The sequence below is a fragment of the Paenibacillus sp. LS1 genome (assembly GCF_026013365.1).
Taxonomy (GTDB): domain Bacteria; phylum Bacillota; class Bacilli; order Paenibacillales; family Paenibacillaceae; genus Paenibacillus.
On the sequence record NZ_JAPDOE010000005.1, the window covers coordinates 1 to 57,671 of the forward strand.

At 39.4% G+C, this 57,671-nt stretch carries 55 protein-coding genes and 2 pseudogenes (1 of these 57 running past the window's edge); 51 read left to right on the top strand and 6 right to left on the bottom strand.

The genetic code is table 11. The annotated features are described in order from the left end of the window. Both OM416_RS19045 and OM416_RS19050 read left to right on the top strand, forming a co-directional pair. Positions 1–743, top strand: a pseudogene (locus OM416_RS19045) (hypothetical protein); the annotation flags it as partial. A gap of 19 nt (positions 744–762) precedes the next feature. Next, complete coding sequence (locus OM416_RS19050) at positions 763–930, top strand: hypothetical protein (protein WP_264932123.1); 168 nt, start codon at positions 763–765, stop codon at positions 928–930. Between the two features lie 247 nt (positions 931–1,177). On the opposite strand, the gene OM416_RS19055 is transcribed toward OM416_RS19050, so the two are convergent. From OM416_RS19055 to OM416_RS19070, 4 genes are all read right to left on the bottom strand, one after another. Next, positions 1,178–2,194 carry a patatin-like phospholipase family protein gene (locus tag OM416_RS19055; RefSeq protein ID WP_264932125.1) on the bottom strand — a complete coding sequence of 339 codons (1,017 nt, stop codon included), beginning with the start codon at positions 2,192–2,194 and terminating at the stop codon, positions 1,178–1,180. A 164-nt stretch (positions 2,195–2,358) separates the two neighbouring features. After that, a complete protein-coding gene (locus tag OM416_RS19060) occupies positions 2,359–2,499 on the bottom strand; it encodes a hypothetical protein (RefSeq protein ID WP_264932127.1) in 141 nt (46 codons plus the stop codon). A 111-nt stretch (positions 2,500–2,610) separates the two neighbouring features. Next, positions 2,611–2,811 carry a hypothetical protein gene (locus tag OM416_RS19065; protein ID WP_264932129.1) on the bottom strand — a complete coding sequence of 67 codons (201 nt, stop codon included), beginning with the start codon at positions 2,809–2,811 and terminating at the stop codon, positions 2,611–2,613. A 521-nt stretch (positions 2,812–3,332) separates the two neighbouring features. Continuing rightward, complete coding sequence (locus tag OM416_RS19070) at positions 3,333–4,367, bottom strand: hypothetical protein (protein WP_264932131.1); 1,035 nt, start codon at positions 4,365–4,367, stop codon at positions 3,333–3,335. 254 nt (positions 4,368–4,621) lie between these two features. On the opposite strand from OM416_RS19070, the gene OM416_RS19075 reads away from it, so the two are divergent. From OM416_RS19075 to OM416_RS19250, 36 genes are all read left to right on the top strand, one after another. Continuing rightward, on the top strand, positions 4,622–5,956 hold the full coding sequence (locus OM416_RS19075) for a 5'-3' exonuclease (protein ID WP_264932133.1): 1,335 nt from the start codon (positions 4,622–4,624) through the stop codon (positions 5,954–5,956). A 1,048-nt stretch (positions 5,957–7,004) separates the two neighbouring features. Continuing rightward, the gene (locus tag OM416_RS19080; RefSeq protein WP_264932135.1) at positions 7,005–7,133 is read left to right on the top strand and encodes a hypothetical protein; all 129 of its coding nucleotides are present in this window, start codon (positions 7,005–7,007) and stop codon (positions 7,131–7,133) included. Between the two features lie 84 nt (positions 7,134–7,217). Further along, positions 7,218–7,808 carry a hypothetical protein gene (locus OM416_RS19085; protein ID WP_264932137.1) on the top strand — a complete coding sequence of 197 codons (591 nt, stop codon included), beginning with the start codon at positions 7,218–7,220 and terminating at the stop codon, positions 7,806–7,808. 96 nt (positions 7,809–7,904) lie between these two features. Then, positions 7,905–9,290: a DNA cytosine methyltransferase gene (locus OM416_RS19090; RefSeq protein ID WP_264932139.1), complete on the top strand. Its 1,386-nt coding sequence runs from the start codon at positions 7,905–7,907 to the stop codon at positions 9,288–9,290. Between the two features lie 770 nt (positions 9,291–10,060). Continuing rightward, on the top strand, positions 10,061–10,486 hold the full coding sequence (locus OM416_RS19095) for a hypothetical protein (protein WP_264932142.1): 426 nt from the start codon (positions 10,061–10,063) through the stop codon (positions 10,484–10,486). Between the two features lie 252 nt (positions 10,487–10,738). After that, positions 10,739–12,295 (top strand): DNA cytosine methyltransferase, encoded by a 1,557-nt coding sequence (locus OM416_RS19100; RefSeq protein WP_264932144.1) that lies wholly within the window; start codon positions 10,739–10,741, stop codon positions 12,293–12,295. Between the two features lie 15 nt (positions 12,296–12,310). Continuing rightward, positions 12,311–12,808: a hypothetical protein gene (locus OM416_RS19105; protein WP_264932146.1), complete on the top strand. Its 498-nt coding sequence runs from the start codon at positions 12,311–12,313 to the stop codon at positions 12,806–12,808. A 74-nt stretch (positions 12,809–12,882) separates the two neighbouring features. Further along, entirely contained in the window at positions 12,883–13,158 is a 276-nt protein-coding gene (locus OM416_RS19110; RefSeq protein ID WP_264932148.1) for a hypothetical protein, read from the top strand. Then, a complete protein-coding gene (locus OM416_RS19115; RefSeq protein WP_264932150.1) occupies positions 13,158–15,371 on the top strand; it encodes a hypothetical protein in 2,214 nt (737 codons plus the stop codon). The genes OM416_RS19110 and OM416_RS19115 overlap by 1 nt, the downstream gene beginning before the upstream one ends. 187 nt (positions 15,372–15,558) lie before the next feature. After that, entirely contained in the window at positions 15,559–16,722 is a 1,164-nt protein-coding gene (locus OM416_RS19120; protein ID WP_264932152.1) for a DNA polymerase III subunit beta, read from the top strand. Between the two features lie 191 nt (positions 16,723–16,913). After that, on the top strand, positions 16,914–17,168 hold the full coding sequence (locus tag OM416_RS19125; protein WP_264932155.1) for a hypothetical protein: 255 nt from the start codon (positions 16,914–16,916) through the stop codon (positions 17,166–17,168). A 12-nt stretch (positions 17,169–17,180) separates the two neighbouring features. Further along, positions 17,181–18,155 (top strand): hypothetical protein, encoded by a 975-nt coding sequence (locus tag OM416_RS19130; protein ID WP_264932158.1) that lies wholly within the window; start codon positions 17,181–17,183, stop codon positions 18,153–18,155. Positions 18,156–18,416: 261 nt separating this feature from the next. Continuing rightward, positions 18,417–18,815 carry a hypothetical protein gene (locus OM416_RS19135; RefSeq protein ID WP_264932160.1) on the top strand — a complete coding sequence of 133 codons (399 nt, stop codon included), beginning with the start codon at positions 18,417–18,419 and terminating at the stop codon, positions 18,813–18,815. 208 nt (positions 18,816–19,023) lie between these two features. Further along, the gene (locus OM416_RS19140; protein WP_264932162.1) at positions 19,024–19,407 is read left to right on the top strand and encodes a TrbC/VirB2 family protein; all 384 of its coding nucleotides are present in this window, start codon (positions 19,024–19,026) and stop codon (positions 19,405–19,407) included. A 64-nt stretch (positions 19,408–19,471) separates the two neighbouring features. Continuing rightward, positions 19,472–19,783: a PrgI family mobile element protein gene (locus OM416_RS19145; RefSeq protein ID WP_264932164.1), complete on the top strand. Its 312-nt coding sequence runs from the start codon at positions 19,472–19,474 to the stop codon at positions 19,781–19,783. Between the two features lie 21 nt (positions 19,784–19,804). Further along, positions 19,805–20,686 carry a hypothetical protein gene (locus OM416_RS19150; RefSeq protein WP_264932166.1) on the top strand — a complete coding sequence of 294 codons (882 nt, stop codon included), beginning with the start codon at positions 19,805–19,807 and terminating at the stop codon, positions 20,684–20,686. Beyond that, a complete protein-coding gene (locus OM416_RS19155) occupies positions 20,667–22,745 on the top strand; it encodes a VirB4 family type IV secretion system protein (protein ID WP_264932168.1) in 2,079 nt (692 codons plus the stop codon). Before OM416_RS19150 ends, OM416_RS19155 begins: the two co-directional genes overlap by 20 nt. Beyond that, positions 22,746–25,007, top strand: a complete 2,262-nt coding sequence (locus tag OM416_RS19160; protein WP_264932170.1) for a hypothetical protein — start codon at positions 22,746–22,748, stop codon at positions 25,005–25,007. Positions 25,008–25,069: 62 nt separating this feature from the next. Beyond that, a complete protein-coding gene (locus OM416_RS19165) occupies positions 25,070–26,923 on the top strand; it encodes a bifunctional lytic transglycosylase/C40 family peptidase (RefSeq protein ID WP_264932172.1) in 1,854 nt (617 codons plus the stop codon). A 20-nt stretch (positions 26,924–26,943) separates the two neighbouring features. Continuing rightward, positions 26,944–27,477, top strand: a complete 534-nt coding sequence (locus OM416_RS19170) for a C40 family peptidase (RefSeq protein ID WP_264932174.1) — start codon at positions 26,944–26,946, stop codon at positions 27,475–27,477. A gap of 4 nt (positions 27,478–27,481) precedes the next feature. Then, positions 27,482–27,973: a hypothetical protein gene (locus OM416_RS19175; protein ID WP_264932176.1), complete on the top strand. Its 492-nt coding sequence runs from the start codon at positions 27,482–27,484 to the stop codon at positions 27,971–27,973. Positions 27,974–27,998: 25 nt separating this feature from the next. Further along, positions 27,999–28,490 carry a hypothetical protein gene (locus OM416_RS19180; RefSeq protein ID WP_264932178.1) on the top strand — a complete coding sequence of 164 codons (492 nt, stop codon included), beginning with the start codon at positions 27,999–28,001 and terminating at the stop codon, positions 28,488–28,490. A 125-nt stretch (positions 28,491–28,615) separates the two neighbouring features. Beyond that, a complete protein-coding gene (locus OM416_RS19185) occupies positions 28,616–29,260 on the top strand; it encodes a hypothetical protein (RefSeq protein ID WP_264932181.1) in 645 nt (214 codons plus the stop codon). A 78-nt stretch (positions 29,261–29,338) separates the two neighbouring features. Next, positions 29,339–29,572, top strand: coding sequence for a hypothetical protein (locus tag OM416_RS19190; protein ID WP_264932183.1), 234 nt, complete (start codon positions 29,339–29,341; stop codon positions 29,570–29,572). A gap of 3 nt (positions 29,573–29,575) precedes the next feature. Then, on the top strand, positions 29,576–30,223 hold the full coding sequence (locus OM416_RS19195; RefSeq protein WP_264932185.1) for a hypothetical protein: 648 nt from the start codon (positions 29,576–29,578) through the stop codon (positions 30,221–30,223). Between the two features lie 205 nt (positions 30,224–30,428). Beyond that, on the top strand, positions 30,429–31,145 hold the full coding sequence (locus tag OM416_RS19200; protein ID WP_264932187.1) for a DsbA family protein: 717 nt from the start codon (positions 30,429–30,431) through the stop codon (positions 31,143–31,145). Next, positions 31,145–31,582 (top strand): disulfide oxidoreductase, encoded by a 438-nt coding sequence (locus OM416_RS19205; protein ID WP_264932189.1) that lies wholly within the window; start codon positions 31,145–31,147, stop codon positions 31,580–31,582. Before OM416_RS19200 ends, OM416_RS19205 begins: the two co-directional genes overlap by 1 nt. 262 nt (positions 31,583–31,844) lie before the next feature. After that, entirely contained in the window at positions 31,845–32,150 is a 306-nt protein-coding gene (locus OM416_RS19210; protein ID WP_264932191.1) for a hypothetical protein, read from the top strand. 48 nt (positions 32,151–32,198) lie between these two features. Further along, positions 32,199–32,645, top strand: a complete 447-nt coding sequence (locus OM416_RS19215; RefSeq protein WP_264932193.1) for a hypothetical protein — start codon at positions 32,199–32,201, stop codon at positions 32,643–32,645. A gap of 93 nt (positions 32,646–32,738) precedes the next feature. Beyond that, a complete protein-coding gene (locus OM416_RS19220) occupies positions 32,739–32,957 on the top strand; it encodes a hypothetical protein (protein WP_264932195.1) in 219 nt (72 codons plus the stop codon). After that, a complete protein-coding gene (locus OM416_RS19225) occupies positions 32,938–33,444 on the top strand; it encodes a hypothetical protein (protein ID WP_264932197.1) in 507 nt (168 codons plus the stop codon). The genes OM416_RS19220 and OM416_RS19225 overlap by 20 nt, the downstream gene beginning before the upstream one ends. 876 nt (positions 33,445–34,320) lie before the next feature. Beyond that, entirely contained in the window at positions 34,321–36,192 is a 1,872-nt protein-coding gene (ltrA, locus tag OM416_RS19230; RefSeq protein WP_264932199.1) for a group II intron reverse transcriptase/maturase, read from the top strand. A gap of 255 nt (positions 36,193–36,447) precedes the next feature. After that, the gene (locus tag OM416_RS19235) at positions 36,448–37,416 is read left to right on the top strand and encodes a DNA cytosine methyltransferase (protein ID WP_264932201.1); all 969 of its coding nucleotides are present in this window, start codon (positions 36,448–36,450) and stop codon (positions 37,414–37,416) included. Positions 37,417–37,712: 296 nt separating this feature from the next. Further along, on the top strand, positions 37,713–38,843 hold the full coding sequence (locus tag OM416_RS19240) for a hypothetical protein (protein WP_264932203.1): 1,131 nt from the start codon (positions 37,713–37,715) through the stop codon (positions 38,841–38,843). A 233-nt stretch (positions 38,844–39,076) separates the two neighbouring features. Further along, the gene (locus OM416_RS19245) at positions 39,077–39,964 is read left to right on the top strand and encodes a DNA ligase (RefSeq protein ID WP_264932205.1); all 888 of its coding nucleotides are present in this window, start codon (positions 39,077–39,079) and stop codon (positions 39,962–39,964) included. A 346-nt stretch (positions 39,965–40,310) separates the two neighbouring features. Continuing rightward, positions 40,311–40,898, top strand: coding sequence for a hypothetical protein (locus OM416_RS19250; protein WP_264932207.1), 588 nt, complete (start codon positions 40,311–40,313; stop codon positions 40,896–40,898). A 170-nt stretch (positions 40,899–41,068) separates the two neighbouring features. Here OM416_RS19250 and OM416_RS19255 read toward each other — a convergent pair whose 3' ends face one another. Further along, positions 41,069–41,626 (bottom strand): hypothetical protein, encoded by a 558-nt coding sequence (locus tag OM416_RS19255; protein ID WP_264932209.1) that lies wholly within the window; start codon positions 41,624–41,626, stop codon positions 41,069–41,071. 95 nt (positions 41,627–41,721) lie between these two features. Between OM416_RS19255 and OM416_RS31930 the strand changes: the two are divergent. From OM416_RS31930 to OM416_RS19310, 13 genes and pseudogenes are all read left to right on the top strand, one after another. Further along, positions 41,722–41,856, top strand: a pseudogene (locus tag OM416_RS31930) (AbrB/MazE/SpoVT family DNA-binding domain-containing protein); the annotation flags it as partial. A gap of 60 nt (positions 41,857–41,916) precedes the next feature. Continuing rightward, positions 41,917–42,345 (top strand): winged helix-turn-helix transcriptional regulator, encoded by a 429-nt coding sequence (locus OM416_RS19260; protein ID WP_264932212.1) that lies wholly within the window; start codon positions 41,917–41,919, stop codon positions 42,343–42,345. Positions 42,346–42,494: 149 nt separating this feature from the next. After that, positions 42,495–43,043, top strand: a complete 549-nt coding sequence (locus tag OM416_RS19265; protein WP_264932214.1) for a hypothetical protein — start codon at positions 42,495–42,497, stop codon at positions 43,041–43,043. A 67-nt stretch (positions 43,044–43,110) separates the two neighbouring features. Further along, positions 43,111–43,458: a hypothetical protein gene (locus OM416_RS19270; RefSeq protein WP_264932217.1), complete on the top strand. Its 348-nt coding sequence runs from the start codon at positions 43,111–43,113 to the stop codon at positions 43,456–43,458. A 581-nt stretch (positions 43,459–44,039) separates the two neighbouring features. Then, complete coding sequence (locus OM416_RS19275; RefSeq protein ID WP_264932219.1) at positions 44,040–45,410, top strand: XRE family transcriptional regulator; 1,371 nt, start codon at positions 44,040–44,042, stop codon at positions 45,408–45,410. Positions 45,411–45,412: 2 nt separating this feature from the next. Further along, complete coding sequence (locus tag OM416_RS19280; protein ID WP_264932221.1) at positions 45,413–45,556, top strand: hypothetical protein; 144 nt, start codon at positions 45,413–45,415, stop codon at positions 45,554–45,556. 122 nt (positions 45,557–45,678) lie between these two features. Beyond that, a complete protein-coding gene (locus tag OM416_RS19285; protein ID WP_264932222.1) occupies positions 45,679–45,879 on the top strand; it encodes an aspartyl-phosphate phosphatase Spo0E family protein in 201 nt (66 codons plus the stop codon). A gap of 106 nt (positions 45,880–45,985) precedes the next feature. After that, positions 45,986–46,426: a hypothetical protein gene (locus OM416_RS19290; RefSeq protein WP_264932224.1), complete on the top strand. Its 441-nt coding sequence runs from the start codon at positions 45,986–45,988 to the stop codon at positions 46,424–46,426. A 613-nt stretch (positions 46,427–47,039) separates the two neighbouring features. Further along, a complete protein-coding gene (locus tag OM416_RS31935) occupies positions 47,040–47,237 on the top strand; it encodes an S-layer homology domain-containing protein (RefSeq protein WP_413775808.1) in 198 nt (65 codons plus the stop codon). A 152-nt stretch (positions 47,238–47,389) separates the two neighbouring features. Next, positions 47,390–48,202, top strand: a complete 813-nt coding sequence (locus OM416_RS19295) for a hypothetical protein (protein ID WP_264932226.1) — start codon at positions 47,390–47,392, stop codon at positions 48,200–48,202. A gap of 684 nt (positions 48,203–48,886) precedes the next feature. After that, a complete protein-coding gene (locus OM416_RS19300; RefSeq protein ID WP_264932228.1) occupies positions 48,887–54,172 on the top strand; it encodes an S-layer homology domain-containing protein in 5,286 nt (1,761 codons plus the stop codon). Positions 54,173–54,277: 105 nt separating this feature from the next. Continuing rightward, positions 54,278–56,593 (top strand): ATP-binding protein, encoded by a 2,316-nt coding sequence (locus OM416_RS19305; RefSeq protein ID WP_264932230.1) that lies wholly within the window; start codon positions 54,278–54,280, stop codon positions 56,591–56,593. A gap of 81 nt (positions 56,594–56,674) precedes the next feature. Beyond that, positions 56,675–57,058, top strand: a complete 384-nt coding sequence (locus OM416_RS19310; RefSeq protein ID WP_264932232.1) for a hypothetical protein — start codon at positions 56,675–56,677, stop codon at positions 57,056–57,058. Between the two features lie 97 nt (positions 57,059–57,155). On the opposite strand, the gene OM416_RS19315 is transcribed toward OM416_RS19310, so the two are convergent. Continuing rightward, positions 57,156–57,671 carry the 3' end of a hypothetical protein gene (locus tag OM416_RS19315; protein WP_264932235.1) on the bottom strand. Its footprint extends 1,590 nt past the window's final position, so the window shows 516 of its 2,106 coding nt (coding positions 1,591–2,106); its start codon lies off the right edge, out of view; its stop codon occupies positions 57,156–57,158.

A 57,671-nucleotide genomic window follows, 5' to 3' on the forward strand; every position in this document is an offset into this window, starting at 1 on the left:
ATATGAAAGTGTTATTAGACTCTGGGGAGTATACATTTCACCGGCTGCGAAAGAAATTAGAAGCCACACGAAAGAGTATTTCATCTCTCACAGCTGGGTCAGTGAGTTGGCATAATGCGTATGAGTTAATTCAAAAGATCGAAACAAAGCTGAAGAGTCCAATACGCGTCCAGGAATACGCCAAGTTTATAAAAAGACATCAAAGCATTTTATATGATGTCTTTAACCTGGATCGTACCGGTGACCCTGATGAAAGCATGCATAATCTAAACTTCCTTCATCGCCAAGGAATTAAGGCGATACCCATTTGGCACCCTCAATCACCAGAAGAGAGCCTTGAAGAGTTGGTAAAGGACCCGAGAAATTTTGAAGTGATTGGAATCGGAGGATTATTGAGTTTAGGTGAAGCTGATAGAGTGAAGGTTATACACTCCCTCTTGGAGAGATATGGAGACCACCAGAGCTTTCATTTGCTTGGGTGTAGTAACACTCAGATATTCAAAGGAAATGTCTTTCAGTGTGACTCTACTGGACCGTTAATGGGACGTAGGTATCAAACAATAATTACGGATCAAGGCCATATCAAAATGGATAAGGCCTATCCAGAACTTAATTGGAGTAAAGAGGAATGCTTTGCCTATAATATTCGGCAGTTAGCCGCGTTAGAGGAGTACAAACCGATTGAACAAACAGAGTTGCTGCTTCCAATGGGCCTCAGTTATGAGAGTAAACCAATTTTCTAATTCGAGGAGTGTATTTTTAATGGAGACCATTATTCAGTTTATTCTAAGTAATCAGTTTTATCTGTTGCTGTTTGTAGGTAGTATTTTCGCTTTGATGTTTGTGAGAGCATTTCTGAAGAAAATAGTGGGTACAATATTCAGTGTGATTACAATCTTCAAGTTGCTCGTTTATTTAGGACTCATTTAGTTTTATATTATAATGTCGGTAGTTTTATAGTGTTTTGTCGGTAATTTATAGTATTGTGTCGGTTTTAAACATATAGCTTAGCTATTGGTATTGTTACTTTTATATTCGCAGCATGTTCCTTCCACGGAACATGCTGTTTAGTATGAATTCTTATAAATCCTCCTAAAAATCGCTAAGGACCCACACCGGATGAGTGGGTGAGCCATAACTTTACATTAAAGTGTAACGGCTGAAGAATCCTCATAGATCAACGAGGCCGATTAGACATGAATATCTCAGGATTTTCAAAATTATTGAAATAGGTCTTTGTCGAGTCGCGGCCAGACTGAATTAAGGTATCCTTTTCCGTAGGAGTGATATCAAAGTTAATCGCTGAAGTCTCATTCGTGTTAATTACATAGACCGTCCGATCTGAATCTAGATCATGTAAACTAATATTCTGTTGGAAGTCTAATACTGTTCCAATTAAGTTTTTCGTAAACTGATATACATTTTTAATTTCGCGTCTTTCCGGAGGTTGTCCGATCAGGATATTCCGCTGCCTGTTACTTTCAATTCGAAATCCTAAGGTTTCCGTGTTACAAACGAAAGGATTCTCAGCACTTTCTAATTGATATTCTGCATAGGCTTTAGTTACGATCCCATTTTTGTCATTCTCAAGATAGCTTTTTCTATCGAACAGTTTAATGGGAAAATTCATTAGAACACCGCCATCCACATAAGTATCGTTCTCGAATTCAACGGCCTCAAAAAATAAAGGTATGGACATCGAAATGCGAATAGCATCTGCAATACGCATAGCACTGTGTGTCTCATGAGAGAAGACAGTCGAGAAGTGGGTATTGGTGTTAGTACCAATAATGTAAAGGTCTTTAAACGATTTTTGTTCCTTATCGATCTGCATCTGGCCAAACGTTGTTTCAGGGCTACCGGTCTTTCTACTTACGATGTCTTCCAGCCACTCTAACATGGCTTTGCCCTTATGCCATCCAAATTTATGAAAGAATCTAGTCGTATCCCGTAAGAGCCCCCAGTCGTCATCGGCAAATTTCTTTAGATCCAGCTCTTTGAGCTCCTTCATTATTTCTGTAGAAGAATAATTGAGACTGATTAATAAAGCCACAATGGAGCCAGCTGACGTGCCGCCTACCCTTGTAATGTTTGGTAAGATACTTTGTTTATCCAGTACCTCCACGACCCCTACATAAGCGCATCCTAATACGCCGCCACCTTCAAACACCAGGTTCTTAAATTGATACGTCACAAAACTTTCCTCCATTCGATAGATGAACTGAATACAAAGGTCAACAGAGAGTCTCCAATGTCCATTCGGTTTGGCTGTACGACTGAGCATCTGGAAGCGTCAAACTCATTACACCGCGCCAGGAGATGCACACGGTGCGAAAAACGGCAGACAAACGCTAGCTACTATTCCTCAGATTCACTCATTCGCTCCAGCAGCATCTCCTGTGAACTAAACGCTTTTATTAATGGAGCAATGGCCTCAGCCCATTTTTTGAACTCATCGGGATTGACTGTATTAATGGGGGTATAGGTATGATGAATCATGTAGCCTTCTATTTTGTCTATTTTGTCTGAGGGTATTTGATCGTCCCATCTCAGATCTTTTCTGTTGTGATCACGGCCGGTTGCCGTACCACTAACGCCCCATGTCTGTGGCTATGATGCGAATAATATATTTCCCTCATTATCCGTGATAAAAACAACAACACTTCCATGAAAACCGACCCATTTTTTACTAGTCCAGATATCGGTCAGACCATCAAGTCTCCCACTGGCAGATATCGTAATATCAGTGTTCATTCTACGGTAATCACCAAGTTCAGTATGCTTTGATCCCTTCAAAGGAAAATCGGGCATGGAATAACCTCCTAATTTTTTGTTCGTCCTTTAGGGTTTCCGTGAGGTGAAATTTCATACATCTACTAAACTTCTGCATATACGAAAAAACGTCTTTCCATTAGGAAAGACGTTTTCTTTATGTACTTTGCGCTCCGGTCACAACCCCTTGATTCCGGTTAAGCTGCGTAATCGATGCATGATTACTACTTCATCATAAATCATCTCGGTAGGTAATCCAATTTTTGAAGACTTTTTCTTTGTGAAAATAGGTGGCCATATTTGCTACGTGTCTATGGAGGACAAAATCATCCTTATTAAGATGAAGAATAATGAAGCATAAGATAAAATAAAAGTAATTTATTCACTCTGCTCTCAGATGCAGGATTTAACCAGAATAAACGAAAGAGCACCTCTCCAGGGAAAGGTGCTCTCTTATGAATCTTTTGCGCTTCGGTCACAACCCATTGTTTCCGTTACGACAGCAATCAATGCAGGATTGCTATTACATACTCTTATCATAAAACACTGAGCAGAAAACGTCAATTATTTCTTAGTTTATATTCGTTCAAAGATACAACATTCGTTTTGCTATTCACAACCCATTCCACCTGATTATGTTTTGCGAAGTATTCGCATTTTTTCTGGTGATATATCTTATCAGCATGAGATACCCATTCAGGTATGTCATTCTCATAAGGTTTTGACGCAAGGCTAGGACAATCAAATTCAGTGTGGTTTTCTCCTCTTCTTAGAAGGTGGTTGTAGAGGTTTTGCCTGGATAGACATTCATCTTTCCAAACCTTCATTATCGTTCTTCCGAGATGTTTATCTGCTGAAAGGTCAGACCATTTAATTTTTGGTTCTGGATCACCATAGTTATCTTCAAAGAACTTATCGATTGATAACATGTCGTATCTAAAATTGAGGTATGCAAAAAGAAATGTGAAGACTCTTCTTGCTACATAAACAAGTGCTGGAGTGAACCATAGTACGTACTGACTGTCACCGTTATACAGGTAGATCATGAGCGTAAGAGTGAGGAGCAAGATGAAAATATACCTGAAGACTTTTTTCAAACTGGTGCTGAAAAGTTTATGTAATGTACCTCGTGCTGCTGGAGAAAATTTTGTGTAATTTACATTGTTATAGATTCTGTATCTAAAGTAGTCTACCGTGTAACGATAACTGAAATCATTTATTCGTTTCTGCAGAGTTCTTTCAAATGATTTGGGAAAGAACAGATTGTACAGGTGAGCTGGTGCAATGTACGGTGTTTCGTTCCATCGAAGAACTTCAGTATCCAGATGGTTTCTTCTAAGTTCAGTTCTTAATTTCGAATATAAAGTTCTGCTACTAGCCAGATAATAAGCTAGGAATGACACTACTATCAGAAAAATATAATCGGATATGGAATCCCAAACCATGGCACGAAGAACCTGATATTTTTCATAATAGTAGTTGCCAGGTAATAAGAAATTCACACATAGCATGATGGGGTATGAAGCCATTATCATCAATAGCCCCTTTAAAATGAGCTTTTTTAATTTCGCCCAACTGTTCTCTAATCGATTCATGAAGATCACCTCTAATTTAGTATATGTCTTATGGAATATTCATACAAAATTATGGGGAAATAGTTTGCTTTACGTGTCGATTATGGTACAGTCAGAATAACTTACAAATTATATAATTTTCTCAGCGTCAAGCGACAATCTGAGTTTTAAGGGATCTTTTAATGCATGTGCTTAGTTTATGACTACGTCATTTCTATGTACATCTTTAGAAGGTCCCTTTTTTGTCGCATAAATTAATAAGGAGGACGATGTTCATGGAATTTAAAGTTTCCCTACCCGTCAATGGAACTGCATTAGCAATGGGCTGCAGTTTGGATAGCCTAATCAAACAGTGGAAATCATCACCTGAAGGAGCAATAAGACGAGGGTATATTCATCAGCGAAAACTAGTAATTGAGATCGGAAAGTATTTTGAAATTGGTGAAGAAGGCTACCGTGGTCTGAGTACCCAAGAACTAAGCCAGCGGGGAAATACATACTCTATAGATCTGGTAGGAACTACATTTGAAAAGATATCTGATTTGTTTAGGAAGATCCAAAAAAAGATACAAGAATTGAGCAAGCATAAATTAATGGAGTTTGAAATAGTTGAAGGTGAAGGATTTCAATTTCGCATTGTTGAATCAGTGTGGCAACAGCAAGTATCTAGTGAACAACCTTCCCAGCAGCGTCCAGCCGTAAATAGCTTGCCGGCCAATGAGAAGAAAGGTAAGGATGTATTACTATTGATTGACGGGATGAATTTAATTAATCGATCCTATCATGGATCGGCTTACAAAAAAGAAGAAAGTGAGCTGTTACGGTCCTCTAAAGGCGTCTTTACGAATGGGGTAAAAACGTTTGTGATCAAGTTATTGAATGTACTACGCACGTTTGATCCGACTCATGTTGCAGTACTATGGGACCCAGAAGGGGGAAGAAACACGCTCTGGAGAAGGCAAGTTGCAGCATATTACAAAGCTAATCGTGATGAAACTGTACAACCAGTTCCACTTAAGGAACAAATTATAACTTGTAAGGACGTATTGTCTGCAATGTGTATACCACAATACGAGGTTCCAACCATGGAAGCAGATGATTTGATTGGCAGCTTGGCAAAGCGTTGGTCAAACGAAGGCATGGGAACATGTTATATGTGGAGCAATGATAACGATTATTTCCAGCTGCTTGATGATAACATTATTCAATTACTTAAGGATAAACCTTTCACAGTTGATGATTTCAAAGACGAATACGATGGCATTGACCCGCAGTTATTCATTGACTATAAAGGCTACACCGGTGACACATCGGATAACCTAAAGGGTGTTACTGGCATAGGAAAAGTGGGTGCGCTAGGTTTAATAAAAACATATGGAGCTATGTCAAATGCTATAGCTGAAGCAGAGAATGGTACTCTTAAAAAAACGTGCTCAAGATATAGGGATAAACTCATCACGAACAAACAGGTAGGTGAAGAGTCGAAGTATTTGGCCACTATCCTTACAGATGTCCCAGAAATGAATTCAATCAAGTGGGATGATTTGATTAAAAATATAGATAGAGCTGGTTTCAAGAGTATGATGAACCAACTTGAAATAAACCTTTAATCTATTTAAAGGGAAAAAACATAAGCGCACTATCCTTCATTTTGATCTCAGTTGATTTGTATTGAGATTTACAGGGGGATAGTGCGTCTTCTTCTTATGTATTGCAAAAACTATAGGGGTGAGTAATTTATCGGGTTTTGGGTTAAGTGAATAGTACTTGTACTTTTAATATTGAGACTTATGCTATAATCAGTCTACGGAATGATCCAAGGAGGAACCAGTGTGAGGAGAAAATACAGTAAATTAAAATGGTGTAACCTAATCGGGAAAGAAGAGAGTCAGTTTAGCCTCCTATTCGAATTCTCTTTAAATCATAAGATTAGTACAGGTGTCTTATTAGATGATTTTTTGAAAAGAATGCAACTGATTCAAGAAGATGAGAAGAGGATTGTTACTGTTGAAATGGAAATGCAGAATATAATTAAGAAGCGAACTGAGGTTATATATAATCTATACATACAGGGTCAATTTGAAGGAGTTTGCACGGAGGAATGGATGAACGACGAGGTCATTAACAGCTTAAAACAATCCTTAGTCTCTTTTAACTGGTACTGCTTAAAAGCAAACTAAAATACAGGGTTGCATCGGATAGTTTCTGATATGATGTAATCCCTGTTTTTTTGTGCGAAGATATGCTATAATCATTTAAATTATTATTTACTTTATTTTATCTCTGACCTGGGTCTTATGAGATTTATCACGATTTACACACACCTATTTTTCAAAGGTGACCAATTCTTCTACTTTTTTTGTAGACATTCTTTTTATTGAATGTAAATTGGTTCTTCTGAAAAGTGGGTGTTTTTTTTGCGCTCTCACTTTCACAACCCAAAATTCCAAGGAGGAAATAACATGTTTAAATCAAGAAGAGAATACATTCTGGCGGCTTCAAAAATGCAACGGGTACTTGCTCAAAAGCAAAAACTCGTTGTAATCACCGGAAAAGTATCCAAGTAATTCATTTTGATTGGATTCTCATCTAAAGAGAGATGCACTCTTACATGAGAATCCAATTACCCAGAAATGTAATCAAATGGAGAAATGGTATATGAGCGGAAATATCAATGAGTATGTTTTTAAATTGACTAAGGAAGATAATGAATTGGTCGCGAGAGAATTTAGCGAAGGGGATCATGTTTATATTCATGCAATCAATCGTCAAATGATTAATGAATGATTTTCTTTACTAAAAAGAGTTGTTAGCCTACCAGCTGCAGCTCTTTTTTTATTGAATACTAATAAATAAACTGGAGGAGTTAATATGGAAGGTTTTTATGGTGTGATTTATTTTGTAGCTGGTAAGTACCCTAAAAACGTTATGGATCGAATTAAAGAATTAAGTGGTATTGATGCCCCTATTGTTATGGATGATATGTATTATGCTATAGACAACCCTTATGCTGCAAATGGATGTTTCCAAGAGCTAGAAGACTTTTTCATTGAGAAGGGAATTCCTTTTGATCGGAATTCCGATTCCTTTTATGAAATACAACCCGAGTCTCGTATCTATCGACCAGATGAATTAGATAGTACTGTTATCAAAGATAACGAGGGTTATGAGTATGTGAGGGCATATCAGATAGTAGACATCCTCAAGGAAGAAAATATGAGTGACACTACCAAACTTTTGAGCATTCAAGAACTGGTACAAGAACAAATTCCTGCGCTTACGAAGCTCTCTGACTACCAAATTCTTTGGAAAGATGAGAGTAATAGCACTCCATTTACGCCAAGTGAAGATTATGAAGCAAATGGAGAAGTGAAATTGATATTTATAAAAAGCGAAAAGACAGATGCAATTGAGCATAACGCACAAATTGAAAAAATTGTGGATGAAATTCTTAATCCTTAGATTCTATTTTAGAAATGGTCTTACCTTCAACGTTGAGGTAAGGCCTTTTCGTCTTTTTTAGCATACTAATAAAACATGTATACGGAGGAAAACAGGATGATACATCAATATGAAGGCAAGGCCACATACAATGGTGAGAGGCTATACTTGGACAAAACCGAATTAATAGAGGCAGGTTTTCTTCCAGGTGTTCGTTTTAGTACAAGAACTGACGATACCTTAATCGAATTATCAATTAGTGAGACGGGCAACAATCGAGTATCTCAAAAACAACGAAAAGATAAAGTCATACCTATTATAGACAAAGCAGGTTTGGACATCCGAGAAGCTCTTGTTGACTGTAAACACATAATCGTGACGATCCATTCCGGAAGAGTCACGATAAAGGGAGTCAAAAGCACAGCTGATCAACTTAAAAAGGAGCTAGCTAGTAATAAATCAGACAAACGAACAGAACTCACCACCATTTCTTTCTGTGCTGGCGCCGGTGTTAGTTCAAGCGCACTTGTAGCAGCAGGTTTTAAGGAAGTAGCTGCTGTTGAATACAACCCAAAAGAAGGAGCAGAGAGTAAGTTTTCCGATATCTACATGAAGAACCATTCCGATACGATTATGTTTAATCTGCCGATGCAGCATCTGAAGGCGAATGATTTACCACCAGCTGATGTTTGGGTGGCAACATTGGATTGCAGCGACTATTCTAAAGCCTCCAATGGGTCAAAAAAAACGTTCGGCACAATTCATCTTTTTATGCATCTGATGCGGCTATATTGGGAAAGAGATGAAAAGGATCGACCATTAGCCATTTTACTTGAGAATGTAAGTGAGTTTGAAAAAGTAGCCGGTACGAGCCTTGAACTTTGCCTATTAGAAGAAGGATTCAATGTTCAAATGGCCAAACTCAATAGCCTCGACTTTGGCAGCCGTACAAAGAGAGAACGATTTTTTATGGTAGCTACTATCTTTGAGGGATTTACTTTTCCTGAGGGAGAGGGCAGAGCGACTGACTCCATCCATGATAGTGGGGTTTTGAGAGTCGAAGATCTGAAGTGGGTAACTGCTGAAGATCACGGAACTCTGAAATACTTCCTGGAACGTCAAGCTAAGGGAATCACGCACAATCATTTTATGACCTTGTTTGATATAACTAAAAATTCTTCAATAGGAACCATAACAAAGAGTCATCATAAAATACAGCCTGAAAATTGGATAAAACATGCATATAACTCAGAGTTATATGCATACTTAAATGGGGAGCAAGTTAAAGCTATACACGGTTTAGATCCAGACTTCTATGCCGGGGATAGTAATAAATTGATTGTTGAATCCATCGGTCAGTCTGTGTGCTTCAAAACGTTTAAATCAATCGCGCTGAAACTACGTACTTTCCTAGAACATAAGATTAACAATTGTAAGAGAATCGCGGTATCCGAGTCTTCTACTTTTAATGTTGAGGCCACGGGGCAATTAACTATGTTTTAAATACTATAGTTTTCACATGGTATCAGTTTAAATGTCCATTTCTATGATCATCCATTATTAGCCTGAACGTCACTTTCTAATCGATTTTGAAGCAGAAAATAGACGGGACGTAGAAAAACTAATATGATAATTGAAGATGATGTAAAGACAGATAAAAGAAAAGGGGTGAAAGTTTGAGTCTAGAAAATCTCACTACTTATGAAGCTTTTTTTTATATATTAGGAGCCATCGTTCTCACATCAGGTGCTTTCGGACTTGTTTTCGCTTCAGTGGTAGAGTCTAAGAGAATTAAAACTTTGTCTTGGAGTGCAATTATTGTAGGTGCATTATGGACGATAACGATGATGCTGTAAAGTAGCGAAGATGAGGAGAAATAATCTTTAATAGAATGAATAAAATCATGAAATAAATTTATAGAAACCATCCTTCTAAATGGCAGGTCACACTTCCATTTAGAAGGAGTGGTTTCTGTTTGTATAAAAGTTCTGAAAACAGCAGAACTTAGCTATTTTTTGGCTTACAGGGCTCCCTCTTTATTACTCGATTATTGGTAAGTAGGGTAAGCTTAAATCAGAGTCGTCATATTTAGTGAGAATATTTTCACAATTATTGATAATCGTTTTTCATAATTAATGAGAACGCATAACAACAAACTTTTCTAAAAAGTATGATAATGTTTGATGTTACATAAACGTTTCTTGTCTATTTTTTCTCATTAAATGTGACAACACAGGTACGTTATAAATTGACGAAGGGGAGTGAATATCAGCATGGAAGCAGCGTTTGTTGAGTTCAAAATCGAAGTGCCATTGAATGTTACAGGAGATTTAAATGCCGGGAGTAAAATAGAGGAAATTCGAACTGCGTTAGAGGAATATCTCATTCCCTTAGATGCAGAAGTCCTAAGTCATAACATAATAAGTAAGGAAATAGTCTACAGAAATTTTAGAGGTAAAGCTTTTACATCTGACCAAATTTTTAGTTTCGTCGATTCATGGATGGAGGTAAATGAGCCTTTTGCTTCAATGAAGGGAACCATCTACAAACTCGCGAAAGATGAAGTCTACAACACAGTTTTAAACCTTCTGGATGGGAGAGATCCCAGTACGATCCATGATATGCTTGATCCGGATCATGTAATTTTCGTTATGGATTCAATCAACAAAAGACTAGACGTCATTCTGGCTAAGGAGTGAGTTTGATTAGGCAAGATGCCATTCTTTCACGTATTCAGAGATAGCTGTAGATACTTTATTCTTCTGCTCGCCTGTGTTATTCTTAAATTATTAATTTATTATTCGCACAACTCCTACCACGCGGTACAAGGAGTCAAAAAGCGCTGTTCTATTCGCCAATTCTCTTTTCTTTTATGAGAATGGACGCATATGAAGAGCGCTTTTTTGCGTTCCAACACAACCCACACACTAAACAATGAAAGGAAGTTTTAAATGATTTTGAAAACGAGAAGAGCGAAAAATTCAACAAGAGGGATTTACATCCAGGATAAAATTTTACAGGAGACAATCTTTCAACCTGGTACGAACTACCGGTATGTGATTGATCAGAAGAACAGAAAGATAATTATTCTTTCTTCAGATGAAGCTGAAGGTAATGTCGTTAGTCGTAGGCAATTAAAGAACCAAGTTAAACCTGTAATTGATATTAGGAATAGAGCTGCTCAAGATGCATTGAGAAATTGCGACTATCTCCAGATAGATATCTCTGGTGATCAGATCATTGTACAAGGATTCATGAATGATGAATCTGTTGAAAATGCAACAAGGACATCTAATGAGTCAGGCAACAAAATAGAAAAACGTAAAGTTACATCCATTACTGATTTTACAACTGCCAGAAAGAGAATCGAGATTATATTCTCTAGAAAATCACTTAAAAAAGCAGCGGGGCTACTTGGATACGAGCAACTTGAAATGGATCTGTTCTCTGATGAAGACAGTCAGGGATTCTCAAGTAGTGGATTATCTCATACTCCATTATCTAATTTAGAAATACCCCTAATCGTAGCCAGCCTATTCTCAGGTGGTGGTATTAGTGACCTAGGAGCTATACAGGCCGGGTTCGATGTCGTGTACGCCTTAGAGAAGGATTTGGATGCTGTAAAGACATATAGACATAACATTGGAGCACATATCCAACATGGTGATATTACCTCATCTTCAATTAAATCTACGATCCCACATGTACCCATCATGATCGGGGGTAGCCCGTGTCAGGGATTCAGCAATGGGAATCGAAAAACAAATTACCTGGACAACCCAAATAATCTCTTAGTCAAAGAATATATAACGGCAGTTCAATCCAATCCAAACTGCAAAGTGTTCGTATTGGAAAACGTACCTGGTATTCTAACTGCTGGAGACGGCCAGTTTAAAGATGAAATTTATGAAGCACTATCCGATTTTGAAATCTCTTCAGGCATATTAACCTCAACAGATTATGGAACCCCCCAAATCCGCAAACGTGCCATCTTTATAGGCAGCAAAATAGGAAAGATTTACCTCCCTAAACCCACGGTCACAACACAAAACCATCAAACAGTCGGTGAAGCATTTGAAGGACTTCACAGCATGATGAACAACCAATTGGACTATTCGAAAAGCAAACCTGAAACATTAGAACGCATGAGCTTAGTACCGGCTGGTGGCAACATATACAGCATTCCTGAAGAGATTCGCCCTAAAGGTACACATAGTGACATGTACAAGCGATTAGAGTGGGATAAACCATCGATTACGATAGTTAATCCAAGGAAAGCTGTCCTCATGCATCCAGAAGAAGACCGTATTCTATCTGTTCGAGAGTGCGCTCGTCTTTTTGATGTTCCCGATTCGTTTGAATTCAAAGGCAAACTTTCATCGATGCAGCAGCAAATAGCTAATGCTGTCCCTGTAAAATTGATGAAAGCAGTAATGAATTCGGTGAAAGAGGCTGTTAATAGGTTTAATGCTGGGCTTCAAGATTTCAGTGGTTTAAAGCTGGTATAAGGGGAGTGTGGCACTGTGGGTGAGCAAATGATGTTTGCAGATATGGATTTACAGCTTAGTGAGGTGAGTACCCCCTCATTAAAGTGTAAAGAGCAGAGACCCCCTATAAACCCGTTTATTGAAGCTAATAAAGGCGTTATTGACGATTATGATGGACAACAACTCAATCTAGAGTTTTATGACACTGGAATGTACCATCACTGGATGGGGGACTTAATTCAAGGGAAAAAGTACACGATGCTTACGTTTGATTCAAACCTTGATCCTGTATATATTCACTTCAAATTCATTTCATTTTTTAAAAGTGACAGTCAATTTATATTAACTTACCGTCAGAAGTGGAAGAGACGTGACAACGTAAAGATTGTTTGTACGAGTTCACCTATTGTTCTTTGGGAAAGTTATGTACCCGTAGGCGAAACGATAAATACGACACCATTATTAAATAACTTAATTGCTCGTGACCTGTATTTAGACGAAGTAAAAGAATCAACATTAACCGCAACAGCTTAAAATATAAACAATAAAAATGCAATAAAGACCCTTTGTTTTAAACACAAGGGGTCTTCATTTATGGAGGATATTATATGTATATTTTGACTTTTTATGAGCCAAGGGCAGCGATGATCATTGAAGATGAACTTATTAAAATGGCTACAACAAGTGAAATTATGCATACGCCGGCTGAATTATTAGAAGCAGATTGTTTCTATTGCAAAACTGCATTATCGATTAGAACATTAAACTTTGACCCAAATGAACTGAGACTGAGAGAGCTTCCGATAGCTAATTTATATTCATACAGCAATCAGTCTTATGTTCAGATCGACTTGACTTCGAAGCAGCTGGAGGACGTATCATAATGGAACAATTGTATCTATTCGATCTGCATTTAACAGAAAGAAAATCAGACGAGAAGGTTATACTTCCTCGTATTCCAGAGATTACAGGTGAAGTGCGAGAGGTCATTGATCAGTTAAAAGAAGCCTATGCGGACCCTTCAAATAATCGTCCATGGTGCATCGCAACTAGTTGGGGAAAGGATTCAACCTTATTAAGTATTTGTGTTTGGGTCGCATTGCTAGAAACCAATCCAGAGAAACGTACACGTAAAGTGTTTTTCATCAGTTCAGATACTGGACTTGAACATCCTAGGCTCACCGAGTATGTACGGAAAACGATTGGAATATTAAATGAAAAGGCAGTGGAGCAGGGTCTCTCGTGCGTTGAAGGAAGACTCGTGAAACCGAGGAAAAAAGATAGTTTTGCGTGCAAGGTGGTCGGTAAAGGGATGATATTGCCCACGCCAAAGTCAAAGTTTCGCTGGTGTACGGACGCATGGAAGATCGCACCGGCTGAACGGTTTATAAAGGAACTGATGCACAGGTATGGTTCGGTCTGCGTAATGACGGGTGTCCGATCAGCAGAATCAATCAAGAGGGCCACTTCAATTAAGAAGCATGGTTCATCAGAATTAGTATACCCTAAGATTGGAAAAAATAAAACAGTTAATGGTAGAGTTATTAGTACATTTATCTCAGGAAGGTATGAAAGTCAACCGATCGCTCACATCCAAGATGCTGATCTGTGGGAGGTTCTCATGAAATTCTTCAAATTTCCATGGGGCGGACGTTTCTATGAAATGTACTCGTTCTACAGCGATCAGGGTGAATGTCCAATGCAAACTGAAATGAAAGCATCTTGCGGGAGTAATAGCCGAAACGGTTGTATATTTTGCGGGTTTCATAAAGAAGATAGTATGCTTGCCTACTTCAGAGATCAGAATGAGCCCTGGGCTCATCCGATTTCCGAACTCAAAAAAATAATACATGCTACATTATTTGATGCAAACTTCAGAGAACCTGTCCGGAGAAGACGTGTTAAAAAATTGGATACGTTTAACTCGTTGAACAATAGATTGTATGATGATGTGGACCAGGGCACGCTTTTTGATTTGGACAAGCATCTTGAACCAATCTGTATAGGTGGTTTACCTGTAAATCCTGACCTAGCCATGGGTTCGTTAACTTTGGAAGGACGAATCTTCTTGCTAAAGAATATTCTTTACTATCAGAAGCTTGCAGGTATTGAAATCATCTCTACCGATGAACTTGAAGAGATTCAAGTGATGTGGGCAGAAGATGGTTGGAAGCGAAATGAACTCGATATTGAACCTGAGAAACTGTACTATAGAGGCCCACTCGTGCTTTATCCAGATTACACGCTAAACGCCAGAGAGACCCATATCATTGATGAAGGATTCTCTTCAATGGAGAGTAAGGTGTTTTGGATTACAGAGGAATTTGGAGGAGGAGAGCAAGAAATTTGGGCTCATCTTGAAAAAGCTAAACGGATCAAAGGTTATGCAATTCCTTTCTATTGGCAACCTATTCTCCACAATAATGAATATTGGAACAGTGTCGTCTTTGTAGTATGCAAACCTGGTATAAGGACACTAGATCAAGCCCGTTCTTTTGTAGATGAATTTATCAGCTGTGCAGCAAATGAAAGAGCCACTGAACAAATGAACCGGCCTCTAATGTACTGGAATCTTCAAACGAACAGTAAGTCACAACATCAATACCTAAGTGAGCTGCTATATCGTGGAGAATCTCCTGACGACATCCCATTAGATACCATCGTATATTCAGGTTTAGACCATGGTTTGTTTCAAATAGCACATAGCATTAAATCCTTTTCTGCATTGAGTGTAATTCGTTACCGTAACTTTTCCGAGGTTAAATTGCAGTGTGAAAACTCTCGGTACTGGAACAAGTACTATGAGGTACTCCTCAATAGATTTCATCAGGATGAAGACAAAGCCCTCTTCCTACTGGACCGTGGCTATCATCATCTTCTAATCCCTAATGAAGTTAAAACTGCATTAGGGTTGTCGGATTTGCAGTTATATTTGAATTACCACTCTAAATACTACGGAGGAAATTTTGAATATGTACTCATTAAAGGGGATACATTTGATATTCATGAACTGAGTTTGACCCTTCATGAGGAGATCCGAACAATCATATCGAAGTGCTTGATTACTGAGGGATATTCCAGTAATATAGAGGAATAATACTTTCTATAAATTTCTCGCAACCTCTTACCAAGCGGTAGATAGAGGCACATTCAACTGTTAGAAATACGCCCTGTGGGTGACTTGAAGCATTTTTAATTGCTCTTGTCATACACAGGGCTTTTTTGCGTTCTTTTTTTCATGACGCAAATTTATAACTTAATTTTAAATCGAGAGGATGAATTACATGTCAGCAAATTTTAAAATCAATTCAACTGTATTGAAATCGCAAGTTGTCGCTTTAAGCAAAGCTGTCAAAGGAGCAGTTCTAGGAGAGTGTAACGTTTATATTAGAGATTTGGATGATCAAACTTTATCGTTTTATTTTTCAACAATGGAGATATCTGCAGAAAAATACATACCTGCAGATATTGTAAAACCACTACAGGTAGCAGTTTCCGTTAAAGAGTTAAATATGAAAGTCTCGGTATTGCCAGACAACGTAATGCTGTCTGTGACTCATGTTTTAAAAAATGAAAACACACAGTTCCTGAAATTTGAATGGGGAACGAATAGAAAGAACACAATTAATGTTCACACGTTAAATGAGCAAACCGATTTTCTGATAACGCCTACACCAAAATCATCGGTTGTAATGAACGTCAACAAGCTATTTAAGTATGTAGATCAACTGAAGAATTTTGCGTTGAAAAGTGGTTCGGATGATGCGAGAAAGTACCCGAAATTAACCGGTATAGCTATCTCATCAAACGAGAGTGGTAGGGCGACATTTAAAGCATGTAATCGCCAGAACTCTGTTTATTTAAGTGACAATGATGTATCTTGGTTACCAGAAGAAATTATCTTCGATGCCGGGCACTTGATTGCCGTGACTTCTCTTATTCAAGGAAATGCCGAGATAGAAATTGGGATTAATGAAATGAGTAGTTTAGTCATAGTGAAATCTAGTGACACGACTTGTGTATTACGAACGTTAAGTGGTAAGTATCCAGAAGTTGAACAGTACCACAATTATGATATTGCAGTAAGTAGGTACTATTTTGATCGCAGCGAATTGATGGATGTATGTCAGAGAGCAATCAAAGTAACAGCTTCAGGAGCAAAAATGTTGAGAATAGATACGTTAGGAAGTAATATTTTTGCTTCAGTGTCGAGTGTATTGGAGCAACAACTGAGTGCGACTGTCGAGGGAATGAACTGGTCCTTCACCGTAGATGCAGAAAGGTTGTTCGATTGTGCCAAGTTAATGGAAGGTGTCGATGAGATCATCTTGTATTTACATGATCCTTGTAAACCAATTTCGATTGGTTCTGAGGATCTACCTGAGATGAAAATCACAACTGCTCCTTACAGAACGGCTAAACAAGCTCCAGTAGCAAGCACTTGTTAATAGGAGCTGTCGATGGTAATATATATTTAAACAATTTTTCAATTATTCCCCTCCGTCACGCGACTTATGAGGGCTGTTATGTTTCTACTTATCCACCCCAAAGGTGTTTTTGTGTTTATTCTGCACAATCACTTTTGGGGTTTTTTGTGTTCAAATTAAAGGAGCTAAATTACAAATATGGAGGAATTAATATGAATTTAAACAGATCTAGCTTAGGAACATATGTACCAATGGATGAAGGATTGAACACTGTACAAAAAAAATATCTGCAAGAAGAAATTCTTAAAAATCACAATCGACCAACGGTAGAACTGCGCGAAATAGCCATTAGGAAAGCCTCAGAACGTAAAGCAAAGCGAGTTTTTAGCGAGATTATGGCACTGGTTGGATTGGGAATGTCACTCCTTTTCATAGCTGTCGTACTTCTTGTTATCTTTGAATCTTAAGGAGTGATATGAATGCCAGCAGAGCTCATTATAATAATCGTAGGTTTCGCTATTCCGATCATCTTTGGTGCAGTTAGTGGTTTCACATCCAACACGATGACACAAAATAACATTCCATCGATGAGAGATGTGGATATGGAGATAGAGCAGGAGATAACTTTCGACCAATTTAGTCTAAGTGATCCCGCTGCCAAGCATGAAAACCTTGCAATGGAATTACCACCACTGTCATTTGAGACAGTTCCTCCAACTGGAGATCAGGCATTTGAACAGATTGAGATCTCTGAGGATGAGAAAACAACTGCTACAAGGACGGTTTCTATGGTGCCTGAGGAAGTAGGAGTGGAGGTCAACCGATTTTTTAACTTATTCAAAAAGGAAGAGATTGAACCGGAGCCAACGATCATAGTAGATCAGATTCAAGATCAGAACAACAACAGTGACACTTTGACATCGGTCTCTGAGGTTGTTTTGACACCACCTGTTGAACGGACAGTTTCTGTCTTGCCCGACGAAGTAGGAGTGGAGGTCAACCGATTTCTACAAATATTCAAAAAGGAGAAGACGGAACCTACAGCTGTTTTAGAAGAGTCACATTATGTTGATCAGTTGTTGGATCAGATTAACAGCAGTGATATTCCACCTCCTACCGAGGAGGATGTAGCAGCTGAGTCACCATTGACAGAAATTGCTTTTAGATCCATAGCGAAGAATTATGGTTTCGAAACGGCTTCGCAAATTACAACAACACCGTTGTTAGGTGAGAAAAATGAAGAAGACATCATGATGGGAAGAATACAATTTCATGATGGAGAGACTTGTTTAGTTTATGAGGATTCTTATGTCTTTTTAAGAGGATCTGCCATAGAGAAAGTGTCTTCAAATGAAGGTATTGTTGTATTGGTAAGAGGATTTTTCTTTGATGATGGATTCATTGTTGGAGAGTTAATTAGGCAAGAAGAACTAGTTATGCAAGAAGCGATGTAGTTTTGGCTACATTCCCAGGGAAAGAATACCTTTCCCTCGCTTCTTTTAGCCTATTTTTTTGATAAATAGGCTAAAAGAAGCGAAGACCCATTCTTTCGCCTCATATTTATGTAGGCATGTTTTCCCATTTCGCTATCGACAAAATAGTAAATGTTGTAGTAAAATGGCATTCGAGGATGTTGAATGTTCATTTGAACGTTCAAATTCATTAGAAATCACCTACAAAAATAGATAATATACAATCACATAGGGAGTGTTCACATGTCTAATACATACCGTAATGAGAAGTCTTTCGAAAGTTCAAACAACGATTTACTGATCGATCAAATCAGGTTGTGTATCGTTTCAGATCACAATAGTGGGAATTATAAAAAATTTCCGAACGGACAAGGCGAAATTGAATTTGAAGTGAGAAATGGCCAACTCCAAAAAAATGTAATCAGCCACAGAGAAAACTTGATGGCCGATGATGAGGCCAAAACGGTTCCAGTCTCTCGGAAACATCTTGAAGTCATTCTGAGAAAAATAACAGATCGTATTACTACGTGGGACCCCATCAATTATGCAAAGATTAGGCTTGAGATTTGTTTAGAAGATGAAGTCACTCTACGCGATCTTCAAATCGGCATTCGTTTTGAATCGCATTTCAAAAGACAATAGCTTGACAAAATCTACCTTACCAAAGATAATAAGACGCAGGACATAATCCCTACCTTTTCCAACAAAATATTGCGCAAATAGAGCGGAAGCACCGCCTAATTTTGGTCAGATGACCAAAATTGGGCTGTGCTTTTTTTGCGTTTTCAGGAAAACGGGGATTAGGATCACTGTTTACTAATCCGTATTACACGAAGGGAGTTCACAAAAAGTGAAGAAGAAGATTTTAAGTGTGCTGCTCATGATGATGATGATCATGGTTGTAGTAGCACCAATGAGTGCATTTGCTGACACGGGAGCATTATCGTGTGCCGATGTTTTTGGTGCAGGAACGAATGGTGGAACTGCTGGTACCACGATTAACAACACATTGAAAGATGTTGTTAAGATCATTGCCGGTGCAGGTGCGTCTCTTTTCACGATTGCAGTCATGGTTCTAGCCGTGATGATTATGTTTGGATCAATCAGCCCATCGAAGAAAGGTATCTATTGGGGTAGTTTGATTGGTTCTGTCTGCGGGGCATTTGTATTCTTTGGCGCATTTAAATTCTCAGATGCGATTGCACAAATGGCACAGGGTGGAAAATGCGTCTAAATTAACTCATTTAACTCATTCGGGTGGGAAACCGCCCGAATGTTTTCAATAGGAGGATATTGTTTTGAACGAGATTATCGTACCCATAGATATCACACAAGAAGAAAAGAGTATCCTTGCCATTTTTTCGATCAGACAATTTCTGCTCGTAGCTCCTCCTGGATTCTTCATGGTCGGGTTTATCTTGTGGGGGAATCTCCCTTTTATCAGTGGGGTTACTGATTTAGTGTTTAGAGTCATTCTTTTCTGCATCGTTACTGGGCTTGGAGTCCTTCTTGCTTTCTTCAAAATTGAGAAATATGAGCTCTTTTTGAGTGACTATTTTTTAATCCGGTGGAGATTTAAAAAATCCCAAAAGGTATATACAAATCTGTGAGCAAAGTAGGGATCAACTGAAATGGAAGTATTTGATATAGTCCTAACATCATTTGTCGTCCTTATGGTTCTGACTCTTGTATTTCTCTTTTTCGCCAAAAAGAGAATGGATCGGAATGAACCGATCTTTGGATGGGCACGAAAACAACACCTGGAAGAGACCGGAAAAGTGGATGCGAAAAGTGGACCGGTTAAGGTCAAAAAGGGAATGGAAAAAATTGTTGACCTGCTAGGAATTGAAGATATTAAAAATGGTATTTTCGCCAAGAAGAATAACGAATATAGCATCATCGTTGAATCCGATTTTGTTAACTACGACCTACTTTCAGACGGGGCAAGACAGGCCATTATTATTGGTTACAGTTCGCTTTATAAAGTGATTCGTTTCCCGGTTCAGATCCTGGGTCAAGCGGTGAGACAAGATCTTCGGAAAGAAGAGGAACGTTTTAAAACTAATTTATACCACTCCAATGAAGAAACTCGCACATATAATTTTGATGTGATTGAGCATATCAAAGAACGATCTGAAGATGAATTACGCATTACCCGCAAAGTTCTTTATGTTATTTCCTACGTCCCACAGGTAAGTCGCATGGGTGCGATCTCTAAAGAGGATCGAATTAAAGATATTACGGATGAATTATATCAACGAGCATGGACGATTGTTCAAATGTTGAAGCAATCGGACATTCAATCTGCGATATTGCCATCGCTATCCGCGATGGAAGCCATGAAACGTGCGTTGAACCGTGAACGCATGGTCGTGAACCCGATTGATGATATAGCTGAACGCGAAAAGTTGACATCTCTATTTGTCACAATGGACCCAACTTCCCTCCCAGGGTATTCAACAATTGTTAATGATGTAGAAGAGGTGAAGAGATATGTTCAAGAAGCTATTTAAGAAAACGAAGTCCAATGAAACGAACGATAATGTCATATCTCTGAATCAGTTAAACGAAGATCACAATGATTTAGGATTTCCATCCATGATAGAAAATCTCGCGAATGATGGTATGAAATTTCATGAGGATCATTTTGAGATGCAAACAGGCCTTGGCGATGTGCGGCTCGGACGATCATTCTTCATAAAACCTTCAGGATATCCTCGTACGGTGAGGATCGGGTGGTTGGAGGCACTTTTCAGCGGGGATGACATGGATGTGGCGGTCCACATAGAACCATTGGATCGAAATTCAGCTATTAAAAAACTGCAAAAAAAAGTGGAGGAATTCGAGACCGTTATATTCTCAGCCTCGAATAGGGGGGAGTACGGCGTTAAGATCGAAGATGCCCAACAAAAACGGGAGGATGCGAAGCACCTACAGCGACAGATTAAGAACAATCAAAATGGTCTGTATTATGTATCCATTCAAGGTACCGTTTTCGCTAGTGATCTAAATGAGCTGAACGCGAAGTGCCGCGAGATTGAGCGGAATCTGGGTGGTGAATCTATTGAGATTGTAAACTCATACGGACGCCAAAAAGAAGGATTCATGTCCGTCTTGCCACTCGGCAAAAACTATTTAGAAAAAACGCAGCGGAATTTGGATCAACTTTCACTTACAGCCATATTCCCACATTCAAGTTCAAAGCTAAATCACAAAGGTGGCTTCCCTATCGGAAGATATGGTAAAGAATTTGTTTACTATAACAATTTTGATTTAAGTCTTCCCAATTATAGTGTAGGGATTTTTGGTGTTTCCGGATCGGGTAAATCTGTACTCGTAAAACAGATTATCGGCCGTGGGTTCATGGATGGGATCGAGAAGAACGTTATTATCGATTGCGAACCTGAATACATAGCTCTGACGAAGGCATTAGGCGGTATAGTCATACCTATTTACCCATCGAAATCAGATATAGCCAGTCGAATAAATCCGTTAGACATCTTCCCAGAGAAGGAAGTTATTAACGAGGGTGAAGTCGATGAGCATGTCATTGAGAGAATCAACGTTAATGAAAAAGTAAAAGAGCTACTAGAATTCTTTAAAGTAATGAAAGAGTCACTCAGCCCTAGTTCTCAAGGTTTGACGCCGATTGAAATGAACTTTTTGAATGATATTATCGAGGAACTGTATACCAAACGTGGGATTACAGAAGACCCAAATTCCATTTATGCAAACGTGGAAACTGTTGACCCTATGGGCAATATCACTTATCAGCGCAAATACATTGATATGCCAACAATCAGCGAAGTTCTTGGGAGATTAAAAGAGGAACATACCAAAGGGTACGATCTGAATGAGATCATCACCATCATTTTCCTGTTCACACAAGGGAAAGCATTTGGAATGTTTGATGGACAGACTCAAATTGTTTCGAACTCCAATGTCACTCTGGATGAAGCACCGGTTGTAACTTTCGATATCTCAAAATTATCCGCTAATGGTATTGAACGTCCGCTTGCCCAGCATGTCATCATGACTTGGGTGTGGAATAGGTTTATCGTCTCCAATCCCCTAGCAAAAAAACGTGTAATCATCGATGAAGCTTGGATGATGATCAAATATAACACCATGATGGAGTTCCTTAAAGTTCTCTCGGCACGTGGTCGTAAATGGAACGTGTCACTTACGTTGGTATCTCAACGATATGAGATGTTCGAACGGACGGAAGCAGCGCGAGACGTTGTTGCTCAGTTTGAAACAGTATGTTTCCTAAAACAGTCTGACCAAGATATCGCACCTATTTTGAATACGTATCGACTCTCTGAAGATGTAGGTAACATGATACGCACTGCCGATAAAGGCGATGTCATCATGAAGGCTGGAAAACAGATTGTAAGCTTCCGATCAGAGCCGACACCAGAGGAATGGTTGTACATCAATACGAACAAAAATATTGATATGACGAAGAAAGAGCAGACAGTCAAACGATCAACGAAATTCCGTACGAGGGAAGAGATGATTGAGTTCTTGGATGCCCGAATAGAACTTAAGGCTGTCGAAGGAGGGTTTTAAGTGAAACTTAAAATCCCACTCTTCTTTATCGCGATCATACTCTCCACCTTTTTCTTTCATAGCTTTGCCTATGCTGAGGACACTCAGCTGCTCGTCACTCCAGGGGTCCGGGATACCACAGAAGATGGAGCATTGTTTAGCGATGATAAGATGTCTCAAATGAAAAAAGATAAAGATGACGCTACCCTAACGGATGGTATCTTACTCGGATTTATCCTATCCATTTTTGATCTCAAGATTAGTAGTCTTCCGACTTTGATTTTTGGTAATCCCTACGGAGATACCGCTAATTTAGACTTTGGTATTTTTACGAAGGATGAAATGAGTAAAATTATTGATCCTATATTAGCGATGATGACGGGTATCTATGTGACCATTTTGACTGCTGCGATCATGATATCTGCAGCTAGATTTGGGATCAAGGCCTACAGTCCACAAGCCAAATCTGATTTTTGGACAGATATTAATATGTGGGTGCTCAGTGCATTCTTTATGGCATGCTTCTGGTTGATCTTCAAAGTGATGATGAGCATTAACGTAAGTCTTGTCATTTCAATATCGGATCTGTTGAAATCTAACGGTATAGATACGAACGGTGTTTCTCTAGTCGCGAGTGCAGGAAATTTCAATGTAAGTAACGCAATCGTGTATCTTTGTGAATTTGGATTAACTTTGTACCTGAATGTCATCTATATTGCTCGAAAAGTTATTATAACGTTCCTTGTCGTTCTGGCACCATTTGCCGCGTACAGTATGCTCTTCGCCAAAACTCGTGCTTTCTTTGGTACCTGGCTCAAAGAGCTTGCAGGAAACATCTTCTTACAATCGATACATGGCATAGCGATCTATATTTTGACCATGTTCGCTAGCCTGGCTACGGTAAGTGTATTTGGCACCATTTACAAATTAGGACTACTAATCATGTTCATTCCTATCACAGGCATGATGTCTCGGTGGATGAACTTAGGAGATTCCAGCACTAAGATAGGACAAGCTGCTACAGTTGCAGGTGTTGGATCTGTAGCGGGTGCAATGATGCTAGCCAAAGGCGCTGGAGGTATGATGGGTGGCCGAAGAGGTGGAAGTCTTCCTTCAAAAGGTTCGGAAGGTACGTCACCTGGGCCTGGAGGCTCCACTCCTGATTACGGAAATGATTCTGGAACAACTGCGTTATCTAAAGCAGCTGCAGGTGGAAGTGGTTGGCAACGGATGCGCTCAGTCGCAGGTGCCATGGGGGCTGTAGCTGGTGGCGCGATGGGATTAACGATGGGTCCTGCTGGTGTAGCAATTGGTGCTAAAGCGGGATCAGTACTTGGATCTAAATCTGCGCAAGGTGCAAGGAATGCATTCGCAGGAATGGCCAACACCTCGAGGACAGCATCATCAGCCATGTTCCCTGAGGGAATGAAAGCAGGTTATCAGAAGGCCGATGGTAACGGGTTTCTCGGTAAGGTTCAAGACATGGCCGCAACAGGTGGGAAAAATCTCAAAGATACCTGGGGAAATCTAGGTGAACGTCGTCGCTTCATGGGAAACATGGGAGAGTCCATGGGTACTACAGTGGGAGCTGGAGGATTTGGCCGTCAAATGGGTCACATGTTGTCTGGAGCTAGCAGAGGAAGAGTACAGGGCGCGGGTGCTGCTTCTGGCGGTATGAACAATATGGCACTTCCTCAACTTGCTCAAAAATATGCAGGACAAAACGTTTCGTGGGAACAGACCAATAGCGGCTCGGCATTTTATGCTGATACAGCTTCGGGTAAGCAACGGATTAGTAATTTCGGAGCAGCTGATCCCAACTTAGCTAAGGGTGAAACCCGAGTTGCCAGTTACCAATTCCCAAGTGCTAACCAAAAGTTTGAGCGTCAGCCAAATGGCTCATACCGACTACCTAGTGCTCAGAGCGGACCGCCTGGAATGGGTGGATTTAATAATAAATCTGAGGGTCCGATGGGATTACCTGGAGGCTCAAACGAACATCTCGTAAGGACATCTGGTGCATTCATACGAGGAACAGATGGAGCTAAGTTTGAAGACAATCGGATGGATGCTTCGAAATTGTCTCCTGATAGCTATTTCTCGCACAATGTCCAGGGTGCTGATCGAAGAGATTGGTCCGATAAGGGTGCTGACTTCTTATCCAGAAAAACGTCAGCGAACACCCAATACACGCCACCATCTAATCATGCTAAAAAGCTTGAGGGTATGGCTAACCAAGTGAAGCATGAAAAAACTAGAACGAAAAACAAAATGATACTTTAATTCTTATGCAAGGATGGTTGGCTACTCAAACCATCCTTTCTTTATAAAGGGTGTGATTTTTATTGAATAGTCAGGATATGGTGAATGATACCGCAGGGAATGCCGGCAAAAAGGTAGCTGGTAAGGGCGCGAGAAAACTAATAGGAAAAGCAGGAAAGTTCGCTAGAAAATTGGCCATGGATTTTATGAAAAAAGTGGGCCTGGCTATCGGGAAATCACTTCTTGCTTTTTTTGGAACGTATCTTGGTTGGGCGATACTCATCATGTTTATCGTTGCCGTAATACTTGCAGCCATTCCTTTTGCAGACTGGTTCCTAGGTGGTAATGCTCGAAGTGAGAAGGATCGCCAGCGAGATATCAAGTTCGAAACACGATTCAAAGAGGAAGCAGATAAATCAGTTGCACCGATTATGAACATTGAAGCAGACGCCAAATGGAAAGAACAATTAATGAATACAGTCAAACCGAGTTGGGGTATACCGACAGCAATCGTTCGCTATCAAATGGTTGTGAAAGAAGAGAAGGTTTCTTTAAGTGATTTTAATCCGGTATTACTGGTGGCTCTATTTAAACCAGCTTTCGATTTCACCAGGATTAAGGACGATATAGAGACGACTAAAACGATTACTTATTGTACAAGTACGGATGAAGAGGGGAACACAACGACTACTGGTCCGGAAACGACCATTAACTCATTTAAGCGACCTGCACATAACGTCCTTTCCGGAGTGACACTCAATTATGGAGATATGACCGTTAATAAGTTGAAAAGATACTATCCAGGAGGATCAGTCACGCCAACGGATCAATGGGAAGAGACCGGAACCAGTTCTGGAGGCGACTGCACATCAACGCATTATAGGCAGTATGAACATACGACTGTAGATGATCGCTTCGTGCCCCATTTAAATATCAATGTTACCTTGTTTCAAGCTATTTTAACCGCGCAAGGGGTCAAAAAAGATGATATGAAGCTAGTCTACGAATTTATTCATACTGCTGATGAAAACTGGAATCCGTATCTATATGGCGGAGCCGGCGCTGTTGGTGGGGGATTATCCATGATCGGAGAGGCGAAGGTATCCGAGGCAGTAATGCGATATGAACCACTGGTCCGTAAGTATGCGATCATTAATGGCATCGAGGATCAGGTTAATTTGATCTTAGCAGTCATCCAACAAGAATCAGGCGGTAATATGTCCTTGGACATAATGCAATCGTCTGAGTCACTGGGCCTTCCACCCAATACCATTACAGACCCAGAGATCTCCATTATGTATGGTGTGAAGCACTTTGCTAATGTTTTCAAAGCAGCCGGCCGTGATACGAAATTAGCTCTACAAGCATACAATTTTGGTGGTGGCTTCATTAGTTATGCGCAAGCACGTGGAGGGTATTCCAAAGAAAATGCAATTGCATTCTCGGAGATGTGGAAAGCTAAAAAAGGTTGGGATAATTATGGAGATGTCAATTACGTTGATAATGTAATGCGATACTATTCAGATTGGACAAATCTCACAGTTGCATCAGATGGACAAATTTTCGATGTTCAACAAGCGCTTGATCTCATGAGTCAGTACATGGGCATGCCATATGTTTGGGGTGGCCGTAAACCTTCTCATGGCGGTTTTGATTGTTCAGGCATCATCGAATATACCTTCAATAAATTGGGAATTAATCTCTATGGGAATGCTGAAACACAATATAACAAGACGGCACCAGTTGATAAATCCAAAGCGCTTCCTGGGGATCTCGTTTTTTGGTCCACGTACAAGCCAGCTGCATCACACGTTGGAATGTACCTGGGAAATGACAAGTTTATTAATTCCAACGGAAGTAAAGGTCTAAGTATTTCATCTGTATCACGCTGGAACAGCATTTATCCATTTCTGGGTTACAGACGAATCGTGAAGTAAATCGTAAAGGAGTTTTATTGATGAAAACAAGTTCGATTCTTTTCCTAGCATCAGCGCTGATCGCAACCCAGTTCGTAACAGATCAGCTCCCTGCATCTGGACATGATGTTATCGAGCCCAAACGAAGTTTACAGCGGGAGTTAAAGGTAGAATCCCTGGTGAATCCAGATCAATTAAACCAGGCACTAAAAAAACAGATGGATTTACCCTTCAAATGGGGTGGCAAATCCCCTGAAGCAGGGGGATTCGATAGCTCTGGTTTGGTATCATATGTTTTTAAAGAATTAGGTTTTAACCTAGATGGAAATGTTAAAGCACAGTACAAGAAAACAGAGGCAGTGGACCGCAACAATCTCATCATAGGGGATCTGTTATTCTGGTCTACGTACAAAGCGGAGTTGAGCCACGTAGGCATCTATATCGGTAAGGATAAGTTCATCACGGTGGGTGCAAAACAAGGTGTCGCTGAGTTCTCCATTACGAATTGGAAAGAAAAATACAAATTATTGGGTGTAAGACACGTGAATCAATCCAATCTCATTATGAAGGAGTAACCCAATGAAAAAGTGGTTCTATATCCTACTCATTTTCTCATTAGTCATCAATATAGTATTAATCTTCAGCAACATGGGTTTTCGCTCACAAATCAAAGAACAAACCAAGAATGAGGCAGTCGAGCTCGCCAATAAGGATTTTCTGACAAAGTTTTTCACATACAAGACCATTAAAGAAAGGTACGAAGGCATCAAGCCATTCATGACGGAGCAGGGGTATAACTCCACATTGCCGGCAGGAATCGAACTACCTGAGGATACCGATGAATCTATGTCTGTATCTTCTCGCTTCGATAAACACATCCCGTTTAAGAAAGTTGTGAATGAAAAGAAGGTTGAGTTTTTGAACCAGTTTAGTCTGACAACCTCTTTCAACAAGATTGCCAGCACTCAGGAAGTTATCGTTCGGACCATTATGGTTTATGAGGATGGTACTAAGATGTGGAAAGTTGACGAAGTAGAGTTCATAACTACGTTAGGGGCACCAGACGCATAAATACGAGAAGGAAAGGATCAATAAAATGGAAGACATATTCTCCGGATTTTATGTACTCATACAACAAGTGGTTCGCTTATTACAGTTTGTAGGTCTCCCCGTTTTTACGGTATTGTTCATCATCGGCTTGCTTTTTCTTTTGACAGCAGGTAAAAATCCAATACGTAAAAGAAGAGGATATATATTTGCTATCATCTTCGGGGTAGGAGCCTTGCTTATCGCATATCTCCCCGTAATCACACATATGTTTGGTAATTCAACGCCAGCTGTTGTAGATAAAAATGATGATATTGTCGGTATGGTCGATAGTGCAGCCCTCCTTGGGCCTAATCTATTTAAGGGTGTGTGGTATGTTTCGGTACCCGTAGTGTTTACTATGTTTTATATGGGCATGCTTATGCGATCCGTGGCGGGGAAAAATCCGCAACGAAAACGGTTGGGGATAGGAATGATGATCTTTAGTCCCATTGTGTTAGGGTTGGCATACGTTGTGCCGATATTAACGACTATGTTGTAATGGTTTAATAGGAGGTCCGATGTCGGGCCTTTTATTTTTTTGACTATACTTATTACTCATTTAATGGTAAATTATTCTTGTCCTATTGTGTTTTCTGGCGACATGAACGTGAAGGAGATTAACGTATGACACAATTCCCTATTTTGGAACCATTAAGCTACAAAGAGTACACCGATAAATATGAAGAGATCATGAATGTGTTATGTGAGCCATTTCCAAGTGGCACAGTTCAGAAGAAAAATGATAGTAATAAAAGCGCACATATACCAGTTCAGGCCTACATTCAAAGATTAAACAAAGCAGCCGGTGGTTTTTATAGTTGGACAGTGACCACGGAAAAACCTATCTATCATCTTGAGCAGATGAAGCTCGAAATGAGAGGCAAACTGACGATCATGAATACATCTAATGAAGGTATGGGATTTCAAAATTTCTCTTACATAAAAGATTCTCGGAAAATTCATGATTTTGACGGTACAGTTAAAGCTGCTGTCAGAAGGGCTTTAGTTGATGCATTGAATAACTTTGAAGCAGGCTGGAAAGATCTGGCCCAATATCGTGAGTGGGGGTATTTAATCGAAAATGAAGGTGCCGAGCACGAGTCGAGAAAAGAACTGACAGAGGGCACAAACATCCCATGTAAATCTTGCAGCAGATTATTGACAAATGAAGAGTTAGAACAACTTCAAAAGATCAGTTGGCAGGTTATGTACTGTGACGATCATGTTCCAGATTTCGTCAGAAAAAAAATCCTATCCTTACCCAAGTAAGAAACGGTAAGTCTAGTTAGGTCGATAAGATAACCGATAATCCACTAGATAAAAAAATTAAAATGAGGAGTGATTATATTGAATACGATTAATCCCAAAAAAACAGGCAATTATACCAACGTGATTCATCTCTTTAAACAAGGGGATACTTCATCTGACCAGCTAAAGACTGATCGTTATGTTCCGGTATCCAAGTCAGACCCCAACCAAAATGAAGGCAATACTAAATTGAATCAAAAAAATATCTCTAAATCTCCACCTCTGAGAAAACAGTTTTGGATGAGTGACACTCCTGTAGAAGTTTGGGATTAAGAGATGAAGAAGGAATTGATTATAAGGGTACTTCCATCACTCTGGAAACAAGTTCAGGATTATAGTGAGAGATCTAGTGAGGCTGTACCGGTGTTACTTTATAACTATTGCATGTTTTTGTTAGACGAACCAAGTTGGAACGTCCCTTATGAGATCAATAGACGTATCACTTCATATCATCTAAAAGAGAGGTTTGCTTTAGATTTCCCCTTGGTTCGCAAGTCTGTTATGGTCGATCCTGAGCTGCTTACCGATGTGGCTCGTTTAGCACAAGCAAAAGTGAAAACTCAGTATAACAACTCATTTAAGGTAAACTTTCCATCCGTTGTGAGAATGAGTTTGTACATGTTAATCAGAAGCAAAGGATATGAGATGCAAGAGAGCAACTTCTATTCGGACAGCTATTTTACAAAGAATTACTCCCTAAACTCGGAAGAAGGTTTTTTAGCAAAAATGGATCTTCTTTATCACAAGTATAAACGTGTTCCTACAGCTAGAGAATATGCTCAATTAGGTGGTAGCGTATCACTTTCATACATAAAAGGACGATTTGGGTCTTATAGCCAATCGATAAATTTTTATCAACAAAACCGCTCAGTTTTATTACTCGATAATCAGAGCATCCCCTATAATAAGAAAATCACGACTTAATTCTCTTTATAAGCGTTCGTTCTATAACGTATACAACCGGAAGCACCGGTGAATGCCCTTAGGGTATCTTCACTGTTGCTTCTTTTTTTATAAGGATTATTGTCGCGAGTATTTCAAACGCAAGAAGAGAGTAGGAGGGAAAGTAAGCCGGTCATTCGTTAACTTAGAGAGAATGCAAATCATCGAAATTATTGGAGGATATAATATGAAAACGACAAAGAAAAAGAAGAAAAATAAACAAGGGGTTAAACTCGCGGTGATGGGTTTTTCAAGTTTAATGGTTATTGTATTTCTAATCGCATTTGCAACATCCAAAACGGAAGGTGCAGCAAAACCAATCACCCTGAATGAGGCTGCAGTAGAACACTTAACTAAACAGCCAGTCCAAGGTGATGAAAACGCAAATGTAAGTATTGTTGAGTTCGGGGATTTTAAATGTCCAGGTTGTCAGTTCTTTGCAGAAAATATATATCCGATGATAATAAAGGACTTTGTTGAACCAGGCACTGCTAACTTCAAATTTGTTAATTTCCCGTTCCTTGGTCCGGACTCCGTAACAGCTGCAGAGGCATCGGAGTATGTTCTTGCAAAAAGTCCTTCAGACTACTGGAAGTATTTCGAAACGATTTATCAAAATCAACAATCTGAGTCTATCAATTGGGCAACAATTGATTATCTAGTTGAATTGGCTAAAACGGCCGGTGTTAATGTAGATTATACGGATATGCATACGGCTTTAGAAAATGGAGATTATAGCAAAGTGGTCACGGAGGATCTAGCATTTTCGCGTGAATTGGGAATTAAACAAACCCCTACACTTGTTGTGAATGGCATCGCTATTCAACCAGGAGGACTAACCTATGTTCAGCTCAAAGAAGAGATCCAGAAAGCAATCGATGGACAAGCAAAAGGGGATTCATAATGAGAGACTTTTTTAAATCATACGGTGTGTTATTTGCTTGGTTTGTTTCGATCATTGCGACATTGGGGAGTCTATTCTTCAGCGAAATTATGCATTATGAACCGTGTAAACTTTGCTGGCTACAACGAATCTGTATGTATCCCTTAACCATTATTTTAGGTTATGCTGCATTAAAAGAAGACCGTAAAATAGCAACACCAGGTGTCTTATTAGCTGTGGTTGGGTTCCTGATTGCTGGTTATCATTATGCCGGTCAGAAAATTGCTAGTATAGGACGTGTGCTACCTTGCGAAGCTGGTGTGCCTTGTAGTGTAGACTATATTAACTGGCTTGGATTTATTACGATTCCTTTACTATCGCTTACTGCATTTGTTTTGATTCTTGCTTTATTATTCTTATCTCGTGATCCCGAGAAGCTGGCCAAGGCAATTTTGTAAGGGTTAAGCTCTATGAGTCAACGATATTAAGATAAATTCTGATCAATGACTCTACTTTCACTATTTTTATTCACAGAGATGACAACCGACTAGTTTAGTTCTATAATAAGAAAATACAATTTCTTATACACACGACTCAACCAAGCGGTACGAGTCATACTTGATATAAAACACACCTTCAGGTGATTTCATTAAGGCCATCCTTAATTGATTTCCTGTAGGTGTTTTTTTTATGTCTAAAAACCATAAGGGAGTGAAAGATATGTCTAAAATTATTGATTTTCCTGCTGAAAAGATTTCAAAAGGTATGCATCCTACTTACCCTGAGATGGGAGATCGACCGGTTAATACACAATTAGAAGCCGATTTTATTGGGAAGTACTACTACGTGAGTAGCCCATTTAAACTCCAAACTAATCGGGGTATTAAATTCCTCTGTATCTTAAGCGGTGCCCATGCTCCATTAGACAAGAGACTGACTGGTTGGTATAGCTACCAAGTCACTGCTAAAGCAATGGAGAAGTTAAAAGAGTCTTATTCAATTGGACGAAAAGTCTTACTGGACTAACGAAACCTATTATTAAAGCACATACTACTAAATGAAAAGAGTGATATCATGAAGAAACTAATTCAATGTCCTACTTGTGTTAAGAACACCTTTGATTGCAAGACTTGCAGTGGACTTGGACTCGTAGACCAGGAGCTTTCCGAGAAGCTTATGGCCCTTGCAAATAAACTTCGAACAGAGACTCAGATTCCCCATCAATATTTTGCTGTATCAACACTGTTAATAGTTAATGTCTCCTTAACGGAAAATCCAGATTACAATCAGGTATACGCCATCTACAAGTTCGATGAAATCAATAAATACATCAAAGTGGAAACATTGACTGTTAATGTACCTACTGAAAATGCTAAAGATCTGGTTGTGGCCTTATTTGAAATTATCAATCAGCCAATGAGTGAATATGAATCGGAGATACGAGCCTATGATGATCAATTGACAGTCGAAGAACTGGAATTGTTCAAATTACGTTTCTCTCGTTTCGAGGCTAGCTACTAATACTTGAGAGTAGATTCACGAAAAAATGCACTTTGGAGCCGTAATCGGTTCTTCAGTGCATTTTTATTTTTATAGAAGTAGGATGTGAATGATATGACTGCAGTTAGTGTTAATATCTCTGCAATGAGAGCGCTGATGAAACAAGATCGGTATTTAAAGAAGATGTATGAATTGCAAATGAAGAAGGGGAGGCAAGAGGAAGAAACGTTTGAGCTTCTTTTTTGGGCTCACATCTTCGAGGATTCTGTTTATACCGAACGGTATAACGAGTGCATGAAGGGAGAGGAGTCCGATGGCGAGGCCACAACCTAAACATGTCCACGTGAATAGTTTTGGGAAGAAACATCATTTAATGCAACAATTTATACATGAACCGAGGAAATATTACTACGTATCGTTAAGCGGAACGGATAAAACCTTGCTCTATAGCAAGGTTCTATTAGACGGCCGTAAACGACCGGTATCTGTAAGTGAATCACTTGAAAATTGTGATGATGAGTGGGTCTTGGTTTTCCCAAGATCACTTGTTCCTGATCAATCGATCCTAAAAGGTGGGCTGTTCACTGGATACTTATCTCTAGATAAAACGTACATTATACGTCTTTCAGCAGCCAACAAATTTCAAACTCAATACTGTTTCGAGTGTGAGATGCATCAAGTTGAAGGTTGTTATAAGATGTTAGATTACGATTGTGGAGCTGAAGATCGCGAGAGATATCGAGATACCGGTTGGTTTGAGATTCAACACAATATCCGAGAGGCAAGAGAGGAGAAGAAAAACACGGCATTCCCTGTATAACAGGTTGGGGGATTCGCAGACTGTTCCTTGCCACGGTAAGAGATAGAAATATCCTTGGACAGTACTGTCGTTCTTTAGTACCCCACAAGTGCGACACGTTCTTGGATCAGCTCAGGAGCGCAGCAATGCTCTCGCTGAGGTAAAGTCTGAGCGCTGAATTTATTCAGTAGAACTAGTAAACCGAGAGGTCGAATGATGGAGTAACGTCCTGAAAGGCTTCCTCCTTAGCGGATAGCGGCAGTCCATGTGAGTGGATCACGTTATAAGCCCGCTGGATAGGTGCTGACGATACCCTAACGGCTTGGCCGAGGAAAGATTTTCCGAGGGGAAGGTTGTATCAAGTGGCGCTTGGAGTCTAAAAAGACCTATGACGAGAATTCGCTCATGACAAAAACGGTCAAGAGGGCGTAGACGAACTTCCGATTGTACGGGTCTATAGGTTACTGTGTGCAGAAATGTACACCGCTGCGGTCGCGGTGTTGGACGTGGATGAGTAAGTCTTTGTGGTATGAAAGTCCATTCGTTGTTATAGGCAACGATCGAAATGATTCGAGTTCAACAGGCTCATAGGAAGCGTCTAAGGGTCCATGCACAGATAGGGTTACTGGAACGTGGTAAACCGCCAACGCAGAGGGCTCGCACCCAATGAAGCGGTCCAGGGAAGTCCGAGATGAGATTAGTCGAGGTATAACCTGGTTTATAGCGGTGAAAGTGGTGGCACAGTACCGACGATGGCACTAACAATGCCGGAGGGATAGCCACTAGTCTGATTAAGACTAACCTTCCACGAATACAGTTTCTTTTCAGCCATGAGCTTCGAGTATGACTAACAGAGGTCTAGCTCACTCCTGTAAAGGAGGATGCAAACACCATCTCATGGAGAAGAAAAGAAAACTCAGACACTCAGAATATTACGGTAATCAGATTTTCTCTGACGATCTCTACCGGCGTAGTGTCAATGGAGACAACTTCTACAATCTATTACGAATTGCACAAACAGAAGACAATATCAGACTCGCTTACCGAAACATCAAGAAAAACGAAGGGAGCACTACTGCAGGTGTCGATGGTCTAACGATCAACGACATAAGGATTCTGGACTCGGATGAAGTTGTTCGCAGGGTTCAATCCATGTTTGATGATTATCAGCCCCAAGCAGTTCGCAGAGTCTTCATTTCGAAAGCCAACGGAGACAAACGGCCGCTCGGTATTCCAGCAATATGGGATAGGATCTTTCAGCAATGCATTCTACAAGTCCTTGAGCCCATCTGTGAAGCTAAATTCTTCAAACACAGTTACGGTTTCAGGGCAAATAGAAGCACACATCATGCCCTCGCTCGAATGCACTACCTCATCAACAGGAGCGAACTGCATTACTGTGTGGACATCGATATAAAGGGATTCTTCGATAACGTCAACCATGGGAAGCTGCTAAAACAACTATGGACGCTGGGAATCAGAGATAAGAAGCTAATCTGCATCATTTCCAAACTTCTCAAGGCGAAAATCGATGGCGAAGGAACCCCGAACAAAGGTACACCTCAAGGCGGGATTCTCTCACCGCTACTCTCCAATATCGTTCTAAATGAACTTGACTGGTGGGTTGCGAATCAATGGGAAAACTTCACTACATCGCATGAGTTCACCAGACCTTCGTCAAAATTTAAGTGTCTTAAGCGAACTAAGCTCAAGGAAGGATACATGATCAGATATGCCGACGATTTCAAAATTCTCTGTCGAACCCATAATGATGCGCAGAAATTCTTCCATGCTGTTAAAGATTTTATGAGGACGAGGCTCGGCCTAGATATTAGCACTGAGAAATCGAAAATCATTAATCTTCGCAAGCGAAAAAGTAATTTTCTTGGCTTTGAAATCTGGGCTGACTACCAACGAGACAGCAACAGAAAAGCTGCCAATCGGCGCTCTAACAAACACAAGAAAATGCTTGTCGCACACAGCAAAATGAGTGCCAAAGCTAAAACAATGGCTATTAGGAAGCTCGGAGCGGAAATTAAGAAAATCCAAAAACACCCCGATGCTAAAACCGTGTGGAATTTTAATACGGTAATTATGGGGATTCAGAATTATTATGCAGCTGCCACCCAGATCACAAAGGATCTAAGTGAGATAGACTATCTGATCAGTCGTCGAATGTACAATCGGCTGAGGTTCAGACGGGCAGATGCGACATTCACAGAGATGACGGACACACTGAAAGCTAGATACAAGGGTTACCATCCTAGACTATTTAAAATCAGTGGGCTCGTAATTGTACCGATATACGCTCAGAAACATCGGACTGCGCTGAACATGAATCAGAACATATCTAACTTCACAGTCGAAGGAAGAAGCTTGATTCACCGCAGTCTAGTTGCCTTAGATCAGGCGCTTTTGGGTTATCTCAGAAGATCCTTCATCAAAGGTAGGAGCATCGAATACAACGACAACCGGATAAGCAAATGTATTGCTCAACGTGGGAAATGTGCTGTTTCTGGCTTACCTCTTGGGATTGGTGAGCTTCACTGCCACCATATCAGACCTCGGGCGTTAGGTGGGACGGACTCCTACGACAATCTCTTGATTGTTCACGAAGCAATACATCGTGCCATCCATATGACGGATACTGCGAGTATTGAAAATATCTTGTCTGGATTTGAGCTCAATAAGAAGCAAAAGGAAAAGTTCGATAATCTGCGTACCCTTGCCCACTTGAAGCCTTTCTTCGGCAAGAAGTACGTTGCTTAGTCCTCCTCCTTAATGTAGAAGTATAGGTCAGTTGTGTCAGATGGGACGCCGGATGAGACCGAAAGGCTCATGTCCGGTGTTAGCCGGGGGAAAAGCCAGAGATAACTTCAAAGGCTTACCTATCGGAATAACCTTTGCAACGCCATTCTAGGGCCTTGAACGTATGGCGTAAGTGCAAAATACGTCCCTAACGTATTTCACCGTAGGTTGTCCTCGCTTAAAGCCAGTGAGCTTTAAGTAGATGAGGGCTAATGAATGCCAAATATTGATGGACAATTGACAGTAGCATCTTTTTTCTCAGGTGCTGGATTACTTGATTATAGTTTGATGAATGAGTTGAAAATCATCTGGGCGAATGAAGTCACTCCCGCAGCAGCAGAGAGCTATAGAGCAAATGTGGGAGATCACATTCATGTGGGGGATATAAATCAGATTGTATCAGCTGATATCCCATACGCAGATATCTACGTGGGATGCCCGCCTTGCCAAGACTATTCATCAATAGGAAACAACGAAGGAGAAGAAGGCGAACGCGGATCATTGATCTGGACATATTTTGAGCATATCAAAGTTAATCGTCCTCCCGTTTTTCTCTTTGAGAACGTAATAGGCTTAATGAGACAGCACAAAGTTACCTTTGAAAAAATGTTGTCCATGTTTAAACAATCTGGATACAATGTGAATTGGCAAATACTAAACGCATGTCATTATGATACAGCACAAGACAGACATCGTGTCTTTGTAGTTGGTGTCAGAAAAGATTTAGGATTTACGTTTCGCTTCCCTGGTGAGATTCTTAGCATAAGTAAAACTGTATATGATGCGATTGGTGATCTGCCGCCAGCTTCTGGAGAAATCCCAAATCATCTCGCCACATGGACCAGTCCAAGTCCCGAACGGATCAAAGATGTCATGATGAATCCGCGAAAGCAATTCCGTGGAATGCGAAGATTGGATTGGTATAGGGAATCACCAACACTTACAGCACATATAGCCAAAGATGGTCGCGAGTTTTTGCATCCATCCGAAAACAGACGATTAACGGTAAGGGAATGTCTTCGTATCATGGGAACGCCTGATAGCTATGTGTTTCCTGATAAGGTACCTTTGAGCCATCAGTATCGAGCTGTCGGTAATGGAGTAGCACATAACGTTGGCTTAGCCTTGGGCAAAGCTATAAAAGAACAACTTGGACAAGTTACTCTTCAAAACAGCTTATTTTGAATACTTTACACATCACCTATAAGATATTATAATTTTCATATTAATTAATTCATTATTTCAAGGTGGCATCAAGCGATACTACCAGTTCATGACACCAATCTCAATCAGAGTTTTCTGTTCATTTTGGACAATTAACCCTGTTTGAGTTGGTGTTTTTTTGCTTACTTCCATTTGAACAGGAGATGAGAGCCGTAGTATTTAGAATTCAAAAACGCATATGACTACTCTATTTTTTGCACTTCAGTTAGAATGTTTGTAAGTCACAACCCATTATTCGTAGGAAGAGGATGATAAAATTGATTACTCCAGAGAAATATCCAGATAGATTAATAGTTGATGCATCTGTGATTTTGGCAGACGAAGAAAAAGTGGTAAGGGATGAAAAAGAAGACATTGATTGGCTTTTTGGCGTAGAGTTCCAACGCGAGAGTTACACACTTGAAAAGTATATGGAACGTCCCTCTAAGTTTAAACACGATGATCCATCTCAAAGAGGGGAAAAAGCATGGTCACTCAGGAAAAAATCTGAAGCAATTTCCTCCATTTGTATGAGTATTGATTTAGGTCCTATCAAAGCACAGAAAAAGTCACTAAATAAGGTGTTGTATCGTAATGTAATTGAGGGGAATCAACGTATTACAAGCAACCGAGATTACATAAAAAACCTATGGGCGCTCGAAGAAGAAACTTATATTTTTGGAGAGCATGAAGGTGAGCGAGTACTTATCGATATCTCGGGTTTGTATTTTAAAGACCTGCCTAAAATGTTACAAAGAAGGATCTTAGGTTACCAATTTGACGTGTATTTGTACGATATAGATGACAATTTAAAAGATGAGCTATATTATCGTTGGAACAACTACGAGGCACACAACAAATCAGAATTGAAGAAAGCTCACATGACGACACAAATACAATTAAGCGTAAACAAGTATTTGAAAATGAACTTCTCCAAAGTTGGTTTTAATGAATCAAAAACAGATAGATCGGAACATATGGAGCCTATACTAGCTGTAATGGCCCTTGTGCAAACGAATAATAACACAAAACTGAACCAAGATACTATTGAAGAAATGCTGTACAGAAATAAGATTTCTGATGATACGTCTTTACTAGTTGAAGGCGCGTCTGACTTTTTAGAGCAAGTCTATGAAGCTGCGCAAAGTCAATATCAACCTAAGATCGTTAAAAAGTTGTTCTCTAACAAACTTAAAGTATCTTTGTTGTATTCAGCAGTTCATGCAGTCGCTGATGGGGTGAGGGTAGATGATTTCTTGCAATGGGCAGCAGATTGGTTCATTGTCGGCATATCAGAAACTGAGTATTTCACATCAGGTGGGGACGCTAATTTAAACAAAGTTATTACACGCATAAACATTGTTACAGACGCTTATAGAGATCAGTTTATGAGTCAAGAATTCAGTTAATTGAAATATTAGTAAGCATGCAGAGATCAAGTCCCTTGAGAACATCAAGGGACTTTTTTTGTTTTAGCGAAGTTTACCCAGCTGCAGCATGACCATATTCCCCGAGTTTCGTACATTTTAGGATATTTCCATACGTGTACGTGAAGAATTGCACATAATTCTCAGATGTTCCAACGGTTCCATATACCTTTTAACTGATCCTCATGTTAAGGTCTTTTAAGGAGGGGATTGTCATGTTAAATGAACCGTTAAAACCGATGCTCCTTCATCCGTTGCTTCCCTCTCAGATAGCTAAAAATTTCAAATCAAGTTTAAAATGGGATGGGTTTAGAATTATCATACATTATGACCATGGTAAAGTTAGAGCTTTTACAAGGCATGGTACTGAGGTAACATCAAGATTTCCAGAACTGAATACCATTAATCTTCCCGTAAAGACTGCCATATTGGATGGTGAATGTATCGCTTTTGATCTAACACAGACTGAGGATCAACCTCCCAAACTGTGGTGGGATGACGCGATGACTAGATTTCATACAAAAAAAGAATCGGCTGTTAAACAAATAGCAAAAACCTTAAGAGCTCACTTTCCAGTATGGGATATACTGTATCTAGACGGGAAACCCACGTTGAATAAATCCTTCATGCAGCGTAGAGAGTTGCTTAAGGCAGTAGTAGTTGATACCGAAGCACTTTCTATTACCCCTTTATATGACGATGGAGAGGCGTTGTTTTTGAGAGCCAAGGAGCTTGGACAAGAAGGGATTATTCAGTATAATCCGGATGCGCGAGTTCATTTGAACTCACGTTCGTGGAATATGGTTAAGATCAAAGCGTATCAGTTCATTATTTGCCAAGTATCATCCGTAAGGATTAAAGGCGGTTTCGGATGGGGTTTATCTGTAGATGGAAGATATGTAGGGATGTTGGAGTTCCCGCCAAGTACAGAAGTTCTACGGGCGTTTAACCAGGTGTCTAAAGAACTCATTAAGCACGAAAATAAAGGTTGGTTGTACATTGAGCCGCTAATAAGTTGTAAAATTAAATTTCAGTGTTTTACTAAAGAAGGGAAATTACGATCACCAAAGTTTGAAGAATACTGTACATCCATTTCAGTATAATAAAGAAGTTCAAAATATCCCTTGATAGAACTGAGGAGATAATTTTGAAATTTTTTGTCTCTACGATTTTATCATATGTCTTTTTTGAGCAATGAAATTAACATCCATACTTTTTGAGAGCTAGCAGACACGCTAAATAGGTAACTGAGTGTAGAAAGCCAGCATTGTAGAGGTGTTTTGACTTTGCTACTCGATGTCTGGGAAATATGTTAATCTGACAATTAATAAATCAAATCTACGTAGATAATGCAAAGTAGTGCATAGATCTATAGACGACATTAGAGTTCGGTTAATTTGAATACAAGAATCTTTCAAAAGAAGTCATTTATAGGGGTGAGGAATAGACGTGTCAGAAAATATTGAAAAAATAATTATGGATGACAGTAAGAGCAAAAAGAGAACAGCAAATAGTTCGTTTAATAGAGTGAAGAGTGGAAAACGGGGTATGGTTACTGCATATAGCATGATGAGCAAGGCAGATCAGAGAGAATACACAAAAACAAATGATGGTCCAAATTATAATGTCTATGAGGAAATTGTCCCAGTCTCGTATCTTTCGCAGTTACCGCAAGAAATACGCCTAAAATGCTGGTCTAAGTGGAATGAATTATTCTTCTTAGAAGACATCATGAAAGTATGGTGCATTCAAACTTCGACTGAACTGAATGGTATATTAGAACAATTAGAGATCCCCTTAAATGATTTAGTGGATGATAATAGTGTAAATTTAACATCGGAATACCAAATCCATGAGTCAGCTTCGGTGTTATCCTTAGAAGATCTCATAGCAGATGATAGTAGCTCGGCGTATGTCTATAATTTCTCGGGAGTTTATGAAGTAGAACAAGTACTATCTCAATTGAAGACAATCATGGAGGATCTTAAAAAGCATCAGAATAAATGCGAGGTTCAAATACAAATAAAAACAGTGTAGTACTCTAAAATAACAGCAAAAGCTATTAGACAGGTTATATGTTATTCTCATGGTTGGAGTGTGGAAGATGTATATATGGAGAGAGACTGTGAGCTCATCGAAACATTTAGTAAGTATTCAATGAGCTGAATGAGTTAATTCATAAGAATGAACCAGAATGTAACTAGAGGCTAATGTTTATCTTTGAAATAAGCAAGCATGGTGATAGTCTCATTAGTCCCTTGGGGATCATCAATCCTGGTGCCCAGCAGTCGAAGAGCCAACTCCATGCGCTTATACAAAATTTCATTGATAGATATGGTCCATTGTTTCCTTTCCACTTCTGTAAGGGGATCAATTCCAAGTCGCGCATATTCATTCGGAGAAAGGGTCTTCTCACCTGAATATCTTATAGCGATGTCCCCCACGCAAGAGAGTAAGTCTAAGTGAGTGTCTGTCGCTCTACTTGCGAAATATATGAAGTAGGGATGTGCTAAAAGTAAATCGTTTACCCAATTGCGTACCTCAGGAATTTCGTATATTTCCTCTGAAGTGTCATTGTACCCATCGAACATGACAATCGTTGAAGCGAATGCATCCGATCCTTGTGACAATAAAAAATCGATACTTTGATTCAAAAATTCAAATGACTTTTGTTCAATTGAATTCCTCGAAACATTTATTAAATACTTAGCAGTAAGGCTGTTGTGTGAATCAATATGTACCATAAAATCTTTATCAGTTCTCATCTACTATCACCATCCATATTTTATATTATAATAATAATATAGAATTCAAAAATCGAGTAATTACTGATAGGAAACATTAGAAAGGACTTGATTATGTGAAAAGCGTTGGTATAGTACGACATTTAGATAAATTAGGACGTATTGTCTTACCTAAGGAACTTAGAGACTCGTTGGATATACAGGTTAGAGATGACATCGAGTATTTTCATGATACTGATAATTCTCTTGTAGTACTAAGGAAATTTAGAAGTACCAGTTGTTTTTTCTGTGCTGCTTCAGAAGATCTCATCATGTTTAAAGAACAATTGGTTTGCAAAGATTGTGCAAGATCTCTTGTTTCTGGAGTTGGTAATGAAAGCATTCATGAGAAGTCAGAAGATAAAAAAACGACAAGGAAACGAGGTATAAAGTGGGAACAACTTCAAAACTTATTAAGAGTGAGTCCGGATATATCCCGTAAGGAAATAGCTGAAGCTTTAGATGTATCCCTTTCACGTGTTAGTCAGATGTTCAAGGTATTAGCAGAATCATCCAATGAAGAGACTAAAGCAGGGAACCAAAACAAAAACAAAATAAATATTACAGCCCCAGTATTTCTCAAACGAAAAATTGTAGAGCTAATAGAGGACAACCCTGCAATGAAGCAAAAGGAAATTGCAGCGAAATTAAATATAACTCAAGGGTATGTTTCGCAACTGTTGAAAAAAATGAAGGAGTAGTTGAAATTTTACACCTGCCCTCGATTTTAATACAATGTCAGTACCAAATTACATAAAAAATAAAGCGAGGAAGCACCTCGTACATTCAGAAGTATTTCTGTCTGTGCGAGGTGCTTTTTTTGTACAAATCAACGCTGAGGAGGAGAATCATGAATACTATTGACGTAATAACGGATTATCTATATACGGCTAAATCAATTTACGAAAACTCTATAGAATTATCAGATCGCATCATAATGTTAGTGGAGTCAAAAAATGAGCTTATTTATAGCTTGATCACTTGTTTAGATACATTGGTTAAATCACAAACCCAAGAACATGTTATGAATTTCTTGAAAGGTAAAGCGAGTCTTAACACATCTGTTCTACGAATTCTCGCAACCGCTCCAAAAATATTACCATACGAGAAAAAAGAACATTCCAGAGAAACGAAGCTGCAAAGAACGCCGGTGTATGAAATTAACAAAATGAATAACCGATTGTATTCAGCCAAGAATTGTGTTGATGCATTGAGAGCAGCTGCGGATTATTACGGATCATGGTTCACCGTGATTCAATATGAAAACTACCGAGAAGATGAACTAAAGGCCAGAAATGATAAAAGACTTCCTTCTAGTAGAACCATAGTAAAGAACCTAGGCTACTGGAGAGCTGCCATGTGCGTAATTCATAACAATTCAAACAGAGAGTGGGGATAATATGATTAGAACTTACCTTAAAGAAAGAAAAGAGAATCTACAGATGCATAGGATGACTCGGCTCGGCATGGATATCACTTTAGTAACGGATGAGATAGGGAGAAAAAAATCTACAACTAGTTATCAAATTGGGAGACATATTCAAAATACAAAAGACGCGAAAGAGTCGGTAATTCGATATTTTATGAAAAACGATGATTTAGAGCCTATCGTCATGGAAAAACTCGTGGAGCTGCGGGAAATGGAGATTCTAACTTTATTAGATTGCAGACTCGCTGGGGAGAAGATTCTTGACTTAGTTTTGCATCCAAAAAACAGATTTGGTGTTATCTTTGTCGGTGTTGTCAACCTTACTTTCACGGAACTAATGGTTCTAGGCCTCGTCCTTACTTTGATTTATTCTATTGTAAGTTGAAGATTCTCGATTCGAACCAGGTATGTATTCATCGTAATTGGCATATAATAGTGATGTAGAAGCTGCTAGCAAAAAGAATGCTCCCTCGAAGTACAGGTGAGTGTTCTTTTTGCTATGTTTTTATGTTCAAATGATGTTATGTATTCGGTATACTTATACCATTTCGAGATACTTCAGATATAGGATTAATTATTAACAGTATGTTCATCTTTTCATAGCAGAATTATTTAAAGAGATAAAAATGTTATTCATCTATTGACCGCTGGTTAACTTTTACATATTATTTCTATATAAGAGGTTAAATTGAAAATATTGGGTTATGTAGTTTATATCATCGTTTGAGACAACTTATACTATCAAATGAGACAGACTAAATACGCATAAACCCAGTAATGCAAGCATTAAGGTGAATAATCTCTGAGATCATATTTACATTTACTTGAATTTCCTATATAAATAGAGCCCGTTTCTTCGTTTGTAACATTAATTGAGACTACTTTTACCGACATGTGACAAAGTCTTACCTGCAAACCAAGATAGGATGGTTTAGGGTAAATTTTCGATTTGGAGGATGATTTATTTTGGAACAGAAATCCAAAACGATCCGATCAGAACTGTTCGATTACATACACCACAATGACATTGTACTTTCACATTTTGCTGAAACCTCTGGGATTAATGCTGGAACCTTAAGTAAAATAATTAATGGAGTCATTCCCGTTTCTGTCCGTGTTCTAGATGTGATTACTGCAGCAATGAAATTGGAACCTGGGGCGCTATACAATAACTACATCAATGAATGTAAAAACGAAACTACATCGGATTGGAGAAGGTGGAAACCTTTAATTATCAGATGCGCGGAACTTAACAAACTGGACTGTCTAGATCAGGTTGTTGTCATCGTAACGGACAATCTTGCTTACTCACCAATGCTGTTTGAAGTTGCTGAACACCTTGATAATGAGGGATATAAAGATGCTGCTTTAGTTATGTATAGAAGAATAGCCGAAAGCGAGAGGTATCAGCATGCAGAGCGTTTAGCTACCTGTCAGTATAGAATATTTAAATACTCTTTGACTGATAACCAGGCGAGGAACTTGGAATGTGCTGCGCTGTTTGAACCTTACATAAAGAGGTTAGGTGAAACTGAACAGTTGGATGCTTTAAAGGATCTAATAAACCTTCTTATGTCCCTGCATAAATGGGACAAAGCAAAGTACTTAGCAGAAGAAATGGAACGAATTGCAACGAATCTCTACGAACATAAACATAAAAAACCTCAGAAAAATCAGCAGTCATCGAAACCAGCGAAACCTTTATTCGGTTATATTTTATATTCCAATCTTATTCTTGGTACCATAGCCGAAGAGAAAAATGATTTTGAGAATGCCTTGCGTTATGTAACACGATACGAAGATCAGGCATGGATAATTGAAACGGATGAGATTGCTATAGCTACGAAATCACAATTTGCAGAATGGGCCAAAGCTAACCGCTATTTATACAGACTAATGTCTGGAGAAGTTAGTGTGCTACATGAGTATGTTGCTTACATTGGCTCCAATGAAGATGAAATATTACGTGCCCTATTCAAGATTGTAAAAGCAGCTCAATTATATAAAATCAATATAGATGAGATTCTCCATCGATTTGAACAAGTTATTTTCAATCAGATCATCGAAAATGGCCATGTAGGAGGCTATACTGCTGAAATTATAGATGACGGATTGGCAAATTTTTTAGCTGATGTGGCTACTTATTACATTCAAAAGGATGAGTTCAGCGTTGGTATTAATTTTATCCTAGAGAGTTTGGCAATATCAGCTAGAATTAACAATACCGCATGTATGGTCAGGAATATATGTATGTTTGAGAAAATCCGTCACACTATAGACGAGACCTCCGAACATCGCTATTCTTCTATCATGATGAAATACGAAAGGGGTATATAGACATGAAGAGAAAGATGTCCCTGCTCACCTTGGTTTTAAGTTTAGTTATCATGGCACTACCGATCACAGCATTTGCTTCGGAAGAACTTCCTCCAACACCACCTATCATTGTTTCAACAAATAGTCACGGTTCAGGTGGCTGGTAAAAACTCGCTAAACCAATGAAGGCACCCTAGGGTGTCTTTTTATATTGAGATTATGATTTACATTTAAATTTCTAAACTTTTTCATAAATAGATAAAATATTACAGTATGGGAGTGTGATACTGTGAATAATCATTCTAATGAGAATAAGGTCTTAGAGACAGAACGACAAAAATTACATAATTTATATGAAATCCATGGATTAGGACATCCTTTAGTCATAAAGCAATCCGAACGTCTTGATAGAATTATTAATGAATATAATGAGCAAACGAAGAAATGTAGGCATCCTCAAGCTAATTATGGTGTATCTAAGCCGAAATAAGGGACCTTGAAAGAGTTGATCAGAATCATTTGTCTTAAGTTGACTGGACAAGTTTGTTTATATAAGTAAACTAGAGATAACGTATAGGTAAGGAGAAAGCAAAAATATGAGTGAAATAGTAGGGGAGTCAATCATTGTCGCCAAAGAGGTGGTTACAAGTCTATCCTCAGAGCATCCTGCTTGTAAGAGAATGCAATCCATGCGTTTCCTTTTAGGTTTAACCAGACCACAGGCTGCAAAGATGTTTAATATCTCTCCGACAACCATTCAAAAAGTGGAAAGTCAAAATTTTCGGCGCAGTAAGAAAGCGGCTCATTACTACGAGGAAATGCGAAACATGTTGTCTGATTTACCCATACCCGAATATAAAGAATTGAATGGCACACAACCTCTTTATGTTTATAGTGAAGCTATGGATCTCGAAATACGGGCAATCCTTGCAGGACAAGCAATCATAAACTTGAGAGAACTGTCAAAAGAGCTTGAAGGCAAAGACAAAGATATTATGAATAAGGCCATAACCATTTTGGTTAATATGAAAGAATAATTTGGCATGACAGGCTGCTGCTGTTTGCCTGTAGGTTAGTAAAATGTTAGTATCGAAAAAATAATATAAGTAAGCCATTGCGAAGCACGCATTTATTCCTTATAGGGATAGACGTGTTTTTTTTGTTTTACTTTCTAACAATCTTTTTTTGGGGGATAGTAATTTAATTGAGGAATAAATTACATTAATATCCAAAGCAAGGCGGAATTAAAAAACTTAGTCATGAAAGTTTACCAAATTGGTAAACTCCCGAGTAACAAACTAGCTGATAAGACAACAGACAATGTCTTGCTTAACTTACCTTTTCTCATTCTTTGTATCCCCTTATTGTCGTCAATTATATGTACAATGATGGAACATTCGGCGGCAAGAAAAATGTTACTCGACCAGAATTTGCGATTTTTATCAATCGTGCCCTAGGGTACACCTCGTTCTCTTCTTATCTAGGGACGTTTGCTGATTTTAACCAAGAAGCCTGGTACGCAACAAACTGAACTTAATTCTGCTCTTCAAAATGGTATTACAAAAGGATTTAACGAAAATACCTATCGTCCAAATGCATTTATTCCAAGAGAGTAAGCAGCAATTATGCTGTCTAATGTACTTTTGAATAATGGCAATATTGTCATCAACTGCTGAGTTTGAAGCTTACGACTCTATCGTAAGCTGGACAACTGAGAGTGTGGATATCGTTACCCAAGAGTCAGTATTGGGAGGATATCCTGGGAACAAATTCTTACCTAAGCGAGAGTTGACGAGAGAAGAAGCAGCGCAACTGATCTATAATCTGATTCAATCAGAACAAAACTAAAAAACATTAGGCCAACTTTCGATGTTTATGTCGAGCTGGTCTAATGTTTTTTAGCAACCCTTATTTCCCACTAGATAGTCGAAATATTCAGTTAATAAAATGTTCAATGTGGTAAATCCTATCTGTGAAAACACAAATAGGGGTGAAGAAACGTGTCAGATACAAAATGGGAAAGTACCATCGTCGGAATTGCATCCGATCTTGCTCTAAAAATGGGTGCAGACATCATCAAGAATTACTTCCTTCAACAGCAAGAGCTGCAAAACATTGAAGCAATGGTTAATGAAATATGTGCTCGTGTTCAAAAGATTGTAGATCTGGCATTTTTTCGAGAATATAAAGCTCAACTAAGAGCTTTGCAAAAAAATCTTGATGATTATGCCGCAAATCCTCATAATACATCTACTTTGGATGAATGCCATGTCATGTCTCAGGAATTGTTTCAAAAGTTTACTGATTTCCATACCTTAGAAGGTATTGCAGCTGCAATGTATGCAGCTACCTTACACCTAATCACTCTACGCTCTGAAAGTGATCACGATCCAGGAGGACTTGTTAATCTTCAGAGAAGAGCAAACGAAATGGCTGATTGGGTTGTAGGTTCTTCTGATGAGGTAATAAGCATCTACGAAAAGAGTATTGGCCCGATCCAATTAGATAACTTTAAGGCAGAATATGATTCGCATCGAAACAGGTTTGCTAGACTTGAGAAATGGCTCGGGTATTATGATTTTTTTAGGGGGGATTGGGTTTTTATAAAAGCTGAAAAGAAACTAGTTGAAGAAGAGGACCGGTACTTATCGGAAGATGATTTAAAGAAAAAGTATGAGCCGACCTTAATAAATGAGTGCAAAGATCAGCATCAAGTCACATTTCTTGCAAGAAGAGCGGAAGGAATTAAGATTCAAAATGTAATGTTGACTACTGCTGAGAAATGGAAAGGTATGAACCTAATCCCCGTATGAACTCGTAAGGACCCTTTCAGTAGGAAATTTGCCTGTTGGTGAGTAAGGTGCTACTATGGGAGCAACTAAAAAATAATTTTTATGCGAAGCACGCATTTGTCCGTACGGGATAAGTGTGTGCTTTTTTTGTTTTGTTCTTAAAACATTACATTTAATTTTGAGGAAGAAGGGAGTTGAGATTTTGAAATTACCTAAAGTAGCACCGGTCTATCAATTAAGTGATAGTAATGCAGATACATTCATAACCACAAAAAAGGGCAAGCGAAAGACGAGTGCTGTGGAGATGAAGAGTTTCAACGAGATATTGAATAAACTCCTTATTCAGACATGTAATAATTAAATTAGTTTTCTATTTGCTCGTATTACAACAGGTGTTTTTAGAGGTTCATGTGAAGATAGAACATTTTCTCATGCATGTAAATGTCTAAAGGCAGTTTGCATTAAAGAGGTTTTACAAGACTTTAAGATGCTTGGGCCAACAAGATAAGCTGACACAAGGGGGAGGAAAGATTAGCGCAGACAAAGTAGATGGGAAGGCGAGAATGAAGTGGTAGAGTTATAGACTTATTTGAGGGGGGGAATTCTCCTTTGAAATGAGTCTAGAACTCAATTAGATACGAAAGGAGTAATGCTAGTTACAGGAGATTGGGTTAGACATATAAAATAGACGAGGAGATTTGCGACATGCTTAGAGGTAAGTTTAGTAAGATTATGTCAGTAGCCCTTTCAGCTAGTTTGTTGATTGGTAGTTTACCATTGTTTGGTGGAGGTAAGGCAAGTGCTGATGTAGCGCATGAGAAAGTAAATGGTAATCTGATACAACTCAATGAGTTTGGTGGGTTCGCACTAACTCCTCATGGCGGTTTTGGATCTTGGGGGTCAATAACTCCTGGTTACGATAAAACAATTACTTCCGCAGAGGGAGAAGGTAAAATAACTAATCCAATTGTAATGATGAGTTCCGATAGAAGCACTACGTATGTTCAAGATAGTGTGGGAGATATTTATTATTGGGGAGCACGCAAGACCGAGGTAGGTAATAGCTACAGTACTGTGGCTTATCCAGCTAAAGTCACAGATATTTCGAACGTTGATCAGATTCAAACAGCAGATAGATCCAATCTTGCTGTTAAGGATGGGGATCTGTATTTGTGGGGAGCTCTGAATTATAGCAGATTCAGCTCAGAGTACAACACAGGTACCCCTAAGAAGGTACCTCTGCCAGGCAAAGTCAAGAAAGCTTTGTTTGCTACAGGGAAAACTTTGATTTTGCTGGATAATGGAGATCTTGGTCAAATCAGCGAAAGTAAGATGACTTACACTTCCTTAGGTCAAGAATCTATGGAGGATTTCTGGGTAGGCTTTGAATATGCTATTGCAAAAAATACTCAAGGAGAGCTAATACATTGGCGTCCATATGATACCTTTCCTTCTTACAGAAAAATAACTAATGCTCCAGATGATATTAAGCAGATCTCTGTGGGTAGAAATCATTTCTTACTGTTGCGTGAGAATGGTAAGGTAATGAGTTTTGGTATAAATAACTCATTGTATCGTCAATTAGGAACGACTGTAGATACATCAGGCACAATGACTAGTAATAAGTTGGTCGATGCGGATAGATTGCCTGCGAATGTGGTGTATGTCTCAGCCGGTTATGAAAATAGTGCAATTGTAACTGCTGATGGTAAGGTTTATGTGTGGGGTTATAACGCTTTTGGCAACTTAGGTCTTACACATAAAAATAGTCTGGGTGTACCCACGGTAGTTCCTGAGTTGTCTAATTATGTTTTAGTTGCTCCGACTAAACCGTCTACACCAACTAACTTTAAAGTAACAACAGAAGAATCTAGCTTGACCGCCACTTGGGATTCTGTAGCTGGAGCAACGAGTTATAAAGTAACTGTAGGTGAAGAAGAGGTTTATAATGGTTCTAATTTGTCATTTACTTACAAGGCTTTAACAGCAAATACAGACTACATTGTAGATGTTGTCGCGGTAAACAGTGCGGGTGAAAGTACTAAGTCAAGTTTGACGGTTAAGACTAAAGTTCATGCTGTGAATGCCAATTTAGACGAGCGTGGGAAGTACGGTAACAACCTGACAGATGCCCCTCATATGGATTACCTTAATTGGGGTTTTGCTGATCAGACTACTTTAGTCTTACAGTCTAAAGCTGAGTATAATTACGCTGTAAGATTTTATCTAGATGGTAAAAGTGTTTATTACGCAGATGGAACTCCGTCTGTAAAGACTCTAACCAACTTGCCCAAAAATGCTGATACTACTTTAGAGGTAGAATGGACTCAGCGTAGCACAGGAGACACCGGAAAGTGGAATTTACTTTTGTCCTCTCCCATGACCAAAAGTCTGGTATTAGGGAATCAAAGTGCGACTTTTGGTGATGTTGTGGATCTAAAAACCGCTGGTCTGTGGAAAGTTGCTGGGAACAATTTCCTGATTAATCATTCCGGTTATTATGGGAGTGTTGGTGAGGGAACTTCTACAGCTAAATGGGCTCTAGATCTAACATCGAATACAACAGGTTCTTTTGGTAAAACCCTTCGTACTGCCAATGAAACCATTGCTGCCGGAAGTGTAGACTATCCATTTGTACCAAGAACTTGGTCTGTATATTCCTGGATTGAGGACGAGAAAGTTTACGATTACTCTTCTGCTATAGGACTAGCAGGTAACCGTGATTATAAAGAGTATTTCGGTATGATGTTGTATGATGCCAACGGATACGGAGGCGTTACTTTTAGTAAGGGATTTGTAAGTCCTAACACTGTGGAGGATGCAACTAAGGTTGGTGGACAAGGTAGAGTATTTACCGGCCAATCTTCTGGTAGTGCAGCTAAACCAAATTATCAGCTGAATGTTGTAGCTAGTAATGAGAAATACTCGGTACCTCGCATGGGTGAGATTAATTCTGAAACTCAATTTACAGGAATAGGAACAACAACTAGTCCATTTGTTATTGCAGAGAGGTTATCTGCACCAATTAACCTTACTACTAACGTGGTAAACAAGACTAGCCTAGTGGTGTCTTGGAACCCTGTAGCGGGAGCAGACAAGTACACAATTATGATAAATGGAAAGATTGCGCACACCAGTTCCGAAGACACTTCAAAGGTGTTTTACGACATGCTTCCAGACACGAAATATGTGGTAGAAGTGTTTGCATCTAAAGGTGGAGTAGACGGATTGCGATCAACTTCAACATCAATAACTCCAGAAGCTGAAGCTAAACTGGAAGCTCCAACCACTCCTACGGTTGTGAGCACTGAAGTAGGTAATGTTAAGATCAGCTGGAATGTGACAAGTGGTGCATTGCTGTATAAAGTATTCCGTAACGGTGTAGAAGTCGGTTCTGTAAGTAGTCCTTCCTATACTGATAAAAACGCTGTAGAGGGAGAAGCTTACTTGTACTCGGTTAAATCCTTCGATGGCGCAAAGAACAGTGATGCTTCGCCATTCGTGCTGGTGAATGTAACTGCGAAAGTGGAAGTTCCTAAAGCTCCATCGAATCCGAGTAAATTTAGAGTGGTATCGGATGAGCATTCTGTTACAGCAAGTTGGGAAGCTGCTGTGGGAGCAGATACTTATCAAGTTGTAATTAACGGACTTGAGGTATATAACGGTCCTGAACTAAATTATACTTACACGGGACTTCCTGAGAAAACGGAGTATCGTGTGGAGATTTCTGCAGTAAACTCTGTAGGCAAGAGTGGCAGTCAGCTAATGACTATTTGGACGAAGGACCCGCTTAAATTGCCGGCGGCAAAGAATCCAAGGGGAGAGACTACGTCTAACGAGGCCATTATTTCCTGGGACGCAGTAGAAGGTGCTACAAGTTATTGGGTTCGTATTAATAATGATTTTGTTTATGAAGGGGCAGATACAACCTTCACTGCAAAAGGATTAGGCTCAGACAGACCTTACACCGTATATATCTTTGCCAAAAACGATAAGGTAGATGGAGAACCAGCTACACTATCAATTGTCACTAAAAAAGAGCCAGTAGTGTTGGATAAACCGACTAACTTGGTTGCAAATCCAAAGGCGACTTATATTAAATTGACTTGGGATGTGGTATCTGGTGCAACGGAGTATATTGTTAAACAGGGTCAAGCAATCGTGTATCAAGGCAAATTGACCACTTTTAAACAAACAGACCTTCCGAGCGGTGCAACGTACAACTATGAAGTTATAGCTGTAAAAGGCGATGCGCAAAGCGAACCAGCTACAGTAAGCGCAACAACATTAGTTGCTCAGTTGGCTTATCCTGCAAACTTCCGTGTGACAGACTTAGCATGGAATAATATTCGCTTGGACTGGGATGAAGTAGAGGGAGCTGACGAGTATCTTATCACTCGTGATGGTATGTCAATTGGTGTACCTCAGAATACAGGGTGGTCTGAGGGCTCTGATAGTATTTGGCCGGGCGCAACTTATACGTACAAAGTTGCAGCTTATAAAGATGGAGTACTGGGTAAAACTGCTCAAAAGGTTGTCACGATTCCAGCAGAACCAGTGGTGGGGCAAGCACCGACTGGGGACCTAGTTATCAAAGCAAACCGTGTCGAACATAACAGAGTGGGACTTAGCTGGTCAACTGTGACTGGTGCTACTTATTATGATGTATATCAAGACGACACCAACAAAGTTTGGACTGGGTCACTTAACACAATTACTGATCCTAATGTGGGACCACAAGAGCAGCATACGTATAAAGTTGTTGCAAGTAACGAGTGGGGAACGTTGGATTCTAATGTGATTGAGGTAACCACTCCAGCAGCACCACAAAGCATTGTGATTACACCTGCAGCGCCTATGGAGGGTACGATTACTTTTAACTACAAAGTTGTAGAAGGTGCAGTAATGTATACAGAACGTAACCCACAAACTAAAGCGATACCTTTGGGCGATGGAACGTATAAAGTAACATATTACAATGCGGCAACGGGTGAAGCCCGTGATCTGGGGATTCAAATTCCGATTAACGGCATGTTAAATTTTGTTGAGACTGATGTTGACCCTAGCAAAAACTATCATTACGATATCACAGCAGTACGTGTCAAAGCTGACGGATCAGAAGAAGTAATTGCTAGAGAAGAAGTTAGCATGACTACACCTGCTGATGGTTCTGGAGTTACGGTTCCTGGTACGACACTTCCTCCTACAGATCCAGGAACTGGTGGAGGAAACACACCTACTCCGAATCCTGGTACAGGTAACGGAGGCGGCACAACGCCTACAAATCCAACAACACCAGGAACAGGTGGATCAGTTACAAACCCATCGACTGGGGGCAGTGCTCCAAGCGATACCAATGGAGGATCTGAAGGGAATGGAACGGTAGCAGTCCCAGGTACGGTTGGTGGAACTGACACTGAAGTCATTACGGAAGAAGAAACAGAGCCAACAACCTCACCAAGCTTCTCGGATGTTGAAGGAAGCTTCGCGAATGAAGCGATTCTTTCCCTATCATCCAAAGGAATTGTTAAAGGGTATTCCGATGGAACATTCGGCGGTAAGAAAAAAGTAACAAGAGCAGAATTCGCGATCTTCTTGAATCGAGCCCTGGGGTACACGTCATCTTCTCCGTACGCGGGAACGTTTAAAGATTTCGATGAACAAGCTTGGTATGCTTCAGAGCTGAGCTCTGCTCTTGAAAATGGTATCACTAAAGGATTTAACGATAACACTTATCGTCCAAATGCATTTATTCCAAGAGAGCAAGCGGCGATTATGCTAGCTAACGTTCTGATGAAGAATGGATCAGCACTATCAGATGCAGCTTCATATGTTGATCAAGAAAACATTGTTGGTTGGGCGAAAGAAAGTGTAAATCTTGTGACCCAAGAATCCGTGATGAGCGGTTATCCTGGTAACAAATTCATGCCGAAGCGTGAATTGACGCGAGAAGAGGCAGCGCAATTGATCTATAATCTGATCAAATCATAATAACAAGTCAATCAATTAGGTCAGTTTCGATGAATTCTATCGAGCTGGCCTAATATTGTATTCCGATCGTTTTTTTAACTACATATTAAGTGGAGGCTGGTAATAATGATTTTGCCGTTCGAATTAGACCCACAAATTATTCATCATATTATTCACAATCAAGCAGGAAGTATCGGGAAATCAATTATAGAACTGATCATGAATTCAGTTGACGCAAAGGCCAATAGAGTGAAGCTAACCATGAATAAAGAAGGGTTCGTTTGTGAGGATGACGGACAGGGGTTTGCTACGAAAGAAGATGTGCTGAATTACTTTGGACGCTTCGGGACGCCCCACCATGAAGGGGATGCAACGTACGGCCGTTTCAGACTTGGCAGAGGACAAATTATGGCGCATGCCTCAACCATTTGGAGCTCAATTAATCACCAAATGGTTGTAGATACTCTGAAAATGGGATACTTTTACGACTTGATCGATTTAGATGCACCCATCCCAGGATGCTACATCACAGGTAAGTGGTATGACAAACTATCCGATACGGAATTATTGAGTACTCTCCAAGAAATTCGTGATCTCGTTCGTTACACACCGGTTGAAGTTGAACTCAATGGCAAGACCATTACTCGTAAACCAGAACACGAGAAGTGGGATCACCAAGATGAATACGCGTACTATCGTGTTAAACTGGAAGGCGCAGTTTCTATATACAACCAAGGTGTATTAGTGAGACATGATGCTTCGCATATTTGGGGGGTTGGGGGCTTAATTGTTACTAAGAAAGCAATTTCCTTAAATGTCTCAAGAACCGAGATTATAAGAAAAACGTGTGCTGTATGGCAGGAGATCGCTAAGCAATTTCAAACCCTAGCACACGAGATTAGCGATAAACTACATGATAATCGCAAAACTGAAGCACGTAGAGAAAAATCCGTACGTAGCTTACTAAGTGGTGAAGGTAACCTTTTCAATCTTGTATATCGAGAAGAAGTAGTAACCATTCTTCCGGGTAATCGACATATCACACTTTATGATTTCATTCATCGTTTACTACGTGAGCATAGGAACAATTGCTGTATTGTTGAGAATCATAATGATATTCCCAAGGCTGAAACCATGGCTAAAGCAAAAATATCTATTTTTATACATCCCAAAACATTAGATAGATTCGGTGTTTACACTCCTGATCAATTTCTGGAAATCTTAGGACTGATTCAGGATAACTATGATCAATTCTGTGCTTTAAATGGTTACGATAATCGCCGGTATGCAATGTCAATGAAAGAAATTGAACTTTTAGATTATTCCCTACTGAGTCAAGGTTTTGTAGAACGGATGGAAATCCTGAAAGAGAACACTGTATTGGATCGTGAAACGAGAAGAGCTTGGACTGCATTACGTTGGTGTCTTCAGCAGTATGCTGGTGTTTGCTTAGGGAAAGTTCGTGATAATAATGGAGCATTAGGATATGGGGAAGAGACGTTCTCAATTTTGTTAGGATCATCTAACACGGCTGAGGCTTGGACTGATGGTGAGTTTTACATTGCTTTTAATGTTGAAATCATAAAAAAATTGAAACGGGACCCACTGAAAACAGCAGCTTATATCTTCTCTTTATTGGAACATGAAATTGCTCACGAAGGTGACAGTTTGGATGCCGGTCATGATGAGGTTTTCTATCAACGATATCATGATATATCAATACGTATGAGCTCAGAGCGGCAATGGTATATGCATATCTGGCTGACGAAGTATACGACCAGCCTGGAATATGAAAATAAGAAAGCTTCAGGTCGGGCTTGGTCAGAACGTGTCTTAATTGATCGGGTCGGTAATGGACGGATGAAGAAGGGGTTACCTCCACTGATAGAAGACGCTAGTAATGACCCTATAGTTCAAGCATTTGTTCCAGATATTGATGAAACATTAGTTGATCAAGTCAATAATGATCTCACTCTTAGAGGCCTATTGCCCGATGCCTCCCAGTGGGATGATATTCTGAGTAAGTCAAAATATATAAGAGGCTCAAGCAATAGTTCACCTCATCAAGAAATATATCCTGACGATGAATTAATCGAATGGTACGAAGAAGAGATGGCTGCAGAGCGGGAACGGATTTGTAGTATCATTGAAATAGAAGATTCTTCCTTAGAAGATATGATGTACTACTATCTAAGTCATGCATCGGAAGAAGAAATCAAAAATATGTGGGCTGCAAAACCATGGGAAGATGATGGAGATAGTGATCAAAAACCAGATGAAACACACAACACGGAAGAAGAAATAAATCCTTTGTTACAGTTGGATAAAAATTACCATCAATACATTGAAACGGGAGAAACCTGGTGGTCTCTTCAAAGAAATGCAGCTGCAGCTGGTCATCACACCGTAGAGAAGTATTTGCTATGGCGTGTGGGTAAGTAGGTCCCTTCTAACCTTCAAGCCAAGATGAGCGTAGAATCGTGGAAATAACGGCAATATAAATAAAGAGGGAGTATTGTAATCGTGAATATTGAAGCAATTAGAAATTATACCGTAAATAGAAACCAAGGAGACATTCGGCTTACTGTTGATGAAAATTATGATTATGAGAGTACAGAATATTCATCCTACATTCGTGCACAATTAAAGTACTTTATATTGGCCAATGAGATGGAAGACATGTGGATTAAAATCTGTCCTGAGTGGTCTAACTTTCCGGAGTTGGATGAGTTGAAAGTTCAGCATATAGACTGGTTGGATAACCTACCTGAACCCAAATGTTGTTTGCGTTTTATAGAAGAACACAAGTTTCTTGAAAAAGCTAAAAGACATGATCGTGAGCTGTATAGTCATTTTGTAGATATAGTATCTTTATGGGATGATGGGTTTAAGGTTTTTTTATCATGACTCGTTAATCGATAGCGCCCAACGTAAGTACAGTTGGGCGCTATCGACTATCTCATGAAATTGCTATGATATTTACTGGAGGATACCATAGAGTACTTTAATCTTCATTGTATCTTCTCTCTTCTTCAATCCAGAATCGATGAGGATTCTGACCGTGTTGCTTGCAAAGTTGAATATATCCAGATTTGCTTAGGTGAAAGAGCACATCAAAGTTTATTTTTGCCCAAGGATTTGTAATTTCCGACTCCATAGGGTCTACACGAGTGGACCAAGAATTATGTGAGGAATATATCTTCATCCTCCAGAATTGAAGAATATCAGGTAATTCGAATAGTTTATATCCACACATTAATGCTAAATCATTAGCGTCATTAGGTGTGAATTTTGCAAAAATTGTTGCTTGGCGACCGTTTACAGGACATAAGTACTTGGATGGGAACTTTTCTTTAGTACCATGTATCTCCAAATCCTTTAAACACGAAGAATTCATTCGACTATTGTACTTATTATCTGCAAACTTTGAGAAAAGACTTAAAATGCTCCGTCTATTGTTTACTGAATCAAATTCAGAGACTGCAAGTTTTCCGTTTGCTATTGCAGTTAGTAAAAAATC

Bases quoted from the DNA above. Each gene is read 5' to 3' on its own strand.
- OM416_RS19050 (WP_264932123.1), top strand. From the start codon at position 763: ATGGAGACCATTATTCAGTTTATTCTAAGTAATCAGTTTTATCTGTTG.
- OM416_RS19060 (WP_264932127.1), bottom strand. From the start codon at position 2,499: ATGATTCATCATACCTATACCCCCATTAATACAGTCAATCCCGATGAG.
- OM416_RS19065 (WP_264932129.1), bottom strand. From the start codon at position 2,811: ATGCCCGATTTTCCTTTGAAGGGATCAAAGCATACTGAACTTGGTGAT.
- OM416_RS19070 (WP_264932131.1), bottom strand. From the start codon at position 4,367: ATGAATCGATTAGAGAACAGTTGGGCGAAATTAAAAAAGCTCATTTTA.
- OM416_RS19075 (WP_264932133.1), top strand. From the start codon at position 4,622: ATGGAATTTAAAGTTTCCCTACCCGTCAATGGAACTGCATTAGCAATG.
- OM416_RS19080 (WP_264932135.1), top strand. From the start codon at position 7,005: ATGAGCGGAAATATCAATGAGTATGTTTTTAAATTGACTAAGGAAGAT.
- OM416_RS19085 (WP_264932137.1), top strand. From the start codon at position 7,218: ATGGAAGGTTTTTATGGTGTGATTTATTTTGTAGCTGGTAAGTACCCT.
- OM416_RS19090 (WP_264932139.1), top strand. From the start codon at position 7,905: ATGATACATCAATATGAAGGCAAGGCCACATACAATGGTGAGAGGCTA.
- OM416_RS19095 (WP_264932142.1), top strand. From the start codon at position 10,061: ATGGAAGCAGCGTTTGTTGAGTTCAAAATCGAAGTGCCATTGAATGTT.
- OM416_RS19100 (WP_264932144.1), top strand. From the start codon at position 10,739: ATGATTTTGAAAACGAGAAGAGCGAAAAATTCAACAAGAGGGATTTAC.
- OM416_RS19110 (WP_264932148.1), top strand. From the start codon at position 12,883: ATGTATATTTTGACTTTTTATGAGCCAAGGGCAGCGATGATCATTGAA.
- OM416_RS19115 (WP_264932150.1), top strand. From the start codon at position 13,158: ATGGAACAATTGTATCTATTCGATCTGCATTTAACAGAAAGAAAATCA.
- OM416_RS19120 (WP_264932152.1), top strand. From the start codon at position 15,559: ATGTCAGCAAATTTTAAAATCAATTCAACTGTATTGAAATCGCAAGTT.
- OM416_RS19125 (WP_264932155.1), top strand. From the start codon at position 16,914: ATGAATTTAAACAGATCTAGCTTAGGAACATATGTACCAATGGATGAA.
- OM416_RS19130 (WP_264932158.1), top strand. From the start codon at position 17,181: ATGCCAGCAGAGCTCATTATAATAATCGTAGGTTTCGCTATTCCGATC.
- OM416_RS19135 (WP_264932160.1), top strand. From the start codon at position 18,417: ATGTCTAATACATACCGTAATGAGAAGTCTTTCGAAAGTTCAAACAAC.
- OM416_RS19150 (WP_264932166.1), top strand. From the start codon at position 19,805: ATGGAAGTATTTGATATAGTCCTAACATCATTTGTCGTCCTTATGGTT.
- OM416_RS19155 (WP_264932168.1), top strand. From the start codon at position 20,667: ATGTTCAAGAAGCTATTTAAGAAAACGAAGTCCAATGAAACGAACGAT.
- OM416_RS19170 (WP_264932174.1), top strand. From the start codon at position 26,944: ATGAAAACAAGTTCGATTCTTTTCCTAGCATCAGCGCTGATCGCAACC.
- OM416_RS19175 (WP_264932176.1), top strand. From the start codon at position 27,482: ATGAAAAAGTGGTTCTATATCCTACTCATTTTCTCATTAGTCATCAAT.
- OM416_RS19180 (WP_264932178.1), top strand. From the start codon at position 27,999: ATGGAAGACATATTCTCCGGATTTTATGTACTCATACAACAAGTGGTT.
- OM416_RS19185 (WP_264932181.1), top strand. From the start codon at position 28,616: ATGACACAATTCCCTATTTTGGAACCATTAAGCTACAAAGAGTACACC.
- OM416_RS19195 (WP_264932185.1), top strand. From the start codon at position 29,576: ATGAAGAAGGAATTGATTATAAGGGTACTTCCATCACTCTGGAAACAA.
- OM416_RS19200 (WP_264932187.1), top strand. From the start codon at position 30,429: ATGAAAACGACAAAGAAAAAGAAGAAAAATAAACAAGGGGTTAAACTC.
- OM416_RS19205 (WP_264932189.1), top strand. From the start codon at position 31,145: ATGAGAGACTTTTTTAAATCATACGGTGTGTTATTTGCTTGGTTTGTT.
- OM416_RS19210 (WP_264932191.1), top strand. From the start codon at position 31,845: ATGTCTAAAATTATTGATTTTCCTGCTGAAAAGATTTCAAAAGGTATG.
- OM416_RS19215 (WP_264932193.1), top strand. From the start codon at position 32,199: ATGAAGAAACTAATTCAATGTCCTACTTGTGTTAAGAACACCTTTGAT.
- OM416_RS19220 (WP_264932195.1), top strand. From the start codon at position 32,739: ATGACTGCAGTTAGTGTTAATATCTCTGCAATGAGAGCGCTGATGAAA.
- OM416_RS19225 (WP_264932197.1), top strand. From the start codon at position 32,938: ATGGCGAGGCCACAACCTAAACATGTCCACGTGAATAGTTTTGGGAAG.
- ltrA (WP_264932199.1), top strand. From the start codon at position 34,321: ATGGAGAAGAAAAGAAAACTCAGACACTCAGAATATTACGGTAATCAG.
- OM416_RS19235 (WP_264932201.1), top strand. From the start codon at position 36,448: ATGCCAAATATTGATGGACAATTGACAGTAGCATCTTTTTTCTCAGGT.
- OM416_RS19245 (WP_264932205.1), top strand. From the start codon at position 39,077: ATGTTAAATGAACCGTTAAAACCGATGCTCCTTCATCCGTTGCTTCCC.
- OM416_RS19255 (WP_264932209.1), bottom strand. From the start codon at position 41,626: ATGAGAACTGATAAAGATTTTATGGTACATATTGATTCACACAACAGC.
- OM416_RS19260 (WP_264932212.1), top strand. From the start codon at position 41,917: ATGTTTAAAGAACAATTGGTTTGCAAAGATTGTGCAAGATCTCTTGTT.
- OM416_RS19265 (WP_264932214.1), top strand. From the start codon at position 42,495: ATGAATACTATTGACGTAATAACGGATTATCTATATACGGCTAAATCA.
- OM416_RS19270 (WP_264932217.1), top strand. From the start codon at position 43,111: ATGGATATCACTTTAGTAACGGATGAGATAGGGAGAAAAAAATCTACA.
- OM416_RS19280 (WP_264932221.1), top strand. From the start codon at position 45,413: ATGAAGAGAAAGATGTCCCTGCTCACCTTGGTTTTAAGTTTAGTTATC.
- OM416_RS19290 (WP_264932224.1), top strand. From the start codon at position 45,986: ATGAGTGAAATAGTAGGGGAGTCAATCATTGTCGCCAAAGAGGTGGTT.
- OM416_RS31935 (WP_413775808.1), top strand. From the start codon at position 47,040: ATGGCAATATTGTCATCAACTGCTGAGTTTGAAGCTTACGACTCTATC.
- OM416_RS19300 (WP_264932228.1), top strand. From the start codon at position 48,887: ATGCTTAGAGGTAAGTTTAGTAAGATTATGTCAGTAGCCCTTTCAGCT.
- OM416_RS19305 (WP_264932230.1), top strand. From the start codon at position 54,278: ATGATTTTGCCGTTCGAATTAGACCCACAAATTATTCATCATATTATT.